We start from the raw sequence: 56,116 nt of genomic DNA on the forward strand, positions 1-56,116 counted from the left end.
GCTCGGCCACGGCGTCGCCGAGCGGCGGCGGGGACAGCTCGATGAAGCCGCCGGCGACGGGCAGTTCGGGATGGCGGCGTCCCAACTCCTCGACGAAGCGCCGGAACGCGTCGGCGCCGGCCTCGTCCCGGGTGCCGTGGCCGGCGATGAGCAGGGCGGGCGAAGCGGTCACGGATTCTCCTCGGACGACGTGACGGACAGGGGGTGGTAGAGCAGGGCGTTGAGAGCGGCGGCGGCCACCGCCGACCCGCCCTTCTCGGACACGTTGCTGACGGCGGGCAGCCCGCTCTCGCGGAGCGCCGCCTTCGATTCGGCCGCTCCGACGAAGCCGACGGGCAGTCCGACGACCAGGGCGGGCGCGGCGTCCAGCCGCAGTAGCTCCTCGAGGGCCGTCGGGGCGCAGCCGATCACCCACAGGGCGCCGGGGCCGACCTCCTCGTGGGCGAGTCGGACGGCGTGGGCCGAGCGGGTCAGGCCGGGTGCGGCACGGGCCCGACCGAGGCGGCACACCGTCTCCCGGCGGGTGATGCCGGCGGCGACCATCTCCACGTCCACCACGACCGGAGCGCCGGCGTGCAGCGCCGCGTGCGCCTTCACCAGCGTGCGCTCGTCCAGGACGAGGTCGTCGGCGTAGGCCGGATCGGCCGTCGCGTGGATGACGCGCTCGACCACGGCCCGGGTCAGCGGAGCCAGGCCGGAGGTGTCCAACCGGGCGCGCAGCCTGCGGAAGGACTCCACCTCGATCGGATGCACCACCCGGTTCATCGCGTCACCTCCGGCCGCTGCCAGCGGTAGCCGCGCGGCGTCACCATCCGGCCCGCGATCTCGCGGGTGGCGGAGTTGCCGACGGTCACCACCGTCAGCATGTCCACCACGGTCGGGTCGACCTCGGCCAGCGTCGTCAGCAGGCTGCTCTCGTCCGCGCGCGAGGCGTTGCGCACGACACCGACGGGCGTGGTCGGCGCCCGGTGCGCGGCGAGGACGGCCAGGGCCCTGGTCAGATGCCGGTCCCGGCCTCGGCTGCGCGGATTGTAGAAGGTCACCACGAGGTCGGACTCGGCCGCCGCCCGTACCCGGCGCTCGATGACCTCCCACGGCGTGTGCAGGTCGGACAGGCTCACGGAGACGTGATCGTGTCCGAGCGGGGCCCCCAGGACGGCGCTCGCCGCCAGTGCGGCCGTCACGCCGGGCACCCCCACCACGTCGATGTCGTCGCCGGCCTCGGCCAGCGCGGGCGACGCCATGGCGTACACCCCCGCGTCGCCGCTGCCGATCAGCGCGACGGCGTGACCGCGCCGGGCCTCGGAGACGGCGGCCCGCGCCCGCTCCTCCTCGGCTCCCAGGCCCGACGCGAGGACCCGGGTGCCGGGACGCAGCAGGTCCCGGATCTGGTCCACGTACTGGTCGAGACCGACCAGCACCGACGCCCCGCGCAGTTCCGCGACCGCCCGAGGGGTCAGCAGGTCCCGGGCGCCCGGGCCGAGTCCCACCACCGCCAGCCGACCGCGTACCGGCCGGCGTGCCACGGCACAGGTCGCCCGGGCGGGAGATCCGTCGGCCCGCACCGACCGGCGCTTGGGCACCAGCAACTCGCCGCCGTCGACCAGCGCGGCGGCCTCCGCGACGGAGGGGGTGCCCACGGCGGCCAGCGGAGCCCGGGACGGGTTGGGCACCGCTACGCGCGCGAGGGTCTCGGCGGGGTGGGCGACCAGGGGAACCCCCATTCGCTCGGCCGCGGCGACGATCCCCGCCTCGTCGGCCTTGGCATCCACCGTCGCCAGCGCCGCGACGGACGCCGCCGCGAGACCCGCCTCCCGCAGGGCGGCCTCGACGAGCGCGGTGACCTCGTCCTCCGAAACCCCACGGGAGGCGCCGACGCCGACGACGAGGGACGGCGGACGGAGGACGACCTCCCGCGCGGTCGGCCGCACCAGGCGATCCGTCGACCTGATGGTGTACTCGCCCGCCTCGGCCACCGGCAGGGGCGGCAAGGGCCACGGCGTGTCCACCGCCAGCGCGACGGGCTCGCCGTCCAACAAGGCCCGGGACACCGCGGCGAGGTCTCCCTCGACGGGCAGCCCGAGCGTGTCCAGTCCCGGCAGGCCCGCCGCGTCGGTGGCCGTGGTGATCACGGGTTCGGCACCGAGCACCGCCCCCACCTCGCCCGCCAACGCGTTGGCGCCGCCGCCGTGTCCGCCGAGCAGCGACACCGCGAACCTCCCCGCCTCGTCCACACAGACCACGCCGGGATCGGAGCGCTTGTCCGAGAGCAGCGGCGCCACCATCCGCACCACGGCACCGGTGGCCAGGAAGCACACCAGCCCCTCGCACTCCGCGAACGCGGTCCGCACCGCGCCGGCGACGTCGCCCTTGTACACGCGGGTCCGGTCCGGCCAGGCGGCGGCCAACCGGTCCCGCGCCGCGGTGCCCGCGGCGGTGGCGGAAATCAGGCCGATCACGCGGCGACTCCTTCTCTGGGGGAGCGGGGCCGGGAGCCCCACAACACGAACACGGGGTTGGCGGCCGCGAGTCGGGTCACCTCGCCGGGGAGCGGCGCCAACCGGGAGGACTGCAACAGCACCCCGTCGCACTCCCAACCGGCGTCGGACAGCGCCGCCCGCGCGGCGGGCACCCGGTCGAGAGCGGCCAGCCCCACGACGACCGCCCGGCGGGCCCGCCGGGCGCACTCGGCGACGACGGCCGGCAGATCCCGCCCGCCGCCCCCGACGAACACCGCGTCCGGGTCGTCCAGATCGGCCAGCGCCCGAGGAGCCGATCCGCGGACCACCCGCACGTCGACGCCGTGCGCGGCGGCGTTGGCACGCACGCGTTCGACGCCGTCCTCGGCGCGCTCCACGGCGACGGCGGCGGCACCGAGCCGCGCGCACTCCACGGCGACCGAACCCGAGCCCGCGCCGACGTCCCACACCAGGTCGCCCGGCCGGGGGCCGAGTCGGGCCAGCGCCAACGCCCGCACCTCGAACTTGGTGATCATCGAGTCGCGGTGGGCGAACGCGGACTCCTCCAGCGCCCATCCCGCCGGTCCAGGGCCGACCCCCGCGACACTCCTCGCCCGGCCGGACGACCGCGCCTCGTCCAGGCACAACACCACGCTCACCTCGGGCCCCCAGTCGCGGGCGGCGGCGCGCTCGGGCGTGGTCCGCTCCACCCGCTCACCGGCCGTGCCGAGCGCGGTCGCCACGATCAGCGTCCGGGCATGCCCGCGCAGCGCGGCGCCCAACTCCGCGGGGCCGGCGCCCGGTCCGGTGAGCACCGCCACCTTGGGGTGGGCCCGGCACAGGTTCACCGCCGTTCGGGGGTCGCGGCCGTGGGCGCTGGCGACGATCGCGTCGTCCCACGACAGCCCGAGCCGGGCGAAGGCGGCGGCGACGGACGACACTCCGGGGCTCACGTCGAGCGCCGTCGGGCCGAAACGTTCCGCCAGCGCTCGCGCGATGCCGAAGAACCCGGGGTCCCCGGAAGCCAGGACCACCACAGGGCGCCCCCGGGTCACGTACCGTCCGATGGTCTCCAGTGCCGGGGCCAACGGTCCGAGGACCAGGGTGCGCGCCCCCGCGGGCGGCCGTGCGGCGGCCAGGTGCCGCCGGGCGCCCACGACCAGGGCGGCGTCGCCGAGCGACTCCGACGCGGGGGGCGCGCCGTCGGCCCCCACGCCGACGACGCGGATCATCCGCTCGCCCCCCGTTCCCTCAGCTCCCGGCGGGCCCGCGGGTCGGCCCTGCGGTGTCCGTGGAAGTGACCCGGGTGGTACAGGTGGGACCGGGTGCCGTGGGCGGCCAGCGCCGGTCCGACCAGGAAGAGCGTGTGCTTCCACAGACGATGCTCCTTGACCGTCTCCTCCAGTGTGGCGACCGTGCACGTGACGACCAGTTCGTCGGGCCAGGTCGCCCGGTGCGCGACGACCACCGGCGTGTCGGTCGGGTAGCCGCCCTCCAGGAGTTCCCGCACCAGTTGACCGCTGCGAGCGGCGGAGAGGAAGACCGCCATCGTCGTCCCGTGCCGAGCGAACGCGCGGACCTCCTCGCCGGCGGGCATCGGCGTCTTGCCCCCGCCGAGCCGCGTCAGCACGACCGACTGGGCCACCTCGGGAATCGTCAACTCCCTTCCGGCCAGGGCGGCGACCGCGGAGAAGGCGGAGACACCGGGGACGATCTCGATGGGGACGCCGATCTCCGCGCACCGGTCCGCCTGCTCCTGGGTGCCGCCCCACAGCGCCGGATCGCCGGAGTGCACACGCGCGACCCGCAGCCCGCGCTCGCGCGCCCGGCGGTAGACGGCCACGACGTCCTCCAGGGACATCACGGCGGAGTCCAGGATCTCGGCGTCCTCGCGGGCGTGCTCCAGGACGTCCTCGTGGACCAGGCTCGCCGCCCAGATGACGATGTCGGCCTCGGCGATGGCCCGGGCCGCGCGGAAGGTCAGCAGGTCGGCGGCACCGGGGCCGGCGCCGACGAAGGTCACCTTGCCACCGGGGGTGTGGGCCATGCGTCGGGGTCCTCTCTCGGGGGTGGGATGTCGCGGGGAGGTCGGGGAGGGGTCCGCCGACGGCATCGACGCGTCCGGGGCGGGGGAGGGGCGTGCCCCCTCCCGGGAAGGGTCGACCGCCCCCGGACGCTCGCGGGGCTCCGAAGGGGTCACAGCTTGCCGCCCCTTCCGCCGCCCCGGGGGGCGGGGGCGATGAGCGTCGACAGGTACGGCAGCTCCGTGTCGCCGATCTCGGCCGCCGGGTGGATCGACTCCTCGGGGAGACCGAGAGCGGAACCCCAGACGGCTCCCTCCACACGTCCGGTCGCCCGCAGCGCCTCGGCCACCTCGGCCGCCTGCCTGCCGAACTTGTAGGCGACGACCGTGCCCGGCCCTTCCAGCGCCCGCCTGAGCACCTCGGTACCGGCGGTCACGGGCACCAGGGTCAACGGTTCGGTGCCCTCGGTCAGCACCGCGCCGGAGCGCGCCGCCAGATCCTGCATGGCGGTCACCCCGGGGACCGTCTCGACGCGGGTGCCGGGCAACGAGCGGACGACGGTCTGCGCCAGGTAGGTGAACGTCGAGTACACGTTGGGGTCGCCGATGGTGGCGAAGGCGACGGTGCCCCGCGACCGCAGCAGGTCCGCCACCCGCGTGCCCGCCGCGTCCCAGGCGGCCTCCCGGCGGGCCCGGTCGGTGCGCTCGTTCAGCGCGAACACCACCCGTAGGACCTTCTCCTCGGGGACGTAGTGCCGCACGGTCGCCTCGGCACGTCCTCGTTCGCCGGAGTCCATCACGGGCACCACGACGACTCGGGCCGCGCGCAGCGCCTCGACCCCCTTCACCGTCACCAGCTCCGGGTCCCCGGGTCCCACACCGACCCCGACCAGCACGTTGCTCACGACGCTCGGCACCTCTCCACGAACCGACGGGCGACACCGGGATCGGCGGCCCAATGGGTGTGCAGATAGCTCGCGTGCACACCGCGCTGTACGAAGCCCTCCACGCGCCGATCCGGCCCCCCGATCCCCCACGCGGGAGCGGGCCCCGCGCCGGGTTCCACGACGGTCCTGTGGAACTCGTGCGCGCGCGCTCGGGTCCCGGCGCGCGCCAGGCAGCTGTCGCCGACGGCGACGGCGTCCCGGTAGCCGAGGGCGAGCCGTTCCGACATCCGGGCCCGGGCGTCGAGAACCCCGCACATCGGCCGGCCGTCCAACTCGCGACAGAGGTACAGCAGCCCCGCGCACTCGGCGGCGACGGCCCCGCCGTTCCGGGCGAACTCCCGGACCGCCCCCCGCAGCGGCTCGTTCGCCGACAGGTCGCCGGCGTACACCTCGGGAAACCCCCCGCCGATCACCAGGCCGGACGTGCCCGCCGGCAACGCCTCGTCGCGCAGCGGGTCGAAGGCGACGACCTCGGCCCCGGCGGCGGCGAGGAGTTCGGTGTGCTCGGCGTAGGAGAAGGTGAAGGCGGGACCCCGCGCGACGGCGACCCGAACCCGCGACCCGGATCCCCCCGGCGTCGCGGTGCCGGCGCCTGCCTCCGAGGCCGCGTCCCACGCCGTCCCGGGCAGGGGGCCCGCGCCCCGCGCCAACGCCAGCAGCGCCTCCAGGTCGCATCCGGACGACACGGCGTGCGCCATCGCCGCCACGGCGTCGACGGCCTCGGGGCGTCGCTCCGCGACGGGAACCAGCCCGAGGTGCCGCGAGGGTGTCGCCACCCGGGCGGTCCGCCGCAGGACGCCCAGGACGGGTACGCCCACGGACTCCACGGCCTCCCGCGTCAGCGCCTCGTGCCGGTCCGACCCCACCTTGTTCAGGATCACCCCGCCGATCCGCGCCTTCGGGTCCCAGGACACGAAGCCGTGCACCAGCGCCGCCGCCGACCGGGCCTGCGCCGAGGCGTCCACCACCAACACCACCGGTGCCCGCAGCAGCGCGGCGACCTGGGCGGTGGAGCCCAGCTCCCCGTGCCCCGCCGCACCGTCGAACAGGCCCATGACCCCCTCGACCACGGCCACGTCGCAGCCACCGGCGCCGTGCAGGAACAACGGGGCGACCAGGTCCGGCCCGCACAGGAACGGGTCGAGGTTGCGCCCCGTCCGCCCGGTGGCCAGCGCGTGGTAGCCCGGGTCGATGTAGTCCGGGCCGACCTTGTGCGGGGACACCGACAGGCCCCGCCCGGCGAGGGCGGCCATCAGGCCGGTGGCGACGGTGGTCTTGCCGCAGCCCGACGAGGGCGCGGCGACGACCAGCCGCGGAGGCGAGGACGTCACCACTCGATACCCCGCTGGCCCTTCTGCCCCGCGTCCATCGGGTGCCGGACCTTGGACATGTCGGTGACCAGGTCCGCGAAGTCGACGAGTCGGTCGGGCGCGTTCCGTCCGGTGATCACCACATGCTGGGTGCCGGGCCGGTTCCGCAGGACGGAGATCACCTCGTCGGTGTCGACCCACCCCCAGTGCATGGGGTACGCGAACTCGTCGAGCACGTACAGCCGGTACGTCTCGGCGGCGAGATCCCGCTTGACCTGCTCCCAGCCCTCCCGGGCCTTCTCCTCGTTGTCGGTCTGCGCGTCCCGCTGGACCCAGGACCAGCCTTCGCCCATCTTGTGCCAGGCGACGCCGCCCCCCTCGCCGCTGTCGCCGAGGACCCGAAGGGCCCGCTCCTCGCCCACCCGCCACTTGGCGGACTTGACGAACTGGAAGACCCCGATCGGCCAACCCTGATTCCAGGCGCGCAGCGCCAGCCCGAAGGCGGCGGTCGACTTCCCCTTGCCCATCCCGGTGTGCACCACCACCAGCGGACGGTTGCGCCGTTGGCGCGTGGTCAGACCGTCGTCCGGGACCGAGCCCGGCTGTCCCTGGGGCACTAGGCCACCCTCCTCGACTCGTCGCCGCGTACGTCGCGGACCAGACCGGCGATCGACTCCGCCCTCAGTTCCTCCAGCGTCACGGCCGGGCCGCCCAGGTGGTCGGCGAGCGTTCCCGCCAGCCCCAGGCGCACCGGGCCCGCCTCGCAGTCGACGACGACCGAGGCGACACCCTCCGCCGCGAACCGGCGCGCGGCGAGCGCCGCCGCGCCCGTCGGCCCGGCACCGGCCCGGCCCGAAGCCCCGTCGGCGGCCCCCCGCGTAGCCGGCCCCCCGTGGGTGGCCCGCCCGTCCGTCACGACCACCAACAACGCCCGCCGCGACGGGTCGCGCAACCGCTCCACGCGCAGCACGTCGTGGGCCCTGAGCAGGCCCGCCGCCAAGGGCGTCCGCCCTCCCGTGGGCAGGGTTGCCAGCCGCGCCGCGGCGGCGTCCACCGAGGACGTCGGCGGCAACGCGACCTCCGCCGTCGAGCCGCGGAACGTCACCAGCCCCACCTTGTCGCGTCGCTGGTACGCGTCGAGCAGGAGGGACAGCACGGCCCCCTTGACCGCGCCCATGCGCTGCCGGGCGGCCATCGACCCGGAGGCGTCCACCACGAACAGCACGAGGTTGGACTCGTGCCCTTCGAGGACCGCCTGGCGGAGATCGTCGCGGCGCACCAGCAGCCCCGGGCCCTTCCGGCCCCGCGCCCGCTGGTGGGGCGCCGCCGCCCGCACCGTCGCCGCCAGGTGCAGCCGGGTCAGGGCTCCCCGGGGACGGCGCGCCCCGGTCGTCCGGCCGCGTTCGGTGCGGGCCCTCGACCGTCGACCCGAGGACCCCGCGCCGACACCGGGCACCCTCAGCACCCGTGCCCGGAACGGTTCCGAGGCCTGCGCGGCGGGCCGTTCACCCGCCCCCGCGGGCCTGGCCTCGCCGGTGCCGCCCGGCTCGGCCGAGGGCGCCGCCTCCCCGGTGTCCGAATCCGCGGCGTCGGCACCCGAGCCGTCGCCCCCGCCCGGAGCGGGTGGACGGCCGCCGCCCCCGCCGGGCCCGTCCGGATCGGGCTCGTCGTCGCCGTCTCCCTCGTCGCCCTCCGTCTCGCGGCGCTCGCCCCCGTCCCCGTCCCCGAACTCGCGCAGTGTCTCGTCGAGGCGGTCCTCGTCCAACCCCGGGGCGTCGAAGGGGTTGCGCCGCCGACGGTGGGGCAGCGCCAACAGCGCCGCCCGCCGCACGTCCTCGGCGAGCACCCGGTCGCGTCCCGCCCACGCCGCCAGGGCGGTGGCGGTGCGCGCCATCACGATGTCCGCGCGCATGCCGTCCACTTCGAACGCCGCGCAGGTCGCGGCGATCTGCCGCAGCGCGCCGTCGCCGAGGCCCACCCGGGGCAGGAGCTCCCTGGCCGCGCCGATCCGGCCCCGCACCGCCTCCTCCTCCGAGGCCCACCGGGCGGCGAACCCGTCCGGGTCGGCGTCGTAGGCGAGTCGCCGCCGCACCACCTCCACTCGCTCGTCCGGCTCACGGGAGGCCGTCACCTCGACGGTCAGCCCGAAGCGGTCCAGGAGCTGGGGCCGAAGCTCCCCCTCCTCCGGGTTCATGGTCCCCACGAGCAGGAACCGGGCGGCGTGTCGGACCGACACACCTTCGCGCTCCACGTACGAGGCGCCCATCGCGGCGGCGTCCAGGAGCAGGTCGACCAGGTGGTCGTGGAGCAGGTTGACCTCGTCGACGTACAGGATGCCGCGGTGCGCGTCGGCCAACAGCCCCGGCTCGAAGGCCTTGACGCCCTCGGCCAGCGCCCGCTCGATGTCCAGGGCGCCGACCAGGCGGTCCTCGGAGGCGCCCACCGGGAGCTCGACCATGCGGGCGGCCCGATCGGCGACCGGGCCCGCCTCGTGCGGACCGTCCGGGCACCGCGGCTCCGGCGCCTCGGGGTCGCAGGAGAAGCGACAGCCGGGCACCACCGACACCCCCGGCAGCAGCGCCGACAGCGCGCGCACCGCCGTCGACTTGGCGGTGCCCTTCTCTCCGCGCACCAACACCCCGCCGACCGCCGGGGACACGGCGTTCAACACCAGCGCCAGACGCAGGTCGTCCTGCCCCACGAGGGCCGTGAACGGATAGGGAACGGTCACTGGTCGTCGCCCTCCAGATCGCCTTCGAGCTCCAGATAGGTGGCGCGGAGCCGATCCAGCGTCTCCGCGTCCGGCTCGGCCCACAGACCCCGGTCCGCGGCCTCCAACAGCCGCTCCGTGATCCCGCGTAGAGCCCAGGGGTTGGACGCCTTCATGAAGTCCCGGTTCTCCGGGGCGAAGACGTACTCGGCGCTGAGCCTCTCGTACATCCAGTCGTCGACGACGCCGGCCGTCGCGTCGTAGCCGAAGAGGTAGTCCACCGTCGCCGCCATCTCGAAGGCACCCTTGTAGCCGTGCCGGCGCATGGCGCCCATCCACCGGGGGTTGACCACCCGCGCGCGGAAGACCCGGTGGGTCTCCTCCCCGAGCGTGCGGGTCCGCACCTGGTCAGGGGTGGCCGAGTCGCCGACGTAGGCCTCCGGCGAGGCGCCCGTGAGGTGCCGGACCATGGCGACCATGCCGCCGTGGTACTGGAAGTAGTCGTCGGCGTCGGCGATGTCGTGCTCGCGGGTGTCGACGTTCTTCGCGGCCACCGCGATCCGCCGGAAGGCCGTCTCCATGTCCCCCCGCGCCGCGCGCCCGTCGAGCCCCCGACCGTAGGCGTAGCCCCCCCACACCGCGTACACCTCGGCCAGGTCGGCGTCGCTGCGCCAGTTCCGGGCGTCGATCAACGGCAGCAGCCCCGCCCCGTAGGCGCCCGGCTTGGAGCCGAAGACCCGGGCCGTGGCGCGCCGGCGGTCGCCGTGGGCGGCGGTGTCCTCCTCCACGTGCGCCCGGACGAAGTTCGTCTCTACGGGCTCATCCAACTCGGCCACGGCCCGGACCGCGTCGTCGATCAACGCCACCACGTGAGGGAAGGCGTCCCGGAAGAAGCCGGAGATCCGGACCGTCACGTCGACCCGCGGCCGGCCCAGCTCCTCCGGGGCGACGATCTCGAAACCCGTCACCCGTCGGGAGGCGTCGTCCCACACGGGACGGCATCCCAGCAGCGCCAGGATCTCGGCGATGTCGTCGCCCTGGGTGCGCATCGCGGAGGTGCCCCAGACCGTCAGGCCCACGGAGCGCGGGTAGGAGCCGTTGTCCCGGAGATACCGTTCCACCAGCGAGTCCGCCAACGCCTGGCCCACCTCCCAGCTCAGCCGGGAGGGGATCGCCTTGGGATCCACCGAGTAGAAGTTGCGTCCGGTCGGCAGCACGTTGACCAGACCGCGCGTCGGCGACCCCGAGGGCCCGGCGGGGACGTAGCCGCCCTCCAGGGCCCGCAGGATATTCCCGATCTCGTCCGTGGTGCGCTCCAGCCTCGGCACCACCTCCCGGCACGCGAACTCCAACACCGCGACGGCGGCGGGAAGCTCGACGCCCAGCACCTCACGGACGAGGGCGGGCACCGTCGCGGCGTCCCACCCGCGTTCCTCCATCCCCTCCGCCATCCGCCGGCACAGCGTCTCCAGCAGATCGACGACGTCCGAGGCGGTCCGCGACGGCCCGGCCACCAGATCGCCGAGGCCGGCCGCCGGACGCGCGGGCGCGCCCGGCTCGGCCAGCAGCTCCTTCTCCACCAGACCGAAGTGCGCCGCCAGCGCCGCCCGCAGACCGGGCAGGGCGTCTGCGCGCCCGCCCCACACCTGCGATGCGCGCAGGACCGCCAGCACCAGGTTGACCCGGGGCGCGCCGACCGGGCCGCCGCCCAGCACATGGAGGCCGTCGCGGATCTGCACGTCCTTGATCTCGCAGAGGTAGCCGTCGATGTGCATCACGAACTCGTCGAAGGCATCGTCGTCGGGCTGCTCGTCGACGTGGAGATCGTGGTGGAGTTCGGCGGCCTTGACCAGGGTCCAGATCTGCGCGCGGACCGCCGGTGCCTTGGCCGGGTCCAGGTCTCCGACGAGGGCGTACTCGTCGAGGAGCTGCTCCAGCTTGGCCAGGTCCCCGTAGGTGTCGGCGCGGGCCATCGGCGGTACCAGGTGGTCGACGACCGTGGCGTGACCGCGGCGCTTGGCCTGGGTGCCCTCCCCGGGATCGTTGACGATGAACGGGTAGACCAGAGGCAGGTCTCCCAGGACGGCGTCCGGGGCGCACCCGGCGCTCAGCCCCAACCCCTTGCCCGGCAGCCACTCCATCGTGCCGTGCTTGCCCATGTGCACGACGGCGTCGACGCCGAAGCCGTCTTCCAGCCAACGGTATGCGGCCATGTAGTGATGGGAGGGCGGCATGTCGGGGTCGTGGTAGATGGCGATGGGGTTCTCGCCGAAGCCACGCGGCGGCTGGATCATCACCACGACGTTCCCGAACCGCAGGGCGGCGAGCACGATGTCGTCGCCGTCCACGTAGAGGGAGCCGGGAGGTTCGCCCCAGGCCCGCACCATGGACTCCCGCAGGTCGGGGTCGAGCCGGTCGAACCAGGCCGTGTAGTCGGCGAGCGGCACCCGGGCGGGCGCGGCGGCCAACTGCGCCTCCGTCAGCCACTCCAGGTCGTGGCCACCGGCCTCGATCAGTCGGTGGATCAGCTCGTCACCGCCGGCCGGGTAGTCGGAGAGCGTGTAGCCGGCCTCGCGCAGCGCGTCCAGGACCCGGACCGCGGATGCCGGCGTGTCCAGCCCCACGGCGTTGCCGACCCGGGAGTGCTTGGTCGGATACGCCGTGAAGACCAGCGCGAGCCTCTTGTCGACGTTCGGCTTGTGCCGCAGGGCGGCGTGCCGCACGGCGATCCCGGCGACACGGGAGGCGCGTTCGGGGTCGGCGACGTAGACCGGGACGTCGTCCGGTCCCGGCTCCTTGAAGGAGAAGGGAACCGTGACCAGCCGTCCGTCGAACTCCGGGATCGCGACCTGCATCGCCGCGTCCATCGGGGACAGCGCGGCGTCGGACTCCCGCCAGGCGGCGCGGGACGAGGTCAGGCACAGTCCCTGGAGCACCGGGACGTCCAGGTCGGCCAACGCCCCGACGTCCCACGCCTCCTCGTCGTCCGGCGTGTCCCGCGCGGCGGCGCCGCTCACCACCGGGTCCCGGCCGCCCGCCGAGGCCGACGCGGCGTGGGCACCGCCCGCCGCGAGCACCGTCGCGACCAACGCGTCGGCCCGCCCCAGGATCTCGTACAGCCCCGGCTCCGCCCCCCGCAGCGAACCGCAGAAGACGGGAAGGGCGTTGGCCCCGCGTGCCTCGATCGCGTCGCACAAGGTGTCGACGAACGCGGTGTTGCCGCTCAGTTCGTGCGCGCGGTAGAAGAGCACCCCGACCGTCGGGCGCCCCGGGCGCGAGGCGCGGGAGCCGTGCACGCCGTACTCCGGCATCGAGCGGGGCGCCGCGAAGCCCTCGCCGGTCAGCAGTACGGTGTCGGACAGGAACCGGGCGAGCTGGGCCAGGTTGCCCGGGCCGCCCTCGACCAGGTACCGCAGGGCCTCCGCGACGACACCGGCCGGCACCGACGACTCGGCCATCAGCTCGGCGTCCGGCACCGACTCGCCGCCGAGCAGCACCGTGGGGACGCCCGCCGCCCGCAGGGCGGCCAGACCGTCCTCCCAGGCGCGTCGCCCGCCCAGCAGCCGGACCACGGCGACGTCGGCCCCGGCCACCAGCCGCGGCAGCTCCTCGCGGACGTCCACGCGGGTCGGGTTGGCGATCCGGTACCCGGCGCCGGAGGCGCGAGCGGCCAACAGGTCGGTGTCGGCGGTGGACAACAACAACACAGTGCTCATGCGGGTGCTCCCGGTGGAATGAAGGGCAGTCCTTCGGGCGCGCCGGACTCGACGAGTCGCCACAGCGCGTCCGTGTCCGCGTGCTGTTCGATCAGATCGCCGAGTCGGTCGAGCTGCCGCTCGCGCAGTACGGCGAAGGAGGTGTCCGGCGACGGCACGAAGCGGCGGCCCGTCGCGGCGGCCACCTCTCGCAGGAAGGCCCGGCGGAAGCCGTCGGACTCCAGGGCGCCGTGCCAGTGGGTTCCCCAGGTCCACCCGACCCGGCAGCCGTCCAGCGGCCGTCCCCGCTCGTCGGCGAGGAAGCCCTCGCCGCCGGTGACCTCGGCGACGCCATGGTGGATCTCGTAGCCCTCGACGGCCTCCCCGAGGGCCCTGCCGGCCGGGCGCGCCAGGGTCTTCTCGGCCGCGAACCGCACGCGCACGGGCAGCACGCCGAGTCCGTCGACGACACCCCTGCGGCTCTCGACCTCGTCCTCGACGCGTTCGGCGAGGATTTGGTACCCGCCACAGATCCCCAGCACCGGTCGGCCGTCGGCCACCCTGCGGAGCAGGGCCTCGGCCAGACCGCGCTCCCGGAGCCAGTCGAGCGCCCCGACGGTTCCCCGCGTTCCCGGCAGAACCACCAGGTCGGCGTCGGCCAGCTCCTCGGGCCGGTCCACGAACCGGACCAGGACACCGGGTTCGGCGGCGAGGGCGTCGACGTCCGTGAAATTGGACATCAACGGGACGGCGCAGACGGCGACCCGCAGCACGTCCTCCCCGAGCGGGGCGGCGACCGCCGACTCGCGGACCGCGCCGCGCGGCGAGACTCGCAGTCCGTCCTCCTCGTCGATGCCCAGCCCGCGGCGGTGGGGCAGCACCCCGTAGGTCGGTCGCCCGGTCAGACCGAGGAGCATGTCCGTGCCCGGACGCAGCAGGGAGGCGTCACCTCGGAACTTGTTGATCACGAAACCGGCCACGAGCGCCTGGTCCTGCGGCGACAGCAGGGCGAGCGTGCCGTGGAAGGCCGCGAACACCCCGCCCCGGTCGATGTCGCCCACGACCACCACCGGGAGCCCGGCCCCCCGGGCGACCGCCATGTTCACGATGTCGGTACGGCGCAGGTTGATCTCCGCCGGGCTCCCGGCGCCTTCGCAGATCACCGCGTCGTGGGTGCTTCGCAACTCGGTCAGGCAGCCCAGGACCGTGTCGAGCAGTCTCCGCCGGCTCCCGCCGTGATAGTCGCGCGCGCTCATCTCGCCGATCGGTCTGCCCAGCAGCACGACCTGGCTTCGACTCTCCCCGCCGGGCTTGAGGAGCACCGGGTTCATCAGCGCCGTGGGTTCCACCCGGCAGGCCTGCGCCTGCATCGCCTGGGCGCGCCCGATCTCGGCGCCCTCGCGGGTCACGAAGGAGTTGAGCGACATGTTCTGCGCCTTGAACGGCGCGACCTTGACGCCCTGACGCGCCAGCCAGCGGCAGATGCCCGCCGTGACGACGCTCTTGCCGGCGTCGGACGTGGTGCCGGCGACCAGCAGTCCGCCGCCGCTCCCGCGTGCCCTCACGACCTCGCCCCTCTCGCGCCCGCGCGGACGGCCATCCGTCGGGCGACCACGCACACGGCCAAGGCCGTCAATCCCACGCGCCGGGACAGGCGCACCGCCCGGTCGATGTCCGCGATCCGGACCGCGCGCCCCGCCGACCCGTTGAGCACGGGCCGGTGCTCCACTCGTCCGGCGTAGGACAGCGTGCCTCCCAGCCGCAGCCCGAGGGCTCCGGCGAAGGCCGCCTCCACGGGGCCCGCGTTGGGGCTGGGGTGGAGCGCCGCGTCCGCGTGCCAGGCCCGGGCCGCGCCTTCGGGGTCGTCGCCGGCCACGACGGCCAGGGCGGCCGTGAGTCGCGCCCCCGGGTAGCCCGCCAGGTCGTCCAGACGGGCGGCGGCCCAACCGAAGCGCCGGTATCGAGGCGACCGGTGGCCGACCATGGCGTCGAGGGTGTTGACGGCCCGGAAACCGAGCAGCCCGGGTACGCCGAGCGTCGCCCCCCACACCAGGGCGCCGACCACCGCGTCGGAGGTGTTCTCGGCGACGGACTCGACGACCGCACGGGCGATTCCCTCGGCGTCCAGGGCCCGGGGGTCCCGTCCGCACAGGCGCGGAAGGAGTTCCCGGGCCTGTGCGAGGTCTCCCTCGTCCAGAGCCCGGCCAACCGCCCGTGCTTCCCGCCCCAGCGAGGTCCCGCCGACGACGGACCAGGTGGCGGCGGCGGTCAGGGCGACGGACAGGGGGGTGGAAGTACGTCCGGCTCGCGCGAGTGCCGTGCCGAGCGCCGCGACCCCACCGACGCACACGGCGACGTGCGCGACCCCGGCCCCGCGGTGGTCGCGCCAGAGCGCGCGCTCCACACGCCCGGCGGCCCGGCCGAACAGGGCGACCGGGTGGCCGCGGCGTGGGTCGCCGAAGAGGCGGTCGCAGAGCAGGCCGGTGGCGGCGCCGTACGCGAAGACGCGTTCGGCTCCCACGGGTTCAGCCGATGGGAGGGAGGTGGGGGGTGGTGCTGGGGGGGCCGGATGGGCAGCCGCGCATGGCGTTGTGTCCTCACTCAGGGTGTCCACGCCCTGGATCGACGAGACCGGCGGCGAGAGTTCCTGGCTCCCGGGGACACACCCCGGTCACAGTGGCGGGACCGCGCCGGATTCGCACCGGCTTCCTCTCCTGCCGCCGTACTGGCCCGGGAAGTCCACCACGGGCCGCGAACGGTCGTCAACCCGCCGTTGACCTGCGGCGGGGGAGTGTGCGAAGCCCCACATCCGGGGCGCGCGAACGCCGAAGGGGTGCGGGACGTGGTGGTGTGTCCCGCACCCGGTCGCTCCGTGTCCGGTCGAACGACCGGCCGGTGGTCAGGCGACGATCAGGTAGATCCCGTAGGCCACCGCGCCCGCGCACGCGGCGAAGCAGGCGTAGGCGCCGGCGAGGGACAGGGCCGTGCCTGCCCCCTGGGTGGTGGCGCGTTCGCGCCGCGCCAGGCCGGCGATGCCGAGGGTGAAGAGGCCCACCAGGGCCACCGTGGCCACCAGGCTGACTCCGAAGACGGAGCCGAGGGCCGCCCAGTCGATCTTCATGCTGCTCTCCTGCGCTAGCGGACGGCGGTGGCCGAGGCGCTCTCGACCTCGGGTGAGGCGGTCGGGCTCGGGATGGTGACCCCGTGGTCGCCGGCGACGGTGGGCGGCGGGACGACGGCGGCCATGGCGTTGGTCACCACGTCCGGCTCGACGGCGGTGTGCTCGTTGACATTCGTGTGGTCGACCACCTCGCGGCGGGAGATCCGCCAGATCGCGGCGCTGGAGACGACCAGGAAGCCCGCGACGAGGGCGGTGCCCCAGGATCCGAACCCGGTGATCCACTCGGCGAGCGCGGCGACCAGCGCCGCCGCCGGCAGCGTCAGCCCCCACGCCACGAACATGCGGGTCGCGGTGGACCATCGCACGACGCCGCCCTTGCGGCCCAGGCCCGCGCCCATCACGGCGCCGGAGACCGAGTGGGTGGTGGAGAGGGAGAAACCGAGGTGGGAGGAGGCCAGGATGACCGTCGCCGCGCTGGTCTGCGCGGTGAATCCCTGCTGCGGTTGGAGGTCGGTGAGGCCCCTGCCCATCGTCCGGATGATGCGCCAGCCGCCCAGGTAGGTACCGAGGGCGATGGCGATGCCGGCGGAGAGGATGACCCACAGGGGCGGGTCGGAGTCGGGGGCCAGGGTGCCGCCAGCGACCAGGGCCAGCGTGATGATGCCCATCGTCTTCTGCGCGTCGTTCGTCCCGTGCGCCAGGGAGACCAGCCCGGCGGAGGCGATCTGGCCGGCGCGGTAGCCCTTCTCGGAGGCGCGGGTCTCGGCGGATCGGCGGCCCAGGCGGTAGATGAGCCGCGTGCCGATCAGAGCGGCGACACCGGCGACGAGCGGCGCGGCCAGGGCCGGGATGAGGACCTTGGTGACGAGCACGTCGCCGTGGACGGCTCCGACACCGGCCGAGGCGACCGTGGCACCGATCAGGCCGCCCATCAGGGCGTGGGAGGAACTGGAGGGGAGCCCGACCAACCAGGTGAGCAGGTTCCACAGGATCGCGCCGACCAGGGCGGCGAAGATGACCTCGGGTCGGATGCCGGCCTCGTCGACGAGGCCCTTGGAGATGGTGTTGGCGACCTCGACCGAGAGGAAGGCGCCGACGAGGTTCAACACGGCGGACATGGCGACGGCGACCTTGGGCCTGAGGGCGCCCGTGGAAATGGTCGTGGCCATCGCGTTGGCGGTGTCGTGGAAACCGTTCGTGAAATCGAACGCGAGTGCGGTTATCACCACTATCGCGAGGATCAGCGAGAAGCTTTCCATTTACCCAGGCAATCGTTCGAGGTCGTTGGCCGGATGAACGTAGGTAACCTGGGTGAACGGAAGGTGAACTGATGGGGGTTTCGCGGTGTCCTGCGGCGGGGTTCCGGCCACCGCTCGCGTCGCGCCCGGGGCGGCACCCCCTCCCGGCCCCTCCGACCCCCCGGAATTCCGGGGTCGCCGCCGTCGGCCACCCCCGATCCCCGGCCATTCGGGGAACCCCGGGAGACGCTCGTCACCCCTCGCGCGCCGCCCCGCTTCGGCGTACGGTCGCGTCGGCGGGGCGCGCGGGTCGCCCCCGAGGAGGCGCGGTGGGCGGGCGAACGAGCATACGGCGCGCGCGGGTGGATGAGGCCCGCGCCCGGGAGGCGGTCGTGGCGACCGCCCGGCGCACCGTCGCCGACGGTCTCGTCGTCGGCACCTCGGGCAACGTCTCGGCGAGAGTGGGGGACACGATCCTCGTCACCCCGTCCGGGGTGCCCTACGACACCCTCGACGCCGAGGACGTCACCGGCGTGGACCTCGACGGCCGCCAGGTGCTCGGCACCCTCGCCCCGACCAGCGAGCTGCCGACGCACCTCGCCGTGTACCGGGGGACCGACGCGCGGGCCGTGGTGCACACCCACGCCGTGCACGCCACGGCGGTCTCCACCCTCGTCGCCGAGTTGCCGCCCGTCCACTACATGGCGGCGACGCTCGGCGGGCCCGTCCGGGTCGCCCCGTACGCCACCTACGGTACGGAGGAACTGGCCGACCACGTGCTCCGCGCGCTGGCCGACCGCTCCGCGTGCCTCATGCGCAACCACGGGACGCTGACCCACGGCGCCGACCTGGAACAGGCGTTTCACCGCACCGCGCAACTGGAGTGGATGTGCCGGGTGTGGTTGGCGGCTTCCTCGGTGCCCGGGTCGGCCCCGTCCCTGCTGACCCCGGGCCAGTTGTCGCAGGCCGCCGAACGACTGCGCGGCTACGGCCCGGACGCCTGAGCCCGCCTTGTAACCCGGCGGACCGAGGAGCCGCTCACCGGGAAAGTCCGGCCGGCCGGCGTGGTCCCGCTCCGGGGACCCGCGGCGGGACGTCACCCGCCCGCGTCGTGCGCTGGCGGTTCGCCGCCGCCGTCGGGAGACTGGGCCGCGTGCGCACTGCCCCCGTGACGGCCGCGGCCGTCGGCGCGGTCCTGGCGGCCGGCGCGGCGGGTCTCGCCGCGGGCCGGCTCGCCGGCGACGCCGCGCTCAAGGTCTCGCCCGACCGCCCGATGCCCACCGAGCCCCGGCTCACCGTGCACGGCACCGCCGCCGGCCGGATCACCCTGACCAGGGATCCCGCCGCCCTGCGCCCCGGGCGGTACGGCCTGGTGGGCGACGCGGGCCGCGCGGTCGTCGGCGACGTCCTGCCGGGCGCCGCCCGCCCGGACACCGTGGTCCGGCGTCTCGAACACCTCGTCCACGGGACTCTCGCGGCGGGCGACCGCGTCTGGCTCACCCCCGCGCTCCACGTCGGCACCCCCCGCACGGCCCTCGACCTGGACCATCGGGACATCGAGATCGCGGGCGACCTCGGTCCGCTGCCCGCCTGGTTCGTCCCCGGCACCCGAGGGACCTGGGTGATCGCCGCGCACGGGCTGCCGGCCGGCCGCGAGCACGCCATGAACCTCATGCACCCCCTGCACCGGATGCGCCTGCCGGTCCTGGCCCTCGCCCACCGAGGGGACCCGGGCGCCCCCCGCCCGCCCCAGGGACTCCACCGCTTCGGCGAGTCGGAGTGGCGCGATCTGGACGCGGCCGTCCGTCACGCTCTGGCCCACGGGGCGCGCCGGGTCGTCCTCCTCGGGTGGTCCACCGGGGCCACCATGGCGCTGCGGGTCTCGGCCCGCTCGGAGGCCCGCGACGCCGTCGCCGGTCTCGTCCTGGACTCCCCGGTGCTGGACTGGGGGGCCACCGTGCGGGCGCTGGCGACGGCCCGGGGGGCGCCGCGGGCCCTGATGCCCCTGGCCGTCCGCTCGGTGCAGGGTCGCGCGGGCCTGCCGGCGGCCGGTTCCCCGGAGCGCTCCCGAAGCGACCACCCGGCCGTGCCGGTCCTCGTCTTCCACGGACCCGGGGACCGGGTCGCGCCTTGGGAGTCCTCGCGACGGCTGGCCGACGCCAACCCCACGCGGGTCTCGCTCCACACCGTCCGGGACGCCCCGCACGCGGCCATGTGGAACGCCGACCCGCGGGGCTACGAGGAGACCCTGCGTCGCTTCCTGACGCCGCTGATGTGAGCGGGGCGGGCGTCGCGTCGCGCCCCCTCGCTCCCGGGCGGGCCCGCCCCGCCCCGGGGTCGCCCGGCTCCCGCGCTCCGCCCGCGCGGTCACCCCGGGCCGGTATCCCGTTTGGGATTTCGGTCCGTCAACCGCGAGACTGCCCCCGTGACGTCCCGTATCCCGCGCGACTCCAGGCTCCGAATCGTCCGTCCCCGACCCCTGGCCGCCGCTCCGCGAGCGGTGAACCAGCGCCGTTCCCGCCGCCCGGCGCCTCGACCACCCGAGGGCACTCCGGCCCGCTCCGAGCTGGCCGGCACGGCTCGCGCGGGCCTTGCCGACGCGGTCCGTGTCGCCCGCTGGGCCGAGGCCACGCTCGGCCCCGGCCAGGGTGTCGGGGACCCCGAGGGCCCCGCCCGCCTCTCCGCTCCCACCGCCGAGCGGGCCGCGCGCGAGCTGGGCCTGACCCCGGGCAGGGTCCGTGCCTGCTGGGACACCGCCCGCCTGGCCGGGCTGGTCGAGGTGCACGGCGACCGAGCCCGTCCCGGTTGGCGGTTGCGCGCCTGGGACCGGGACGACAGCGCGGTCCTCCGCGGCTGGGTCGCGCTCTTCGACGCCTGGTCGCTGGCCCACCCCGAGCCGGCCGGCCACGAACCCGCCGCCGTCGCCGAGGTGGTGACGGCCATGCCGCAGGTCCTGTCCTTCCTTCAGCTCTCCGCCGGGCCGGTGCCCGTGGCGCAGTTGCTGGACCTGCTGCGCCAGCGGGTCGGCGAACTGCGGACCGAGCGCTGTGAGGTACCGCCCGGGCCCCGTCCCGAGCCCGTCCTGCGGTCCGCTCTCGCGTCCCTCCTGGACTGGGCCTTGAACGCCCTCGGCGCGGTCGGTGCGCTCACCTGCGAGGAGGGGCAGGCGACCCTGACGCCTCTGGGGAGTTGGGCGGTCTGGGTCAAGCTGGAGCAGATCTGCGTCGCCGCCCAGAGCCCGGCGGGCAACATCGAGCGGTCCGCGCCGGAGATGCTCCGCGGCTGCGCCCAACTCCGCCCCCACGCGGCCCGCGCGGAGTACCGGGCCTGGCTCGCGGTCCGCGCCGTCGGCAACGCGGTCGCCGAACTCCTCGCCGCCGCCCGCGGCGAGGACGCCCTCCTGCGTGGCCTGGCCTTCGAGGCGTTGCGCGTGGTCGGTGCCCCGGCCGAGCCGGACGTGCGGGCCGTGCTGGACGAGCCCACCCTGCGCCCCTACGCCCTGCTGTGGCTCGCCGAACACGATGGGGTCGACCCCGAGGACGCCCACGAGGCCCTCACGCGGGCCGAGGCGACCTGGCTCTGGGTGGACACCGCCGCGGCCGTCGCCGATCACGGGGAGGCCCCGCTGCTCGTCACGCACCTGGAGTCGGCGGTACAACCCACCGTGCCGGCACTGCTGGAAGAGGTCCGGGCCGTGGGACACCCGCGCACCGTGCAGGTCCTGGTGGCCCTGGCCGCCGCCCATCCCGATCCGGCGCTCGCCAAGGCGGCCCGCCGCGCTGCCTTCCAGGTCCACGTCGGAGGCGGTTGAGGGGTCCGGGGAGCGGCGGGGCGGCAGGCACGCATCCCGTCGCGCCCCGCGTGCCGCCCGCCCGGGACTCGCCGACCCCGCGCCGGCCGCCCTCGGCCCCCGCCCCGGCGGCTCGGGCCGCCCGGTCGCCACGATCACGGCCGGAAATGGGTTTGCGGTACCCCGCTAGACTGGCCCCCATGGCCAAGCTCCTCGTGCATTAGCCCCGGGCTCGACCCCGTCGCCCGTCCCGCCCTTCCCAACCGCCCTGGAGTCTGTCCGTGATCTCCGCTTCCGGCATCGAGCTGCGCGCCGGTGCCCGTGTGCTCATCGAAAGCGCCACCTTCCGCGTCGCCAAGGGCGACCGGATCGGGCTGGTCGGCCGCAACGGCGCCGGCAAGACCACGCTCACCAAGTGCCTCGCCGGCGAGGGTGTCCCCGCCGGCGGCACGATCACCCGCTCCGGCGAGGTCGGCTACCTTCCGCAGGATCCCCGCACCGGCGACCTCGACGTCCTGGCCCGCGACCGTGTCCTGTCGGCCAGGGGCCTGGACACCTTGATCCGGAAGATGCGGGAGAACGAGCAGCGCATCGCGAACGGCACCGGAGCGACCCGGGAGAAGGCACTCCGGCAGTACGAGCGCCAGGAGACGGAGTTCCTGACCAAGGGCGGTTACGCGGCCGAGGCGGAGGCGGCCACCATCGCCGCCGCGCTCAACCTGCCGGACCGGGCCCTCGACCAGCCCCTCCACACGCTGTCCGGAGGGCAGCGGCGCCGCATCGAGCTGGCCCGCATCCTCTTCTCCGACGCGGACACGCTGCTGCTGGACGAACCGACCAACCACCTCGACGCCGACTCGATCGTCTGGCTGCGGGACTATCTCAAGTCCTACCGAGGCGGCTTCGTCGTGATCTCCCACGATGTCGACCTCGTCGAGACCGTCGTCAACAAGGTGTTCTACCTGGACGCCAACCGGGCGCGGATCGACATCTACAACATGGGGTGGCGGCTCTACCAGCAGCAGCGCGAGGCGGACGAGAAGCGCCGCCGACGCGAGCGGGCGAACGCGGAGAAGAAGGCCGCGGCCCTCAACGCCCAAGCCGACAAGATGCGCGCCAAGGCCACCAAGACGGTCGCCGCGCAGAACATGGCGCGGCGCGCCGAGAAGCTGCTCTCCGGGCTGGAGGAGGTCCGGCAGCAGGACAAGGTCGCCAAGCTACGCTTCCCCGAGCCGGCGCCCTGCGGCAAGACCCCGCTGACGGCCGAGGGGCTGTCCAAGTGGTACGGCTCGCTGGAGATCTTCACCGACGTCGACCTGGCGATCGACAAGGGTTCGCGCGTGGTCATCCTCGGCCTCAACGGCGCGGGCAAGACCACGTTGCTCCGCCTGCTCGCCGGCGTGGAGCAGCCCGACACCGGGGCCGTCGTCCCGGGGCACGGCCTCAAGCTCGGGTACTACGCCCAGGAGCACGAGACGCTGGACCCGGAGCGCACCGTCCTGGAGAACATGCGCTCCTCCGCTCCCGACATGGACCTGGTCGAGGTGCGCAAGGTGCTGGGGTCCTTCCTGTTCTCCGGCGACGACGTGGACAAGCCCGCGGGAGTCCTCTCCGGCGGGGAGAAGACCCGGCTGGCCCTGGCCACCCTGGTGGTCTCGTCGGCGAACGTCCTGCTGCTCGACGAGCCGACCAACAACCTCGACCCGGCGAGTCGGGAGGAGATTCTCGGTGCGCTGCGGACCTATCGCGGCGCGGTCGTCCTCGTCACCCACGACGAGGGCGCGGTCGACGCCCTCCAGCCGGAGCGGATCATCCTGCTCCCGGACGGGGTGGAGGACCTGTGGGGCGCCGACTACGCGGACCTCGTCGCCCTCGCCTGATCGAAAGGGTGATCCATCGGGGATGGATCATTCGGCCGATCGGTGATCCACCATCTGAGTGAGATCGCCTGGTACTCAGGTGTGTCATGCATCGAGATGCCGGCGGTGCCGCCGATCGCCGGAAAATCGATCATGACACCTCTCTGAACTGGGAATTCGTCCGCATTCAGAGATGGTGGAGCCCTCGCGAAGCGACGAGATCGGCGCCCGGGCGGGCGCCGACGCCCGGGCGGCGTCCCGTTCTCGTCTCACTGGCCTTGCCGAATGGGTGGCCATCGGACGCCCGAGGGGTGATCATGAGGAGAACCAGAGCGCACTTCCCATGAGGAGGCACGGGTGGCCGAGACTCTGAAGAAGGGCAGCCGGGTGACCGGCGCCGCGCGCGAGAGGCTCGCGGCAGACCTGAAGAAGAAGTACGACGCGGGTGCGAGCATTCGGGCGCTGGCCGAGGAGACCGGCCGCTCGTACGGCTTCGTGCACCGCATGCTCAGTGAGTCGGGCGTCACGCTGCGTGGGCGTGGCGGGGCGACCCGGGGCAAGAAGGCCTCCACGGCCTGACCCCGGGGCGTCCCCTCGACTCTCCGGTGACCACCCGGTCGGCGTGACGGCCGACCGGGTGGTTACTGTGCAGTCACTTGAGTTCGTCGCGGTCATGTACGCGACGAGCAGGAGACCGCACGCATCGGAGGCGTCCCATGGCATCGCCCGCACGGCAAACCGGTCAGGAAAGCCCGGCCCTCGACAGGGACGGTGTGCGACTCGCCGTCGACGGCGCGCTCGCCACGGTGACCCTGACCAACCCGGCCAAGCGCAACGCGCAGAGCCCCGCTCTGTGGCGGGCGCTCGCCGAAGCCGGCCGCGTCCTGCCCGGCTCCGTCCGGGTCGTCGTCCTGCGCGCGGAGGGACAGTCCTTCTCCGCCGGGCTCGACCGACAGGCCTTCACTCCGCAGGGATTCGACGGGGAGCCCTCCTTCCTCGAACTGGCGCGCGCCAGCGAGGCCGAGGTCGACGAGGTCATCGCCGGATACCAGGAGGCCTTCACCTGGTGGCGGCGCGGGGACCTGGTCACCGTCGCGGCGGTCCAGGGACACGCGATCGGGGCCGGGTTCCAACTCGCCCTCGCCTGCGATCTGCGCGTCGTCGCCGAAGACGCCCAGTTCGCCATGCGGGAGACGGGCCTCGGCCTGGTCCCGGACCTGACGGGCACCCATCCGCTGGTCCGGCTCGTCGGCTACGCGCGGGCGTTGGAGATCTGCCTGACCGGACGGTACGTCCGTGCCGAGGAGGCCGTGAGCACCGGCCTCGCCAACATGGCCGTTCCCGCCGGGGAACTGGACGGCGCGGTCCGCGACCTCACGTCCGCCCTCCTGGCCGCCCCCCGCGACGCCGTGATCGAGACCAAGGCGCTCCTGCAGGGAGCTTCGGAACGCGATCACGAGGCACAACGCGCCGCCGAGCGTGCCGCCCAGGCGCGACGTCTGCGCGATCTGGCCGGGGTCGGCGATTGACATCCTCGCCGCCCTGAAGGACGGCGATTCCCGCCTACCGCGCTGTTGAAGGCCGCGGTGTCGGGTGGGTTCCCGCTTCGCCGCGCGGTGCGGGAACCCCGTGCCCGTCCCACCCGCGCCCGACCGGCCGGCACCGGCGGTCCGGCGGCCTTGGCGACGTTCGACCGCCGCGTCGACGTGACCTGCCGCCTTCGGCGACGCGAGAGTGCCCATCGGTGCGTACCGTGGAGGGGACGACGATCGAAGGGGACCCACGGCGATGAGCGAGGCCACGGAACGCGCCCGGTCGGGCCAGGAGACGACCGGCGGAGCCGGACAGAGCACGGCGAGGACGACCGGCCAACCCGCCGGCACCAGAGGACGGACCACCATCGCCGACGGCGTGGTGGAGAAGATCACCGGCATGGCGGCCCGTGACGTGGTCGGTGTGCACGCCATGGGCAGTGGGCTCTCCCGCACGTTCGGAGCGATGCGCGACCGGGTCCCCGGTGGTGCCAGGTCGGTCACGCGTGGGGTGAAGGCCGAGGTCGGGGAGAAGCAGACCGCCCTCGACCTGGAGATCGTCGTCGAGTACGGCGTGTCGATCGCCGATGTCGCGCGCGATGTGCGGGAGAACGTGGTCGTGGCGGTCGAGCGGATGACCGGCCTGGAGGTCGTCGAGGTCAACATCGCGGTCAGTGACGTGAAGTTGCCCGACGAGGAGTACGAGGAGCCGTCGGAGCCCCGGATCAGGTGATCGACGGGTGCGGGGTCGTCCGGTCGGCTGGAGCGAGGAGGGTGCGTCATGAGTATGGCCGTGGTCGGCATGTTCGCCGGGATGGCCCTGGCCTTCGCGGGCTACTTCGGTGGGTTCGGCGCCTTCCTGCTGGTGGCGGCCCTGGGCGCGGTCGGATTCGTCGTGGGCCGGTTCCTGGAGGGGGACCTGGACCTCGGCGAGTTCCTCCGCAGCCGCGGCAGCCGCCGCCGGTGACCCGGGTGGGCGGTGCGATCGAGGGGCCCCGCGCTTCCCCGGCAAGGGTGCCCGCCCGCGATCGCGGCGCGACCCACGTCGCCGACCGGGTGGTCGCCAAGGTGGCGGCGCGGGCCGCCGGCGAGGCGGTGGGGCCACTGCCCCCCGGCGCCGTTCGACCTCGCGCCACCGTCACCGTGCGCGACGACGTCGCCCGCGTCCGGGTCCATCTGGATCTCGACTATCCCGGAGACCTGGGGGCGCGCTGCGGGCGGGTGCGCGACCGGGTCGCCCGCCGGGTGACCGCCCTGACCGGATTGGCCGTCAGGTCGGTCGACGTCGAGGTGGAACGGCTGGTCCCGAGGGCGCGACCCGAAGCCGCGGCCGGCGGTGCCCGATGACCGAACCCTCCGACGGGCACCAGGGCACCCGACCGCTCCCCCCGACGGAGGACCCCCCGGCCGCGGAACGCCCGCCCCGCGACGCGGGCGTTCCGCCGGATACGGGCCGCACCGGCCGGTTCTGGTCGGCTCGCCGGGTTCCCGCAGGGTGCGTCGCCCTGGCCCTGCTGATCGTCTCCGGCGCCCTCCTGTACGACATCGCGGCGGTGCGCGCCGGTCGGCAGGCCCTCGCCTGGCGCGAGGAGTCGGCCCGGCGACTTGCCGAGCACCCTCTCGACGACGGTCGGGTGCTTCTCGGCGCCGCCGCGGTGACGCTGATCGGCGGTTGGCTGATCCTGCTGGCCCTCACTCCCGGGCTGAGATCCCTGCTCACCCTGCGATCGCCCGATCCCGGCATCCGGGCCGCGCTGCGCCGCGACGCCGCGGCCACCGTGCTGCGCGCCCGTGCCCTGGACGTCCCCGGGGTCCGATCGGCGCGGGTCAGGATGCGGCGCCGGCGGGCCGTCGTCCGGGTCGTGGCACACTTCCGCGAGCCCGCGGAGGTGCGGGCGGACCTCGACCGGGTGTTGGGAGAGTCGGTCGCCGGACTGGGGTTGGTCCGGCGGCCCGCCGTGGCGGTCCGGGTGGACCGGGCGGCAAGGAAGGGGTGACGGATGCTCGCGATCGTCGACCGGGTGCTGCTGGCACTGGTGGGGCTGGCACTGTTCCTGGGCGCCGGCGCCGTCCTGGCCGTCGGCCTCGGCGTGCCGGCTCCGTCCTGGTGGATCCACGACGGCCCCCACGACGTGCTGCTGGACGACGCCGAACGGACCCGGTGGCGGGAGGCCGACTGGTGGTGGCCGACGGTGATCGCCGGCCTCCTGGTGGTGTTGTCGCTGGCTCTGTGGTGGGCGGTGGCGGTGGTGCGCCGTCACCGACTGGCGGCCGTTCCGCTGGACACCGGCGACGGCGGTGAGGCCTCGGTACGCGGGCGGGCCCTGGAGTCGGTGCTCGCCGAGGAGACGTCCCGACTGGACGGCGTGGACCGTGCCGATGTGCTGCTGACCGGCAGCGCCGAGGAGCCCGGAGCCACGATCCGGCTTCGGGTCGACCCGCGGGTCGACCCGGCCGACGCGCTGGACGCACTGGCCCGCCGGGTCCTGGAGCCGGCCCGGCAGTCGACCGGTCTCGCGACCCTGCGTGCTCGGGTGCGTGTCGGGAGCTCCGGGATCGCGGCCGACCGGGTGGAGTGACGTCCGGTGGGAGGAAGCCCGTCGAGCCTGCCGTCGTTCGCGGCCGACCGGGGGAAGGCCGGGCCCTTCACCCCGCCGGCGCGGTAGCCGGCTCCGACCCGGTGCCCCGGGCCGCGGCGGCGCCCCGTTCGCGTGCCTCGCGGCGGACCAGGACGAACCACCCCACGGGGACCGCCGCGGCGAACAGCCACCATTGGACGGCGTAGGCGTAGTTGAGGGCCGCGTCCTCGTCACCCGGGGGGCCGATCGGCTCCGGCGTGTCCCCGGACGGCTCGGGGGTGGTCATGGCCAGGTAGCCACCGAGCACCGGGACTCCGAGGCGGTCCGCCTCGCGCGCGCTGTCGATCAGCATGATCTGTCGCTCGGGCAGCCCCACACGGTCCTTGATGCCGCTGGAGGCGGTCGTCTCGTCGGGCATCATCCGGCCGGTGACGGTGATCGTGCCGTCGGGCGGCGCCGGGATGTCGGGGAAGGCGGTCGGATCGCCCTCGTCGGCCGGGATCCACCCGCGGTTGACCAGCAGCACGCGCGCGTCGTCCAGGAGGAACGGGGTGAGCACGTGGTACCCGATCCGGTCGTCGGAGTCGGTCCGGAGCCTGACCACCACCTCGTTCGCCGTGTCGAAACGACCGGTGGCGGTCACCGCGCGGTAGCGCTCGTCGCCGGTGACGGTGTGACCGGGCGAGGTCAACCGCTCCACGGGCACCGGCTCGGTCGCCAGGGCGGCGGCGACCAGGTCGTTCCGGGCGGTGCGGTGCTGGTAGCGGTCCCACTGCCAAAACCCCAGCCTGATCATCGTGGGGATGAGCAGAAGGGCGACCGACGTGAGGATCACCCACTGCCGGGACAACAGGAAGCGGTACACCCCACGACGGTACAACTCGCCCGGGACCCGTCCGCACCGGGGTGTGGGTCAGACGTGGTCGACGATCCCCGCCTTCCCCTCGGCGCGGGCGCAGTGTGCCCCGCAGTACCACCGTCCGTCGGCCTCCACGCCCTGGCCGATGATCTGGACCCGGCAGTGCTCGCAGAGCGGGGCCATCCGATGGATCGCGCAGGAGAAGCAGTCGAAGACGTGCACCTCGCCCTGGGCGTGGATCTCGAAGGTCATTCCGTAGTCGTTGCCACAGACTTCACAGGTCGCCATGGGGCACAGGGTGAGCCGCCGCGGGCGCCGCCGGCGAGCCGGTGCCGGGCGCGTCGGGCCGCGATCACCCGTCCGTACGGTCGGCGGGGCCGTCCGCCGGTTCCACGTCGGCGAGCAACTGTCCGAAGGCGGCCTCGTCGACGACGGGGGTCCCGTACTGGCGTGCCTTGACCACCTTGGAGGTGCCGGAGTCCGGATCGTTGGCGACCAACAGGCTGGTGAGCCGGGACAGACTGGTGGACACGTGCAGGCCCGCCTCGACCGCTCGGTCCTCCAACAACTCGCGGTCGACGGAGGTGTCCCCCGAGAAGGCGACCCGCATGCCCTGCCGGAGACGTCCGCCCGTGTAGCGGCCGGGGTTCGGCCAGGGACACGCGGGCCTCCGGCGGGAGGGGCGGCGGACGCCCGACCAGCGGTCGCCCGCGCTCGCCTGCCTCCCGACCCGCGCGGGGCGGTCCGACCACTCGGTCAACGGCAGACAGTCGTGCAGCGGCAACCGCACCCCGCCCGCCGCCGCCGCCCGCAGACTGGGGCGGAACGCCTCCGCCAGCACCCTCGCGTCGTCGAGCGCGTGGTGGGCCCGACGCTGGACGACGCCGAAGTGCGCGGCCAGCGACTCCAGCTTGTGGTTGGGCAGGGGCAGCGCCAGGGCCTTCGCCAGCGCGATCGTGCACAGGCGTCGCCGCACCGGCGCTCGCGCCCCCGCCCGGGCGTACTCACGGGCGATCATCTGCCAGTCGAAGACGGCGTTGTGGGCGACGAGCACCCGGTCGTCCAACCGGGCCGAGAACTCCTCGACGATCTCCCGGAAGCGCGGAGCCCCGGCGAGCGTCTCGCTGGTCAGGCCGTGTATCCACACCGGACCGGGGTCGCGTTCCGGGTCGATCAGCGTGTACCAGTGGTCCTCCACCTCGCCACGCGCGTCGAGTCGGTAGACGGCCGCGGACACGATCCGGTCGTCGCGGGCCAGGCCGGTGGTCTCCACGTCGACGACCGCGTACCTCCGTGGGTACGCGGTCGGCCACACCGTCGGGGAGGACACTGCGGTCCCTCGGTCTTCGAGCATGGTCACCGAGGATACGGGGCACGGCCGACGGCAGCCGCCCGCGGACCGTCGGACCGTCACCTCCCCTCCCCGGCGGCGGGGTTCGGTCAGACGACGGTCGGGTCACCAGTGGATGGGCACCGGCAGCGCCGTCAGCAGTCCGGATATCGCCACCGCCGCGCCCAGCGCGACCACTTCGGCGCGCGCGGGCGCGCAGGCGGCCAGCGGGTCGGCGGCCCGGGTCAACCGGAGTCGCGCCCGCAGTGCCAGGAGCGCGACCGCCGCGACCAGCAGCATCTTGGCCAGGAGTACGCGGCCGTACGCGGTGGTCGCCAACTGCTCCAGCACCGTCTCCGGCGGCATCCGTCGCAGGGTGCTGCACACCCCCGTGGCGGTGACCGCCGCGAGCAGGGCGGCGGCGGCCCCCGCGAACCGGCCCAACAGGGCCGCCCCCGAAGCACTCTCCCGCGTTCCCCGCACGGTCCGCAGCGTGTGCCAGAGACCCCCCACCCAGAGGGACGAGCAGAGAAGGTGCACGAAGGTGAGGGCCGAGCCGAGCAGGGGAGTCTGCTCCGTGGTGGGGTGGGCGCGCAGCGCCTCGGCGACCACCACGATCAGCAGCGGCCACACCTGGGCGGCGGGTCTGGCGGACACCGCGCACAGGCCGGCGACGAGGAAGGCGTTGACCTCCAACAGCGCCAGGACGCCGTCGCGGGTGCCGTAAAGGCCACCGACGTCGACGTCGGTCCACGTGTGGGGCACCAGGTTGCCGGTGGCCACGACCGACGCGAGCGCGAGGGCCGCCAGGAACCCCGCCACCGCCGCGTGCGGAGACCGGCTGGGGGGAGGCTCCGGGGGTGGGCCGGGCAGGGTCCGGGCCAGGCGGTCGACGAACACCTCGCCCAACGGAACGCACAGCGCGGCGAAGAGCACCGCGCGGAGCAGGGCGATGCCGGCGGTGCCGGGGGCCGCGGCCTCCCCGGTGCCGCTCAGCGCGGGGGAGGGGCCGAGCAGCGGTATCAGCGCTCCCAGCGCCACCAGGACCAGCGTCGCCGCGGCGCGGCCGGTGCCGGAGCGCCGCGCGTGACGGCCGGCGGTGGTCGCACGGGGCGCGGGTGGTATCGGGGTCACCCCGAGATCTTCACCAATCCTCCCGGAACGCGGCAACTCCGTTCACGTTTCGGTCGCGTCGGTGCTATCGCGGCGCGGATCGGCGGGGGCGCCGCGTGGCGGGCACGGGCCCGACGGGGAGTGCGCTCCGTCGGGCCCGTGCGCGAGGGTGTCGTGTCGTCCTAGCGGGCCGTCGCCGGCACGGCGGTCCGGATCCGGCGGACGGGCGTCACCGCACCGCCTTCAGGGCGTTGACGATGCCCGCCCCGTAGAACCCGTTCCCGCGCTTGCCGGTCTCGCAGACCGCCTCGGGCGTGCCGTCGCCGTTCTGGTCGTACACGGTGGGGCAGTCCCGCGCGTCCGCCTGCTTCTTCAGCAGCTTCTGCACGGTGGCGGGCGACGCCGAGGGGTGGGTCGACTTGATGAGCGCGGCGACACCCGAGGCGTGCGGCGCCGCCATCGAGGTGCCCTGCAGGAAGCCGTACTCGCCGTTGGGCATGGTGGACAGGATCCGACCGTTGCGCGAGGGGGTGTCCGGGATCTGGTAGAGACGGTCACCGCCCGGGGCGGCGACGTCCACCACGTCCTTGCCGTAGGTGGAGTAGTACGACTTGACGGAGTCCACCCCGGTGGCGCTGACCGTCACGACGCCGGGCAGCTGGGTGGGCAGGTCGAAGCACTCGCCGGGATCGATGGTCCGGGTCACCGGGGTCGAGTCGTCCGGGCTGGAATCGTCGACGATGGCGTCGGAGGCCAGGTCGTGGTTGGAGTTGCCGGCCGACGCGATGTGCAGGGTGCCCTCGCGCTGGGCGTACCGCTGCGCCCGGTCCACGGCGTCGACGATGGCCTTCTGGTCGGGGTCGTCCACGCAGTTGTAGAGCCAGGGGTCGATGTAGTAGCTGTTGTTCGTGATCTCCACGCCGTTCTCCGCCGCGAACACGAAGGCGCAGACCACGTTCTCCGGGTAGAACAGTCCGTTGTCCGGATCGCTCACCTTGATGCTGGACACCTTGACGCCCGGGGCCACACCGGCGACGCCCACGCCGTTCCGGGCGGCGGCTATCTCCCCGGCCACGTGCGTGCCGTGGTAGTCGTCGGCGGTGTAAGGACGCCATGCGCCCTCGCTGGTGTCGGCGACGCCGCCGACACAGTTCGCGGACTGCGAGGCGGAGAAGTTCGGGGCGAGGTCGGGGTGAGTGTCGTCGACACCGGTGTCGATGACGGCGACCGTCACCCGGTCGCTGCCCGGGTTGATCTTCGCGGCCTCGTCCGCGCCGATGGCGCGCAGGTCCCACTGGTCGGCCTCCAGCGGCTCGCTGCCCTCGGTCGCCGCGGAGGCCGCGGCCGTCCGCTGCGCCTGCTCCTCGGTGAGCATCTCGACCGCGCCCTGGTCGGTGCTCCCGGCGGGGGCCAGCGGGGCGGTGCGGGTCGCGCCCGCCGATTCCACGCCGCGCACCGCGCGCATCCGCTCCCCGAAGTCCGGTTGCGCCGAGTGGGCGACTATCACGCCTATTCGGTCGTGAGCCACCACGATCGTGCCGCCGGCCGCCGCTATCGCCTTCTTCACGGAGGCGAGGGTGCGACGGTCCTTCTTGGTGTTGACCACATACGCCAACTCCGGCGCCTCGGCGGACTCGACCGCGGGCTGCTCGCGCGGCGCGGCCGAGGCGGCCGGCATGAGGCCGACCGCCCCGGCCGACAGGGTGAGCGACAGCGCGAGCGGAACGGCGAGAGCGAGGCGGCGCCTGGACGGCAGATGAGCCATGGGGTCTCCACATCATCCGGAGGAGGGACTGCCCGCGCGCGAGTGGCGTACGGGCAGGTACATGACGGGTGGTGCACAGTGAAGCTATCCCGCCGGGCCGCGGACCAGCAATGCGTCCGCCGGGGGGACTTGGCAGGGAGCCCGAGGTGGGGCACCGTCCAGGGGTTCGCCGACCCGCCCGTTCGGAACACGCCCGCGGTGTCCCGCCACGGAAGCGGATGCGGCGACCGCCCATGTGAGAGAAACCGAGGCAGTAGCCGTCCGTCGTACGAGGAGACCCCGTGGCCACCGACGCACCACCGCCCTCACGACCCCCCGCCCCCGCGGGCGAACGCACCGTCCCCGACGCCGCCGAGTACAGCGAGACGCGACAGAGCGCCGAATTCGGTGAACTGCGCCGTTCCTTCCGCCGGTTCGCCTTCCCCGTGACGGTCGCCTTCGTCGCCTGGTACCTGCTGTACGTGCTGTTGTCCAACTACGCCGCCGACTTCATGGGCACCCCGCTGTTCGGGAACGTCAACATCGCCCTGGTGCTCGGCCTCGCCCAGTTCGCCACCACCTTCCTGATCGCCTGGTGGTACGCGCGGTACGCGGCCGCCGAGCTCGATCCCCGTGCCGAGGCCATCAAGTCCCGTATGGAGGAACGCCGGTGACCGGGGAGCGCGCCCTGTTCCTGACCGCCGGCGTCGCCGGCGAGCACCGACCGCTGATCGTCGCCCTGTTCGCGGTGTTCGTCGTGGCCACCCTCGGCATCACCGTCTGGGCCGGACGGCAGACCAAGGACGCCGCCGACTTCTACGCCGGTGGGCGACAGTTCAGCGCCTTCCAGAACGGCCTGGCCGTCTCCGGCGACTACATGTCCGCCGCGTCCTTCCTCGGCATCGCCGGAGCCATCGCCCTGTTCGGGTACGACGGGTTCCTGTACTCGATCGGCTTCCTGGTCGCCTGGCTGGTCGCGCTTCTGCTGGTGGCGGAACCGCTGCGCAACTCCGGCCGGTACACCATGGGCGACGTGCTCGCCTACCGGATGCGCCGTCGCCCGGTGCGCACCGCGGCCGGCATCTCCACCATCGTCGTCTCGGTCTTCTACCTGTTGGCCCAGATGGCGGGTGCCGGCGTCCTGGTCTCGCTGCTGCTCGGCATCACCTCCGACGCCGGACGCGTGCTGATCGTCGCCCTGGTCGGCGTTCTGATGATCGTCTACGTGTCGGTCGGCGGGATGAAGGGCACCACCTGGGTGCAGATGGTCAAGGCCGTCCTGCTGATCGGCGGCACGCTCCTGATCACCTTCCTTGTGCTCCTCCGGTTCGGCTTCGACGTCTCCCACCTGCTCGGCGCCGCCGCGCGGAACAGCGGCCAGGGAGCCGCCTTCCTCGAACCGGGGCTTCAGTACGGTCACAGCGACGTCTCCCGACTGGACTTCGTCTCCCTGGGCATCGCCCTGGTCCTCGGCACCGCCGGACTGCCGCACATTCTGATCCGCTTCTACACCGTCCCCGACGCCAAGGCCGCCCGTACCTCCGTCAACTGGGCCATCGGTATCATCGGCGCCTTCTACCTGATGACGATCGCCCTCGGGTTCGGCGCCGCGGCGCTGATCCCAAGGGACGAGATCATCGCCTCCAACCCCTCGGGCAACACGGCGGCTCCCCTGTTGGCCCTGCACCTGGGCGGCGCCGACTCCGCCGCCGGCGCGATCCTCCTCGCCACGATCTCGGCGGTGGCCTTCGCCACCATCCTCGCCGTCGTGGCGGGCCTCACCCTGGCCTCGTCGTCGTCCTTCGCGCACGACATCTACGCCAACGTCATCCGCGGGGGCCGGGCGACCGGTGCGGAGGAGGTGCGGGTGGCCCGCCGGGCGACCGCGCTCATCGGTGTCGTCTCCATCGCCCTGGGCGCGCTCGCCCGCGACCTGAACGTGGCCGGGCTGGTCGCCCTCGCCTTCGCGGTCGCCGCCTCCGCCAACCTGCCGACCATCCTCTACAGCCTTTTCTGGAAGCGGTTCACCACGCGGGGCGCCCTGTGGTCGATCTACGGCGGCCTGGCCGTGTCGGTGGGCCTGGTGTTGTTCTCGCCCGTGGTCTCCGGAGACCCGAAGGCGATGTTCCCCGGTGTGGACTTCGCCTGGTTCCCGCTGCGCAACCCCGGCCTGATCTCCATCCCGTTCGGCTTCCTGGCGGGATGGCTCGGCACGGTCCTGTCCCGTGAGCGCCCCGACGAGGGCAAGTACGCGGAGTTGGAGGTCCGCTCGCTCACGGGCACCGGCGCGCACTGAGGTGCGGGGCGGTCCGTTCCCGGTCGTGGGGCGGACCGTCCCGAGCGCGCAGCGCCCCCCGCGCGACGGCGACGTCGCGTAGGCTCGGAAGAAGGGGCGTCACGCCCCCGCCCGATCCGCGTCGAGGGAGGGGCTCGGTGCTCGTAGACACACACGGCCGGGTGGCCACGGACCTGAGGGTCTCGCTGACCGACCGCTGCAATCTGCGATGCTCCTACTGCATGCCGGAGGAGGGTCTGCGGTGGCTCGCCCGGCCGGATCTCCTCACCGACGACGAGGTCGTCCGGCTGATCGGCGTCGCCGTCGCACGGCTGGGCGTCCGGGAGGTGCGCTTCACCGGCGGGGAACCCCTGCTGCGGCCCGGCCTGGTCGACATCGTCGGCCGGGTCACCGCTTCGCGGCCGCGCCCTCGCACCTCCCTGACCACCAATGGCATCGGACTGCGGCGCACGGCCGAAGCGCTGCGCGGGGCGGGGCTCGACCGGGTCAACGTCTCGCTGGACACTCTGCGCCCCGGCGTCTTCCGAGCGCTCACCCGCCGTGACCGGCACGCCGACGTCCTCGCGGGGCTCTCCGCCGCCGCCGAGGCCGGGCTCACCCCGGTCAAGGTCAACGCCGTCCTCATGCCGGGTCTCAACGACGACGAGGCGCCCGATCTGCTCGCCTGGGCGATCGATCGGGGCTACGAACTCCGCTTCATCGAGCAGATGCCCTTGGACGCCCAGCACGGCTGGAAGCGGGAGACGATGGTCACCGCCGACACCATCCTGGCCTCGCTGCGTGGCAGGTTCCGGCTGACACCGGAGAGCGAGGAGGCCAGGGGTTCCGCGCCGGCCGAGCGGTGGATCGTCGACGACGGTCCCCATCGCGTCGGTGTCATCGCCACCGTGACCCGCCCGTTCTGCGCGGCCTGCGACCGCACCCGACTCACCGCCGACGGTCAGATCCGCAACTGCCTCTTCGCCCGCGAGGAGACCGACTTGCGCGCCGCCCTCCGCTCGGACGCCCCGGACGAGGAGATCGCCCGGCTCTGGCGGGTCGCCATGTGGGGAAAGAAGGCCGGAGCGGGCGTGGACGACGTGGACTTCGTCCCGCCGGAGCGGCCGATGTCCGAGATCGGGGGATGAGAGCCGCCGGTCGTCAGGCGTCCGGCGTCTCGGAGTCCCGCAGGCCCTCCCAGGGCACGACCTCCTTCAGGAATCCGCGTACGCCGAGGAAGGCCGACAGGTGCTCGCGGTGCTCGTCGCAGGCCAACCAGGTCTTGCGGCGCTCTGGGGTGTGGAGCTTCGGGTTGTTCCAGACCAGCGCCCAAGTCGCGGGGGCACGACAGCCCTTGGCGGAGCAGATGGGGATGTCCGGGTCGAGGGGGGTCACCCGTCGAGCCTAGCGCCCCGCCGGCAGCCGCACTCGCCTCGCCGTCGGGCGGGCCCGACGGCTCTCCGGCACACGGAACCCCGGTCTCGCGCGAAACCCTCGGGCGTCGGCATGCCTCTCGGGCCTCGCCAAGGGCGGCGAACAGGGCGACGCCGAGCAGCCACGGGGGGAGCTGCCCGGCGTCGGTCTGTCGCTCCGACGGGGGATGCGGAGCGCCTACGCAGTATGCCACGCCCGTCCGGGGCCTCGGCACCGGAACGGCGTGATTGATCTGAGGTTCTCCTGAGCTTCCCGGCCGGGCGCTCGTCCGATCAGACCCGACCGGGCCCTTCCCTCCGCCCGTCCCGGCCCTCGCCCGCCGTGCCGGCGCGCGCTCCCGGATCGGCTCCTCCCCCCGACGTCTTCGGCCGGTTCCCGTCGTCGTGCTCAGGGGACGCGGTGCCGCCCGGCGGGGACACGGTGTCGCCCCGGTCCGCTCCGACCGGGGGCAGCGTGGCCCGCCCCGGGCCCGAGACGAAGGTGTCGGGCAGCGACGGGGCGTTCTCCCGACCGGCATTGGCGATCACCACCGCCACGTACGGCAGCACCACGCCGAGGATCAGTGCCGCGATGGCTATGTGCCGCTGCACGCCCCAGAGGGACACCGCCAGGATCACCGACACCGTGCGGACCGACATCGAGACGACGTAACGTCGCTGCCGGCCGCGGACGTCGTCCCGGAGGCCCGCCCGGGCTCCGGTGATCCGGAAGACCTGCGCGTCGCCGCCGTGTCTCCGCATCGCGCCACCATCCGTACTCGTCTCCCCGTGGAACCGGCCCGCGACCGCTCGGGGGCACGGTCGGGGACGCCGTCCACGGTACGCCGGACCTCCGGGGTCCACGAGAGCGGCCCCGGAGCGGCGCCCGTCGTGCCGACTCGGCGGCCGGCACGCGCGCACGGCGTGAACCGATCACCCGGGCGGCCTCGCGCGGCGTGCGTCCTCGGCCCGGCGCGTCGAGACTGGCGGGGCCGTGTGGCCCCGCGCCGAGGAGGAAACAGCCATGGGCTGGTTGTGGGCGATCGTCGTCGGATTCGTGCTCGGTCTGATCGCCAAGGCCGTCATCCCGGGGAAGCAGCACAGCCCGCTCTGGCTGACCACGGTCTTCGGCATGCTCGGTGCCATCGTCGGGAACGCGATCGCGCGGGCCGCCGGGGTCGGGGAGACCTCGGGCGTCGACTGGTGGCGGCACCTCTTCCAGCTGGTGGCGGCCGTCGTGATCGTCGCCGTCGGCGACCGCGCCTACGTGAGGGTCCGCGGCCGACCTCGGCACTGAGCCCACCGCCACCGCGCGTCGCCGGCACGCACTACCCCGCTCGACCTCCGGTGACCTCCACGGCGGCCAGGTTCTTCTTACCCCGGCGCAGCACCAGCCAACGTCCGTGCAGGAGGTCGGTCCCGGCCGGAACCGCGTCCTCGGAGGCGACCTTCACGTTGTTGACGTAGGCGCCGCCCTCGCGCACCGCGCGTCGGGCCGCCGACTTGCTCGGGACCAGACCGACCTCGGCGAACAGGTCGACCACCGGTGCCGCCTCGGCCACCCGGGCGACGGGCAGCTCGGAGAGCGCCGCGGCCAGTGTCCTCTCGTCGAGTCCGGCCAGCTCGCCCTGTCCGAACAGCGCCTTGGAGGCGGCGATCACCGCCGCGGTCTGCTCGGGGCCGTGCACCAGGGTGGTCAGTTCCTCGGCCAGGGCCCGCTGTGCCTCGCGAGCCTGGGGGCGCTCCGCGGTCCGCCGTTCCAGCTCCCACAGCTCCTCACGGGGTCGGAAGGAGAGGATGCGCAGGTAGCGGTCGACGTCCCGGTCGTCCACGTTCAGCCAGAACTGGTAGAAGGCGTAGGGCGTCGTCATCTCCGGGTCCAGCCAGACGGCGCCGCCCTCGGTCTTGCCGAACTTGGTGCCGTCGGCCTTGGTCATCAGGGGCGTGGCGTAGGCGTGGACGTCCGCACCCGGCTCCAGCCGGTGGATGAGGTCCAGCCCCGCCGTGAGGTTCCCCCACTGGTCGCTGCCGCCCTGCTGCATCGTGCAGCCGTACCTCCGGTAGAGCTGGAGGAAGTCCATGGCCTGGAGGAGCTGGTAGCTGAACTCGGTGTAGCTGATGCCCTCGGAGGACTCCAGCCGTCGCGCCACGGAGTCCTTGGTCAGCATCTTGTTGACGCGGAAGTGCTTGCCGATGTCCCGCAGGAACTCGATCGCTCCGAGCTCCCGCGTCCAGTCGAGGTTGTCGACCATCACGGCCGCGTTCTCTCCCTCGAAGGAGAGGAAGGGCTCGATCTGGCCGCGCAACCGGGCCACCCAGCCCGTGACCGTCTCCGGGTCGTTCAGCGTGCGTTCGGCGGTGGGGCGGGGGTCGCCGATCAGGCCCGTCGCGCCGCCCACCAGGGCCAGTGGTCGGTGTCCGGCCCGCTGAAGCCGCCGCACGGTCAGCACCTGGACGAGGTGACCCACGTGCAGCGAGGGGGCCGTCGGGTCGAAGCCGCAATAGAACGTGACGGGACCGTCCGCCAGCGCCTTGCGCAAGGCGTCCTCGTCGGTGGACTGGGCGAACAACCCGCGCCACTTCAGTTCGTCGACGATGTCCGTCACGGTTCTCGTGTCTCCTCGTGGGTCTTCGGTGGTCCTGCGCGGCCTCGGCTCGGGCCTCGGCGCTCGCGCGGCCCGGACCGGGCGAGCGAATCTCCCACCCGCCTGCTCGGGCGGTCGGGTGACGGGCCGCCTACGAGGTTATACGCAGGCGCCGACGCGCCCCGCGCTCCCGAGTGGGGCTTCCCGGCGTCCCGGCCCGCGGGCAACCCGCCCGTCGCCGGTTGGTCCCGGCCGGGCCCCGTCGGCTTCTGTAGGGTCCCGACAGTCAGGGCCGCGAGCCACTGTCGGTGCCCGATTCCCGGAGCCGTGAGCGGGCCCGATAGGTTTTCGGGCATGCCGCCGCTCGTCAAGGCCCGGGCGGCCGTGCCAGACCCCCAAGCGAAAGGGTGATCCGTTGAGCCGCTCGGTTCTCGTCACCGGAGGTAATCGGGGCATCGGCCTCGCCATCGCCCGCGCGTTCGCCGAGGCCGGCGACAAGGTGGCGGTCACCTACCGCTCGGGCGAACCGCCCGCCGGGTTCCTGGGCGTCAGATGCGACATCACCGACGCCGAGCAGGTGGAGCAGGCCTACAAGGAGATCGAGGACGCGCACGGGCCGGTCGAGGTCCTCGTCGCGAACGCGGGGGTCACCAGGGACCAGCTGCTGATGCGCATGTCCGAGGAGGACTTCACCTCCGTCCTCGACACCAACCTCACGGGTACGTTCCGTGTGGTCAAGCGCGCCAATCGCGGCATGCTGCGGGCCAGGAGGGGGCGGGTGGTGCTCATCTCGTCCGTCGTCGGGCTGCTGGGCAGCGCGGGACAGGCCAACTACGCGGCGTCCAAGGCCGGACTGGTCGGGTTCGCCCGCTCGCTCGCCCGCGAACTGGGGTCGCGGAACATCACGTTCAACGTCGTCGCGCCGGGCTTCGTCCACACCGACATGACCGACGCGCTCAGCGACGATCAGCGCGCCGGGATCCTGGCGCAGGTCCCCCTCGGTCGGTACGCGGAGCCCGAGGAGGTGGCCAAGGTGGTGCGCTTCCTCACCTCGGACGACGCCTCGTACATCACTGGAGCCGTCATCCCCGTTGACGGCGGACTGGGAATGGGTCACTGATCGCCATGAGCGGAATTCTCGAGGGCAAGCGCGTCCTGATCACCGGTGTGCTGATGGAGTCCTCCATCGCCTTCCACACCGCCCGGCTGGCACAGGAGCAGGGCGCCGAGATCATCCTCACCGCCTTCCCGCGCCCCACGCTCACCGAGCGGATCGCCAGGAAGCTGCCCAAGCCCACCAAGGTCGTCGAGCTGGACGTCACCGACGAGGAGCACCTCGGCCGGCTGGCCGACATCGTCGGCGAGGAGCTGGGCGGGCTCGACGGCGTCGTGCACTCCATCGGCTTCGCGCCGCAGGACGCGCTCGGCGGGAACTTCCTGAACACCCCGTTCGAGTCCGTGTCGACCGCCATGCACGTCTCCGCCTTCTCCCTGAAGTCGCTGACGATGGCCTGCCTCCCCTTGATGCAGAGCGGTGGCTCGGTCGTCGGGCTGACCTTCGACGCCCAGTTCGCCTGGCCCCAGTACGACTGGATGGGGCCGGCGAAGGCCGCGCTGGAGGCGACCAGCCGCTACATGGCGCGCGACCTGGGGAAGCAGAACATCCGCTGCAACCTCGTGTCCGCCGGACCGCTCGGATCCATGGCGGCGAAGTCCATCCCGGGCTTCGACGACCTGGCGGCCGTGTGGGACACCCGCTCCCCCCTGGAGTGGGACCTGAAGGACCCGGAACCGACCGGTCGCGGGGTCGTGGCGCTGCTCAGCGACTGGTTCCCGAAGACGACCGGCGAGATCGTCCATGTCGACGGGGGACTGCACGCCATCGGCGCCTGAGCACCGACCGCACGGGCCGTCCGCGAGGACCGGCCGCTCCGACGGGCCGGGGCGCGACACCCTCCGGGGTGCGCGCCCCGGCCCGTCACGCGTCGATCGGCCCCTCGCTCCCCGGCGGCCCGACACGGCAGCCGTACGGATGGCCCGCCGCCTCCGCCCGCGCCGTCCGGGCGTCCCCGGACCTGATGGCCCGGACCAGGCTCGCGTGGTCGCCGAGCGGGCCCCGGGACGGCCGGTCGGCCAGGTCGTCGAGTAGCCAGGTCCGCAGGACCTCGCCGAGGTCGGCGTAGAGGGCGGACATCACCTCGTTGTGGGCGGCGGCCACGACCGCCTGGTGGAAGGCGGTGTCGGCCGCCGCGAACACCTCGGGGCCCGCCGTGTCCCATGCCCGCTCCCGGTCCACCAGCAGGGCGTCGAGCCGGCGCAGGTCGTCGTCGGTGCGGCGCTCCGCCGCCAGCCCGGCCGCCGCCGATTCGAGGGTGGAGCGCAGCTCGGCGACGTGCCCGGGATCGGTGTCGGCGAAGCGTCGACCCATCACCCCGGCCAGTTCACTGGTGGCCGCCACGAAGGTGCCGGACCCCTGGCGGATATCCAGCAGGCCGGTGTGGGCCAAGGCGCGCACCGCCTCTCGAACCGTGTTGCGTGCCACCCCGAGTCGTTCCACCAGCTCGGGTTCGGTGGGGATGCGCGAGCCCACCGGCCACTCGCCGGAGACGATCTGGCGGCGCAGGGACTCGATCACCTGATCGGACAGAGCCGATCGACGTGGATGGCTCAGCGGCACGACGCACCCCCGTATCCCGATCCCGGCCCGGCGGCCCGGGAATCGACTGGACAACCAATCATCCCATGATTCTAGGATGCCGGTCATGGCATGCGAGGAGATCGGGACCGAGCCCCGGACATCCGACCGTTCGGGATGGCGACCTGGGGTCCTCGGGCCGAGAGCGCGGGCGTGGCGGACCCCTCTGACTCTCGCGGCGGTCGTCCTGGCCGCGTTCAACCTCCGCCCCGCCGTCACCAGCCTCGGCGCCGCGCTGGACGAGGTCCGGTCGGGGCTCGGGATGAGCGGCCTCGTGGCCGGCGGTCTCACCGCCGCCCCCGCGCTGTGCTTCGCCGTGATGGGCCCTGTCGCGCCCCGACTCGCGCGCCGATTCGGCCCCGGCGCCGTGATGAGCGCCGCCATGGCGGCCGTCACGGCGGGATTGCTGATCCGCCCTCACACCGGCGCCACCGTCGGCTTCCTCCTGGCGGGCGTGCCGGTCCTCGCGGGCATCGCGGTCGGCAACGTCCTGCTGCCCGCCGTCGTCAAGCGTTGGTTCCCCACCCGGGTCGGCCCCGTGACCGGGCTGTACTCGATGGCCCTGGCGTTGGGCAGCGCGGTGGCCGCCGGGGGGACGGTGCCGCTGATCGCGGTGCTCGGAGGCGACTGGCGGCTCGGTCTCGCGGCCTGGGCCGTACCCGCCGCCGTGGCGCTCCCGGTCTGGCTGGCCCTGGCCGGCGGTCGCGGAGCCGCCCCCTGGGAGCCCCCCTTCCCGACCGTGGGGCCGGCCCCGGCGCCGCGTCTCGCCCGGAGTCCGACAGCCTGGGCCCTGGCGGTCTTCTTCGGCCTTCAGGCCACGGCGGCCTACGTGGCCATGGGGTGGACCGCGCAGATCTTCCGGGACGCGGGTGTGTCGCCGGGCCGCGCGGGCCTGCTGCTGGCCCTCACCATGGCCACGGGTGTGCCCCTGGCGTTCGTCGTCCCCCGGTTGGCCGCCCGGTCCCGGCGGCAGGGTCACCTGGTGCTCCTGCTCGGATGCTGCGGGGCGGCGGCCTACGCCGGACTCGTCGTCGCGCCGACGGCGGGAGCCTGGCTGTGGGCCACGCTGCTCGGCGTCTCCACCTGCGCTTTCCCGCTCGCCCTCACCATGATCGGCATGCGTGCCCGGACGGGCGAGGGGGTCGTGCGACTATCCGCCTTCGTACAGAGCGTCGGCTACCTCCTCTCTCTGCCCGGCCCCCTGATCGTGGGCGCGCTCCACGAGCACGACGGCGGGTGGACCCGGTCGATCTGCCTGATGGGCGCCCTGCTGGTGCCGCAGGCGGTGGCAGGCGTCCTGGCGGGTCGCCCCAGGGCGATCGAGGACGAGGCGGGCCGCTGACCGGCGTCCGCGCCGGGGGTGCGAGACTGGCGGCATGCCGGTACTCGACCCCGATCCCCAGCACGGCCAGAAGAAGATGCTGCTCGTCTTCGGCTCCTTCCTCGCCATCTTCGTGATCATCGGCGTCGTGGCCACCGTCTTCTCGCCGTGATCGGTGTCGGGGCGGCTCACCGGGTCCCGTCCCCTAGGGCCAGTCTCGGGGACGGGTGGGGGGAGCTCCGGATGAGACGCGGAGGCCGGCTCCCCTAGCGTGGATCGGGCCCGCCGGGATTCCGGCGGAGCGGCCACTCCGGAGAGCGAGGAACAGCGTGTCCGCTCCCCCCAGAACCTGCCCGCCGCGCCGTGTGTCCAGGCCGCCCTGGTGGGCCGTGATCCCGCCCGCGCTGGTCTTCGCCACCCTTCTCGCCCTCGTGCCGAACCAGCCGCCGTCGCACGCCGGCATCGGGCGGCTCCCGCTGGTCCCGCCGGTCCTGGAGCGACTCTGGTGGCTGGTCGCCGGTTGAGCCGGGTGCCGGCCCCCGCCCACCCCCGAGACCCGACCGGTCGAGCCGAAACGCGCCCGGGGGCGTTCGTCGGCCAACTCCCTGCGCCCCGTGGCCTGTTTCATGCGAAGCTTGAAGACATGAGCGCCGCAGAACTCCGTACCCTCGTCCTCCTCCGGCACGCCAAGGCCGACTGGCCGGAGGTGGCCGACCACGAACGCCCGCTGGCCGAGCGGGGGCGTCTGGACGCCGCCGAGGCCGGACGTCGGTTGGCCGACACCGGCATCACCTTCGACCAGGCCCTGTGCTCCACGGCGACCCGCACCCGGGAGACCTGGAAGCTCGCGGTCCAGGAGTTCCCGCACCGGCCGAGGACCGTGTACGAGGACCGGGTCTACGGGGCCTCTCCCGGCGAGCTGATCGCCCTTCTCAACGAGACCCCCGACGAGGTCCGGCACGCCCTGCTGATCGGCCACAATCCGGCGACGCACGCGGTCGCCGACATCCTCTCCCGCTCGTCCGAGCAGGAGGCCCGGGAGCGGATGGAACGCCGAGGCTTCCCGACCGCCGCCTTCGCGGTGTTGTCCTTCGCCGGGCCGTGGGCGTCCTTGGAGCCCGGCGTGGCGACGCTGCGTGACTACTGGGCGCCCGCCGAGTGAGAGGTCCGCCTGGCGCGGCCGAGGGGGTGCGGGCGCCGGTGGACCCCTTGCGGCTCGCGAGAAGTCATCGGCCGTACGGGCGAGTCTCGCAGACGGTGGCACCCGGCCCCGGCTCCCCGCCGCGAGGCGCCGGGTCCCAGGTGCGCTCCTCCGGCTCAGACCCCGGGAGGCCGTCCTCGACGGTGTCGGCGGCCTCGACCTCTTCCCGGGTGACTCCCAGCAGATAGAGCACCGTGTCGAGGAAGGGCACGTTCACCGCGGTGTGCGCCGCCTGGCGCACCACCGGCTTGGCGTTGAAGGCGACCCCGAGTCCGGCCGCGTTCAACATGTCCAGGTCGTTGGCCCCATCCCCGATCGCGACGGTCTGCGCCAGGGGAACGCCGGCCTGGGCGGCGAACCTGCGCAGCAGCCTGGCCTTGCCCGCCCTGTCGACGATCTCTCCGGTCACCCGACCTGTCAGTCGTCCGTCCGCGATCTCCAACGTGTTGGCCTGGGCGAAGTCCAACCCCAGCCGCTCTCGGAGATCGTCCGTGACCTGGGTGAACCCACCGGAGACGACCCCCACCTGGTAGCCGAGTCGCTTCAGCGTGCGGATCAGGGTCCGCGCCCCCGGCGTCAGCCGCACCTCGCCGCGGACCTTCTCCACCACCGAGGCGTCCAGCCCCTCCAACAGCGCCACCCGCGCGTGCAGCGACTGCTCGAAGTCCAGTTCGCCGCGCATCGCCGCCTCCGTGACCGCGGCCACCTCGGCCTCGCAGCCCGCGTGCCGGGCGAAGAGCTCGATCACCTCGTCCTGGATCAACGTGGAGTCCACATCCATCACCACCAGACGCTGTGCCCTGCGATGCAGCCCGGCGGCCACGACGGCGATGTCCACGCCCAGCGCACCCGCGTCCGTCACGAGCGTGGTGCGCAACGGCTCGGTCTCCACCCCCGACACGGCGAACTCGACCGCCGTGACCGGGTACTTGGCCAGGCGGAAGATGCGGTCGATGTTGCCGCCGGCCCGGGTGATCCGGGCGGCGATCGCCGCCGCGGCCTCGGAGGTGAGGGGGTGTCCGAGCACCGTGACCAGGGAGCGGCCGAGGCCGCGGGGGCGGTTGTCCCCGAGTCCGGAGATGATCTCGGCCTGCATTCTCATCGACTCGGCCCAGCCGTGCACCGTGGCCCGCAGATCGCCCTCCGCCCCCGGCGCGGGTTCGGTCACCAGGGCGCACAGGACTATCCGACCCCGCGTGACGACCTGCTCGATGTCGACGACGTCGACGGCGTAGGACGCGAGGGTGTCGAACAACCCCGCCGTGATGCCCGGCCGGTCCTTGCCGAAGATCTTGACGAGAAGGGTGGGAACGTCGGGGTTCTGCGAAGCGCTCATGGTGCTTCCACGGTATCGGGCCGGCGGTCGACCGCGCTCGCGAGGGGCGCCTCGCGCCGGCGAACACCCGGTGACGACCGGGTGGCCGGGTGGAGTGGCCCGGTGTTCGCGAGCGTGGCCCCGCGCCCCGGTTTTCGCTCCGGGCTCTGATCCTGAAATAGTTCCACCCGATGTTCGACATCCCTAGACTCCCTGCGAGCGGGGGCGACTCGGGGGACAACTCAGTGGGGCATGGAGTGCCGGAACTCGTACTGGAATCGAATGGACGCACGTGGACGCTGGACCCGTCCAGGTCCTACACCCTGGGGCGTGACCCCAGGGGGGACATCGTGGTCGAGGACGCCCGGGTCTCCTGGCGTCACGCCACGATCAGCCACGACGGCCACTGCTGGGCGATCGACGACCACGGCAGCACCAACGGCACGTACGTACGAGGGCACCGGGTCCGGCATCTGGAACTGGGCCCCGGGTCGGTCGTCAACCTGGGGAACGCCAACGACGGCCCTCGGCTGAGCCTGACCGAGTCCGGGGCGCCCGCGACCGCCCTGGAGATGCCGACGTTCCACGTCGACCAGACGCCAGGACCGGACTCCGCGTGGGCGGCACCCGCCCGAGACGCCTCCGCCGGTGCCCCGGCGTGGGCGGAGCCGGTCCACGACGTGCCGGCGGGGTGGCCCGCCGGGTCCGATCCGGCCGTCCGTCCACCGGCGCCCGGGCGCCACGCCGGCGCCCCGGGCGATCCCGGGGCCGACGTTCCGCGGCAGGGGGGAGCCGGCGCCTCTCCGGCGTCCGGGGACCGCAACGCCACCACCTTCCACCGCCTCTCGCTCGACCGTGTCATGCGCATCGGTCGGGCCCTGGACAACGACCTGGTCGTCTCCGACCTGCAGGTCTCCCGCAGCCACGCCGAGTTCCGGGCCAGGCCCGACGGCCGCCTGGAGATCCGCGACCTGGGTTCGCACAACGGCACCTACGTCAACGGCCAGCCCATCCCGAAGGAGGGCGGCAGACTCCTCGACCCGTCCGACGTCGTGGGTGTCGGGCACTCCACCTTCCGGATCGTCGGGGACCGGCTGGAGGAGTTCGTCGACACCGGCGAGGTGACCTTCTCGGCCCGTCACCTCACCGTCACCGTGGACGGAGGCAGGAGAATCCTCCAGGACGTCTCCTTCGGCGTCCCCGAGAAGTCGCTGGTCGCGGTCATCGGTCCGTCCGGCTCCGGCAAGTCCACGCTGCTGCGGGCGCTGACCGGATACCGGCCCGCCGACCGCGGCGAGGTCCTCTACGACGAGCGCGACCTCTATCGGCAGTTCGCCGAGTTGCGCCGACGTATCGGCCTGGTACCGCAGGACGACATCCTGCACACCGAGCTGACCGTCACGAGGGCGCTCGGGTACGCCGCCAAGCTGCGGTTCCCCGCGGACACCACGGCGGCCGAACGCGAGGCCAGGATCGACGAGGTGCTGCGCGAACTGCGGCTCGACGAGCATCGGGGCAAGAAGGTCAGCTCGCTCTCCGGTGGCCAGCGCAAACGCGTCTCGGTCGCCCTCGAACTGCTGACCAAACCGTCCCTGATCTTCCTCGACGAACCCACCTCGGGCCTCGACCCCGGCATGGACCGCGACGTCATGCAACTGCTGCGCGGTCTCGCGGACGACGGGCGCACGGTGCTCGTCGTCACGCACTCGGTGGCCGAGCTGGCCCTCTGCGACAAGCTCCTGGTGATGGCGCCCGGCGGTTCCGTGGCCTATTTCGGTCCGCCCGGGGAGGCTCTCGACTTCTTCGGATACGAGACCTGGGCCGACGTCTTCTCGGCCTTCGAGAGCTACCGCGACTACGACTGGGCCGGCCGCTGGAAGGGCTCGCAGCACTACCGGGTGCACGCGGCCGACCTCGACGCCGGTGCGGCGCGGCCCGCGAGCCCGCCGAGGCAGCGGGCGCCACGGCCACCCGAACCACAGGGCTGGACCTCCCAGTGGGTCACGCTGATGCGCCGCTACGTGTCGGTGATCGCCTCCGACAGGGGGTTCCTCGCGCTGACGGTGTTGTCGCCGGTGGTGCTCGGCGCGGTGAGCCTGCTCATCGACCAGGGGCAGGGGCTGCTGCCCAACCCGGTCGACCCGGGTTCCGGCGAGATCCTGCCGAACAGCACGGCGACCACCGTGCTCCTGATCCTCGCGGTCGGGGCGTGCCTCGCCGGCGCGGCCAACTCCATCCGCGAGCTGATCAAGGAACGGGTGATCTACGAGCGGGAACGCGCGACCGGGCTGTCGCGTTCGGCCTACCTGATGTCCAAGGTCGCCGTGCTCGGTGCGATCACCCTGCTGCAGGGGTCGCTGGTCGCGGTGATCGGCCTCTCCTCCCGGGAGCTCCCCCCCGAAGGGCTGATCCTCGGCGGCTTCACGCTGCTCGAACTGGCCCTGCCGGTCATGGCACTGGGATTCACCTCGATGATGTTCGGACTGGTCGTCTCCTCGCTGGTGAGAACCGCGGAGAAGACCATGCCCCTGTTGGTGATGTTCGCGATCGTCCAGGTGGTCTTCACGGGCTGCCTCTTCGCCCTGCACGGCGCCGTCGGGGTGAACCAGCTCTCCTACCTCATGCCCTCGCGTTGGGCCGTGGCCGCCGCCGGGGCCACCCTGGACCTCAACCGGGTCAGCCCCCCGTCCCCGGGCGCCGACCCCGATCCGCTGTGGCAACACACGCTCGCGACGTGGGGCCTGGACATGGCCGCCGTCCTCGCGCTCGGCCTGCTCTGCGGATTCCTGGTCGCCCGGTTCCTGCGCCGCCACGAACCCGAGGTCATGCGCGGCTAGAGGCGACGGGTGACGCCACCGAGGGGCGGCCCTCCGTGACACGGAGGGCCGCCCCTCGGTGGCGTCGTCACGCGGACCGCCGCGGGGTGGCGGCCCGACCGGCCTCAGTAGGCGCTGTTGACGTTGTCGATCGACCCGTACCGGTCGGCGGCGTAGTTGGCGGCGGCGGTGAGGTTGGCGACCGGGTCGTAGATGTCCCAGGAGGTCCCCTCCACGTGGTAGGCCTTGAAGGTGGGCGGGATCACCTGGAGCAGACCCTGGGACGGTATGCCGTTCTGCGCGTTGATGTCCCAGTTGTTGATCGCCCTGGGGTTTCCGGAGGACTCCCGGATGATGTTCTTGTGCAGGCCCTCGTAGGTGCCGGGGATGCCCTTGGCCTTCATGACGGAGAGGGCTTCCTTGATCCAGCCGTCCAGGTTGTCCGGGTAGCTCGTTCCCGAGTGCCCCTCCGCCGAGCGCTCCGCGGACCGGCTCGCGCTCTCCTTCTCCGCACGCTCCTGCGCGGCCTTCTCCTGGGCCGCCTTCTCCTGCGCGGCCTTCTCGGCCGCGGCCTTCTCCCTGGCCTCGTCCGCCGTCTTGCGCTCCGCCTCCGCGGCGGCCTTCTTCTCGGCGGCGGCGTCCTGCCGCGCCCGGATGTCCGCGATCTTCACCGCGTCGGCGGCGTCCGCGCTCGTGACGTCGGTCCGGACGTCCTTCACGGCGCCGGCGTCGTAGGAGATCTTCGCCGGGTGCGCGGGCGCTGCGGCGGTGGTCTCGGCACCCGCGGGGATCGCCGAGAGCGCCACGGCGGCGGCACCGAGTGTGCCGACACCGGCGATCGCGATCCTCCGGTGGCGCCCGGACCGGCGGTCGCGGCGGCGGGTGTCGCGTGGAAACGTGAGCAGCGTGATCAGCTTGGGCATGCGAGAGGGACCTCTTCGGGTTGCGTGGAGGTCGCTCATGTCCGGCGCCCGGCCGGGGGTGCCTCGGCACGGCTCCCGCGAGCAGGTGGCCCGCGGTGCTGAGCGACGCCGCAATTCTTAGCGCTCGCAAAACCCATGGGCAACGATGTGACCTACGATCCGCGGTCGTGGACGCCGCATCCGGCATTCGGGGTGAAACACCACATCCGGCCGGGTCGAGGCGGGAGAGTCCTTCTCCTACCTTCGGTCGTACGTGACCTGGGCCCTATGCGTGACGTCACACGTCGCCCTGGGCGCTCTCACCCAAGGTCGCCAGAGCAACGCTTTGCGTGAAGCCCTCCCGATCCGCCCCGCCCCCCGCGCCGGTACTGTGAGGCGATGTCCCATGGTCCCCGGTCCGGCCTCGCCGCGGTCAGCTCCGCCCTCCTGGCCATGAGCAGGCGCATGGAGGTGCGGGAGGTGCTCAGGACCATCGTCGCGTCCGCCCGGGAGCTGCTCGACGCCCGCTACGCCGCCCTCGGCGTGCCGGACGACCACGGGGGCTTCGCCCAGTTCGTCGTCGACGGCATGGACGAGGAGGAGTGGAGGGCCATCGGCCCCCTCCCCCGCCGGCACGGCGTTCTCGCCGCGATGCTGGAGGGAGCGGAGGCGGAGCGGCTGTCCGATGTCCGTGCCGATCCGCGCTTCCGCGGCTGGCCGGAGGCCCACCCCGACCTCTCCGACTTCCTGGGCCTGCCCATCCGCGACGGCGACGAGGTGCTCGGCGCCATCTTCCTGGCCAACAAGAACGGTCCGCGACGGCCCGAAGGCGGCGGTTTCACCGAGGAGGACGAGGAACTGCTCGGCATCCTCGCCCAGCACGCCGCGATCGCCCTGACCAACGCGCGGTTGTACGAGCGGAGCCGCGAGCTGACCATCGCGGAGGAGCGCGCCCGGTTGGCCCACGAGTTGCACGACGCCGTCAGCCAGAAGCTCTTCTCCCTACGGCTCACCGCCCAGGCCGCGGCACGGCTGATCGACCGCGACCCCGCACGGGCGAAGGGGGAACTCCGCCAGGTCGCCCACCTCGCTGCCGACGCCGCCGACGAACTGCGCGCCGCGGTGGTCGAACTGCGCCCGGCGGCGCTGGACGAGGACGGTCTCGTCGCCACCTTGCGGACGCACGTCCAGGTCCTCGACCGAGCGCACCCGGCGGCGGTCGCCTTCCGTGACAGAGGAGTGCGGGCGCTGCCCGCCGCCCAGGAGGAAGCCGTGCTGCGGGTCGCCCAAGAGGCACTGCACAACGCCCTGCGCCACTCCGGCGCCGAGCGCGTCGACGTCTGTCTGGACCGCCGGGGGAGCGGGGCCGTCCTGCGGGTGACCGACGACGGCCGGGGCTTCGACCCGAGAGGCGTCCACCGGGCCGGGCGGCATCTGGGCCTGGTGTCGATGCGCGACCGGGCGAGCGGTGTGGGTGGCCGCCTGTCCGTGGAATCGGTGCCGGGCGGAGGCACCACGATCGAGATGGAGGTACCGGGTGGCTGAACCGATCAAGGTCCTCCTCGTCGACGACCACCAAGTCGTGCGCCGGGGACTGCGGACCTTCCTGGAGATCCAGGACGACATCGAGGTGGTGGGGGAGGCGGCGGACGGCGCGCAGGGAGTGGCGCGCGCCGAGGAGTTGCGCCCCGACGTGGTCCTGCTGGACGTGCGGATGCCCGGCATGGACGGCGTCGAGGCGCTCCGTCGCCTCGGTGATCTGGACAACCCTCCGCGAGTCCTGGTCGTGACCAGCTTCACCGAGCGGCGCACCGTGGTGCCGACGCTCCGCGCCGGCGCCGCCGGGTACGTCTACAAGGACGTGGACCCCGACGCGTTGGCCTGCGCCATCCGGTCGGTGCACGCGGGCCACGTCCTGTTGCAGGCCGAGGTCGCGGGGGCGCTGCTGGTCGGCGACCAGGCCGGTCCCGGTGCCGGCCGGGCCGGCGCGCTCACCGAGCGCGAGAGCCAGGTGCTCGGCCTGATCGCCGACGGCCGCTCCAACCGTGAGATCGCGCGGACCCTCGTTCTCTCCGAGAAGACGGTGAAGACCCACGTCTCCAACATCCTGATGAAACTCGACCTGTCGGACCGCACCCAGGCCGCTCTGTGGGCGGTCAGGAACGGCGCCGCGGGCTGAGCCGGTCGCGGCGGGCGTGCGCCGGGGCGTGGGAGCGGAGTCGGTCCCGGCCCGGGGATTCATACCGTCGTGGGAATGTCACCCACACGGCGTAACTCCCGGGTTCCGAGACCGTTCTCCCGGTGTCCCGCGACGATCGTCGTGGGGATCGCGAGGAGGAACGCGCCCATGAGGAACCTGAAGCACGCCGTGGCCACCACGATGACGGCCGGCGGACTGGTCGTCGCCGCCGCCGGGCTGGCCTCGGCCACCGACGGCTCCCACGCCGACGGCGAGGCCTTCGGCTCCCCCGGCGTCGGCTCCGGCAACACCGTCCAGGTGCCGGTCCACGTCCCCGTCGACGTGGTGGGCGACACGGTCGACGTCGTCGGCCTCCTGAACCCGGCCTTCGGCAACCTCGGACACAACGGCTGACCGAGGCCTGCGGACCGGTCCGCCGCCCCGCCGCCCGCCGCGTGGGGCGCCGGGGCGGCCTCGCCGAGGTCGCCCGAGGGGTCGGTCCGCTCAGCGAGCCCCGCGCTCCCACTCCTCCCACGCGGAGTTGTAGGCGGCCACGCGCGCCCGCCGCGCCGTCCGCTCCACCGGGCGCAGCGCGGCCACACGTGCCGCCATCGACGAGGCGCTCACCGCCCCGCCGTGCCCGCCCTCGTGTGCCAGCGCGATCAGCGTGCCCACCCTGCGGGCCAGCACCAGCACCCGCGCGGCCCGAGCCGGATATCCGGGCGCGAGCACCTCCTCCCCGTCCTCGGCACGCGCCCGGTAGGCTTCCAGAGCCGCCCGTGACGCCGGACCCGACGCCGCCACGTCGAGGCGGGTGAGCACCTCGGTGGCCTCGCGGAGCGCCTCGGCCAGCTCCCGCTCCGCTTCCCCGAGCGAGGGCACGTCCGCCGGGACCGCCTCCCACACCGGCAGGCAGTGCCACAGAACCTCCACGTGGCGGTCGGTCGAGGGTCCTACCGCGTGGACCTCCGGGACCAAGCCGAGAGCGGTTCCCGCGCAGACCACCGCCTCCTCCGCCTCCATCGCCCGCGCGTTGAACTCCGGCGGCCCGCTGAGGCCGAGCGGGTGCCCCGGCGCCGGCAACGCCAGCCGCAGCCCCTTCGCCCCCAGTGCCCGCAGCCTGCCGAGCGCGAGAGTGAGGCCGACCGGCACGGACTCGCCGGGTACGCCCACCACCCGGTGGGACGCGTCGCCGCCGACGATGGCCCCCACGGCGTCGTCGGGTGCGACATATCCGGCGATCAGTGCGTTTCCCCACGAGGTGAGGCGTCCTGCGCGTGGTTCCGAGAGCATCCCCTCACCATAGGGACCGGACCGAGGGGACGGTGCCGCCGGCGGGTGGCGTAGATTTCTTGAGGGGGCTGCGCCCACCGGCGCGGCGGCCCGCGACCACAGGCGAACGCGACAGCCGCAACCGGCCACACTGCAAGGGGAGACAACGCGCTCATGAGCGATGTTCTGGAGCTTCAGGACGTATCCGTGGTCCGCGAGGGCCGGGCTCTGGTGGACCGGATCTCCTGGTCGGTGAAGGAGGGCGAACGCTGGGTCGTCCTCGGCCCCAACGGCGCCGGCAAGACCACTCTCCTCAACGTCGCCTCCAGCTACGTCTTCCCGACCACCGGCACCGTCACCGTCCTGGGGGAGACCCTCGGCCGGCGTGGCAGCGACGTCTTCGACCTGCGACCGCGGATCGGAATGGCCGGGATCGCCATGGCCGAGAAGCTCCCCGCACACCAGACCGTGCTCCAGACCGTGTTGACGGCCGCCTACGGCATGACCGCCGGGTGGCAGGAGGAGTACGAGGAAGTCGACAGGGCACGGGCCGCCGCCTTCCTCGACCGACTCGGGATGTCCGACTACCACGACCGGGAGTTCGGCACCCTGTCCGAGGGCGAGCGCAAGCGCACCCTCATCGCCCGGGCCCTGATGAGCGATCCGGAACTGCTCCTGCTCGACGAGCCGGCGGCCGGCCTGGACCTCGGAGGGCGGGAGGACCTGGTCCGTCGTCTCGGCCGGCTCGCCCGCGATCCGATCGCGCCCTCCATGGTCATGGTGACCCACCACGTCGAGGAGATCGCCCCGGGGTTCACCCACGTCCTGCTGATCCGTCAGGGCAAGGTACTCGCCGCGGGCCCCCTGGAACTGGAGCTGACCTCGCGCAACCTGTCGCTCTGTTTCGGCTTCCCCCTCGTCGTCGAGCGGATGGACGACCGGTGGACGGCACGCGGGCTCCCCTTGGCCTGACACCGCGGCCACGCACCCTGTCCCCGAGTGGCCCGCGCCCCTACCATGGCCGTGTGAACGACATCGACGCATGGGTGTGGTGGTTGGTCGCCGCGGCGGCACTCGGTATCCCGCTCGTGATGACCGCGATGCCGGAGTTCGGGATGTTCGCCGTGGGAGCGGTGGCCGCTGCGGGCGCGTCCGGTCTGGGCGCCGGACTCGTCGTGCAGGTCGTCGTCTTCGCGGCCGTGTCGGTCGCGCTGATCGCCGTCGTCCGGCCGATCGCCGCCCGCCATCGTGAGCGGCGACCCGGTTCGGCCTCGGGGATCGACGCTCTCAAGGGCAGACGGGCGGTCGTCCTGGAGCGGGTCGACGCCGCCGACGGTCGCGTCAAGCTGGCGGGGGAGGTCTGGTCGGCCCGGGCCCTGGACGCCGACCGTAGCTACGAGGCGGGCCAGGAGGTCGACGTCGTCGACATCGACGGGGCCACCGCGATCGTGATGTGACGGTTCCTCGGCATCCGAGAGATCGCCTACGGTTAGGATCAGCCGCGAGCGCCGCGGGCGCGCGTCAGCCGAGAAGGGGTACGGGGATTCGTCGATGGAACCGGTCATCATCGTCCTGATCATTCTGGTGGTGTTGGTCTTCATCGCCCTGATCAAGACCATCCAGGTCATCCCGCAGGCCAGCGCGGCCATCGTCGAGCGGTTCGGCCGCTACACGCGGACGCTGAACGCCGGACTGAACATCGTCGTCCCGTTCATCGACACCATCCGCAACCGCATCGACCTGAGAGAGCAGGTCGTTCCCTTCCCTCCGCAGCCGGTGATCACCCAGGACAACCTGGTCGTCAACATCGACACGGTGATCTACTACCAGGTCACCGACGCCCGAGCGGCCACGTACGAGGTCGCGAGCTACATCCAGGCGATCGAGCAGCTGACGGTCACCACGCTGCGCAACATCATCGGCGGGATGGACCTAGAACGGACGCTGACCTCGCGCGAGGAGATCAACGCCGCGCTGCGCGGGGTGCTGGACGAGGCGACCGGCAAGTGGGGCATCCGCGTCAACCGCGTGGAGCTCAAGGCCATCGAACCCCCCACCTCCATCCAGGACTCGATGGAGAAGCAGATGCGGGCCGATCGCGACAAGCGTGCCGCCATCCTCCAGGCCGAGGGGGTCCGGCAGTCCGAGATCCTGCGCGCGGAGGGCGAGAAGCAGTCGCAGATCCTGCGTGCCGAGGGCGAGGCCAAGGCCGCCGCGCTGCGGGCGGAGGGCGAGGCCCAGGCGATCCGTACGGTCTTCGAGTCGATCCACGCCGGGGACCCGGACCAGAAGCTGCTCTCCTACCAGTACCTGCAGATGCTGCCGAAGATCGCCGAGGGAGACGCCAACAAGCTCTGGATCGTCCCCAGCGAGATCGGCGACGCGCTCAAGGGGCTGTCCGGAGCGATCGGCAACTTCGGCCCCATGGGAGGCGGCGGCAACGGCTCCGTGCCGACGCAGGAACGGCGCGAGAAGCCCGCGATCGACTGATCCCACCGGGGCCCCGACCCACCCGCCCGAGAGGTGCCCCCTCCGCGCCGACCGCGCCGTCTCCATGAGAGCGCGCTACCGACACGGGCGCGCGCCCGCCCCGATCGCTTCCGCGAGCGGTGGCGGGCGCTTGGCGGGCGCCCGGTGCTCAGCCCGCGGCGGGCACCTCGTACTCGGCCACGAGCTGCGCACGGGCCACGGTGTGGAACCGCAGACGGAAGCCCACCATCGCGGGCGTCGCCTCGGCGTCCGGTCCCAGCTTCTCCCGGTCCACGGCGTACACGGTGAACACGTAGCGGTGCGGGCCGTCCCCCGGCGGCGGGGCGGCCCCGCCGAAGTTCTTCTCGCCGTAGTCGTTGCGTGCCCGCACGGCCTCCTCGGGCAGCCCCGTGAAGGGCTCGCCGCCCGCTCCCGCCGGCAGCTCCGTCACGGACGCGGGGATGTCGAACACCACCCAGTGCCAGAAGCCGCTGCCCGTCGGGGCGTCGGGATCGAAGCAGGTCACCGCGAAGCTCTCGGTGCCGGTGGGGAAGTCCCGCCACCGCAACCGCGGCGAACGGTTCCCGCCCGAGTACACCTGGGCCTCCCCGAGCCGTTCCCCGTCACGCACGTCCTCGCTGGTCACCGTGAACGACGGCACCGGCGGATGGAAGTCGTGCGGGAGCGGACGCCGCGTGAGGTCGGACACCTCGGTACCTCCTGGTCGATCGGGATCTCTCCTCGGGCGAGCCTAGTCCTCGACGCGTCCTGCGGAGTGGACCCCCGCGCCCTCTCGTAGGAGGCCGCGGCGGGCGGGCGCGCCGCGGCCGACGGGTCGGCGGCGACGTCGCCGCCCACGCTAGAACCAGTTGCGCTTGCTGCCGACTTCGGACATCCAGTGGTGGAGGTAGGCGGCCCAGTCGGTCGACTCGTAGGTGTCCAGACCGACGGTGAACGAGCGGAAAGTGTCGCTCCCCTCGGTGAACAGTCCCGACTTCTTGTCCATCTCCAGGACGACGTCCATCTCCCCGCCGTCGGCGACGAAGCTCAGCTCGACCTGGTTCAGGCCGCGGTACTGCTGAGGCGGGTGGAACTCGATCTCCTGGTAGAAGGGCAGACGCTGACGCGTGCCGCGGATGTGGCCGCGTTCCATGTCGGCGCTCTTGAACCGGAAGCCCAACCGGACGAAGGCGTCGAGAATCGCCTTCTGCGCCGGCAGCGGATGCACCTGGATCGGGTCGAGGTCGCCGGAGTCGATCGCCCGGGCGATGGCGAGTTCGGTGACGACTCCGATGTGCATGCCCCGCAACGGCTGCCCGTCGATCATCGTGATCGGGGTCTCCCAGGGGATCTCCAGACCGAAGG

56 protein-coding genes and 1 riboswitch (2 of these 57 running past the window's edge) are annotated in these 56,116 nt (G+C 73.3%); of the genes, 28 read left to right on the plus strand and 28 right to left on the minus strand.

Annotated features, from left to right (window positions below; genetic code table 11):
- The 14 genes from JEK78_RS18690 to JEK78_RS18755 all read right to left on the minus strand — a co-directional run.
- On the minus strand, nt 1-172 hold the 5' end (the start) of the coding sequence (locus tag JEK78_RS18690) for a sirohydrochlorin chelatase (RefSeq protein WP_200261194.1). Its footprint begins 734 nt before the window's first position; only the first 172 of its 906 coding nucleotides appear in the window; it begins with the start codon at nt 170-172; the stop codon falls past the left edge of the window.
- Complete coding sequence (locus JEK78_RS18695) at nt 169-765, minus strand: precorrin-8X methylmutase (RefSeq protein ID WP_200261195.1); 597 nt, start codon at nt 763-765, stop codon at nt 169-171. Before JEK78_RS18695 ends, JEK78_RS18690 begins: the two co-directional genes overlap by 4 nt.
- Entirely contained in the window at nt 762-2,459 is a 1,698-nt protein-coding gene (gene cobJ, locus JEK78_RS18700) for a precorrin-3B C(17)-methyltransferase (protein ID WP_200261197.1), read from the minus strand. Before cobJ ends, JEK78_RS18695 begins: the two co-directional genes overlap by 4 nt.
- On the minus strand, nt 2,456-3,691 hold the full coding sequence (gene cbiE, locus JEK78_RS18705) for a precorrin-6y C5,15-methyltransferase (decarboxylating) subunit CbiE (protein ID WP_200261199.1): 1,236 nt from the start codon (nt 3,689-3,691) through the stop codon (nt 2,456-2,458). The genes cobJ and cbiE overlap by 4 nt, the downstream gene beginning before the upstream one ends.
- The gene (gene cobM, locus JEK78_RS18710; RefSeq protein ID WP_200261201.1) at nt 3,688-4,506 is read right to left on the minus strand and encodes a precorrin-4 C(11)-methyltransferase; all 819 of its coding nucleotides are present in this window, start codon (nt 4,504-4,506) and stop codon (nt 3,688-3,690) included. Before cobM ends, cbiE begins: the two co-directional genes overlap by 4 nt.
- Before the next feature lie 149 nt (nt 4,507-4,655).
- A complete protein-coding gene (gene cobI / locus JEK78_RS18715) occupies nt 4,656-5,387 on the minus strand; it encodes a precorrin-2 C(20)-methyltransferase (protein WP_200261203.1) in 732 nt (243 codons plus the stop codon).
- The gene (locus JEK78_RS18720) at nt 5,384-6,763 is read right to left on the minus strand and encodes a cobyrinate a,c-diamide synthase (RefSeq protein ID WP_200261205.1); all 1,380 of its coding nucleotides are present in this window, start codon (nt 6,761-6,763) and stop codon (nt 5,384-5,386) included. Before JEK78_RS18720 ends, cobI begins: the two co-directional genes overlap by 4 nt.
- Nucleotides 6,757-7,356, minus strand: a complete 600-nt coding sequence (gene cobO / locus JEK78_RS18725) for a cob(I)yrinic acid a,c-diamide adenosyltransferase (RefSeq protein WP_200261207.1) — start codon at nt 7,354-7,356, stop codon at nt 6,757-6,759. The genes JEK78_RS18720 and cobO overlap by 7 nt, the downstream gene beginning before the upstream one ends.
- Nucleotides 7,356-9,470 carry a putative cobaltochelatase gene (locus JEK78_RS18730; protein ID WP_200261209.1) on the minus strand — a complete coding sequence of 705 codons (2,115 nt, stop codon included), beginning with the start codon at nt 9,468-9,470 and terminating at the stop codon, nt 7,356-7,358. Before JEK78_RS18730 ends, cobO begins: the two co-directional genes overlap by 1 nt.
- Nucleotides 9,467-13,165 carry a cobaltochelatase subunit CobN gene (gene cobN / locus JEK78_RS18735; RefSeq protein ID WP_200261211.1) on the minus strand — a complete coding sequence of 1,233 codons (3,699 nt, stop codon included), beginning with the start codon at nt 13,163-13,165 and terminating at the stop codon, nt 9,467-9,469. The genes JEK78_RS18730 and cobN overlap by 4 nt, the downstream gene beginning before the upstream one ends.
- Nucleotides 13,162-14,709 carry a cobyric acid synthase gene (locus JEK78_RS18740; RefSeq protein WP_200261213.1) on the minus strand — a complete coding sequence of 516 codons (1,548 nt, stop codon included), beginning with the start codon at nt 14,707-14,709 and terminating at the stop codon, nt 13,162-13,164. Before JEK78_RS18740 ends, cobN begins: the two co-directional genes overlap by 4 nt.
- The gene (locus JEK78_RS18745; RefSeq protein WP_200261215.1) at nt 14,706-15,665 is read right to left on the minus strand and encodes a cobalamin biosynthesis protein; all 960 of its coding nucleotides are present in this window, start codon (nt 15,663-15,665) and stop codon (nt 14,706-14,708) included. Before JEK78_RS18745 ends, JEK78_RS18740 begins: the two co-directional genes overlap by 4 nt.
- Before the next feature lie 120 nt (nt 15,666-15,785).
- Nucleotides 15,786-15,857: riboswitch (cobalamin riboswitch) on the minus strand.
- 186 nt (nt 15,858-16,043) lie between these two features.
- The gene (locus JEK78_RS18750; protein ID WP_200261217.1) at nt 16,044-16,265 is read right to left on the minus strand and encodes a hypothetical protein; all 222 of its coding nucleotides are present in this window, start codon (nt 16,263-16,265) and stop codon (nt 16,044-16,046) included.
- 14 nt (nt 16,266-16,279) lie between these two features.
- On the minus strand, nt 16,280-17,524 hold the full coding sequence (locus JEK78_RS18755) for an inorganic phosphate transporter (protein ID WP_200261219.1): 1,245 nt from the start codon (nt 17,522-17,524) through the stop codon (nt 16,280-16,282).
- Between the two features lie 341 nt (nt 17,525-17,865).
- On the opposite strand from JEK78_RS18755, the gene JEK78_RS18760 reads away from it, so the two are divergent.
- The 11 genes from JEK78_RS18760 (at nt 17,866) to amaP (ending at nt 27,263) form a co-directional block, all read left to right on the plus strand.
- Nucleotides 17,866-18,507: a class II aldolase/adducin family protein gene (locus JEK78_RS18760; RefSeq protein WP_346251297.1), complete on the plus strand. Its 642-nt coding sequence runs from the start codon at nt 17,866-17,868 to the stop codon at nt 18,505-18,507.
- Nucleotides 18,508-18,656: 149 nt separating this feature from the next.
- Nucleotides 18,657-19,781 (plus strand): alpha/beta fold hydrolase, encoded by a 1,125-nt coding sequence (locus JEK78_RS18765; protein WP_200261223.1) that lies wholly within the window; start codon nt 18,657-18,659, stop codon nt 19,779-19,781.
- A gap of 147 nt (nt 19,782-19,928) precedes the next feature.
- Nucleotides 19,929-21,314, plus strand: a complete 1,386-nt coding sequence (locus JEK78_RS18770) for a hypothetical protein (RefSeq protein WP_200261225.1) — start codon at nt 19,929-19,931, stop codon at nt 21,312-21,314.
- A gap of 260 nt (nt 21,315-21,574) precedes the next feature.
- Nucleotides 21,575-23,173, plus strand: a complete 1,599-nt coding sequence (locus tag JEK78_RS18775) for an ABC-F family ATP-binding cassette domain-containing protein (RefSeq protein WP_200261227.1) — start codon at nt 21,575-21,577, stop codon at nt 23,171-23,173.
- A gap of 336 nt (nt 23,174-23,509) precedes the next feature.
- Nucleotides 23,510-23,731: a helix-turn-helix domain-containing protein gene (locus JEK78_RS18780; protein ID WP_200261229.1), complete on the plus strand. Its 222-nt coding sequence runs from the start codon at nt 23,510-23,512 to the stop codon at nt 23,729-23,731.
- Nucleotides 23,732-23,868: 137 nt separating this feature from the next.
- Entirely contained in the window at nt 23,869-24,681 is an 813-nt protein-coding gene (locus tag JEK78_RS18785; protein ID WP_200261231.1) for an enoyl-CoA hydratase/isomerase family protein, read from the plus strand.
- 259 nt (nt 24,682-24,940) lie between these two features.
- On the plus strand, nt 24,941-25,417 hold the full coding sequence (locus JEK78_RS18790) for an Asp23/Gls24 family envelope stress response protein (RefSeq protein ID WP_200261233.1): 477 nt from the start codon (nt 24,941-24,943) through the stop codon (nt 25,415-25,417).
- Between the two features lie 48 nt (nt 25,418-25,465).
- Nucleotides 25,466-25,651, plus strand: coding sequence for a hypothetical protein (locus JEK78_RS18795; RefSeq protein ID WP_200261235.1), 186 nt, complete (start codon nt 25,466-25,468; stop codon nt 25,649-25,651).
- Nucleotides 25,652-25,698: 47 nt separating this feature from the next.
- The gene (locus tag JEK78_RS18800; RefSeq protein WP_242483136.1) at nt 25,699-26,031 is read left to right on the plus strand and encodes a hypothetical protein; all 333 of its coding nucleotides are present in this window, start codon (nt 25,699-25,701) and stop codon (nt 26,029-26,031) included.
- Nucleotides 26,028-26,681: a DUF6286 domain-containing protein gene (locus tag JEK78_RS18805; RefSeq protein WP_200261239.1), complete on the plus strand. Its 654-nt coding sequence runs from the start codon at nt 26,028-26,030 to the stop codon at nt 26,679-26,681. Before JEK78_RS18800 ends, JEK78_RS18805 begins: the two co-directional genes overlap by 4 nt.
- Before the next feature lie 3 nt (nt 26,682-26,684).
- Nucleotides 26,685-27,263 carry an alkaline shock response membrane anchor protein AmaP gene (gene amaP / locus JEK78_RS18810; RefSeq protein ID WP_200261241.1) on the plus strand — a complete coding sequence of 193 codons (579 nt, stop codon included), beginning with the start codon at nt 26,685-26,687 and terminating at the stop codon, nt 27,261-27,263.
- 67 nt (nt 27,264-27,330) lie between these two features.
- Here the strand turns inward: amaP and JEK78_RS18815 are convergent, their stop codons facing one another.
- The 5 genes from JEK78_RS18815 to JEK78_RS18835 form a co-directional block, all read right to left on the minus strand.
- Nucleotides 27,331-28,128 carry an SURF1 family protein gene (locus JEK78_RS18815; protein ID WP_200261243.1) on the minus strand — a complete coding sequence of 266 codons (798 nt, stop codon included), beginning with the start codon at nt 28,126-28,128 and terminating at the stop codon, nt 27,331-27,333.
- 48 nt (nt 28,129-28,176) lie between these two features.
- Nucleotides 28,177-28,410 (minus strand): hypothetical protein, encoded by a 234-nt coding sequence (locus tag JEK78_RS18820; protein ID WP_200261245.1) that lies wholly within the window; start codon nt 28,408-28,410, stop codon nt 28,177-28,179.
- Nucleotides 28,411-28,474: 64 nt separating this feature from the next.
- Entirely contained in the window at nt 28,475-29,476 is a 1,002-nt protein-coding gene (locus tag JEK78_RS18825; protein WP_200261247.1) for a DEDDh family exonuclease, read from the minus strand.
- Nucleotides 29,477-29,578: 102 nt separating this feature from the next.
- On the minus strand, nt 29,579-30,586 hold the full coding sequence (locus tag JEK78_RS18830) for a CopD family protein (protein ID WP_200261249.1): 1,008 nt from the start codon (nt 30,584-30,586) through the stop codon (nt 29,579-29,581).
- Between the two features lie 208 nt (nt 30,587-30,794).
- A complete protein-coding gene (locus tag JEK78_RS18835) occupies nt 30,795-32,330 on the minus strand; it encodes a S8 family serine peptidase (protein WP_200261251.1) in 1,536 nt (511 codons plus the stop codon).
- Between the two features lie 281 nt (nt 32,331-32,611).
- Here JEK78_RS18835 and JEK78_RS18840 point away from each other — a divergent pair, with 281 nt between their 5' ends.
- The 3 genes from JEK78_RS18840 to moaA all read left to right on the plus strand — a co-directional run bounded on the left by JEK78_RS18840 (nt 32,612) and on the right by moaA (nt 35,732).
- Nucleotides 32,612-32,983, plus strand: a complete 372-nt coding sequence (locus tag JEK78_RS18840; RefSeq protein WP_200261253.1) for a DUF485 domain-containing protein — start codon at nt 32,612-32,614, stop codon at nt 32,981-32,983.
- The gene (locus JEK78_RS18845; protein ID WP_200261255.1) at nt 32,980-34,605 is read left to right on the plus strand and encodes a cation acetate symporter; all 1,626 of its coding nucleotides are present in this window, start codon (nt 32,980-32,982) and stop codon (nt 34,603-34,605) included. The genes JEK78_RS18840 and JEK78_RS18845 overlap by 4 nt, the downstream gene beginning before the upstream one ends.
- A 137-nt stretch (nt 34,606-34,742) precedes the next feature.
- Nucleotides 34,743-35,732 carry a GTP 3',8-cyclase MoaA gene (moaA, locus tag JEK78_RS18850; protein WP_200261257.1) on the plus strand — a complete coding sequence of 330 codons (990 nt, stop codon included), beginning with the start codon at nt 34,743-34,745 and terminating at the stop codon, nt 35,730-35,732.
- A 13-nt stretch (nt 35,733-35,745) separates the two neighbouring features.
- On the opposite strand, the gene JEK78_RS18855 is transcribed toward moaA, so the two are convergent.
- Both JEK78_RS18855 and JEK78_RS18860 read right to left on the minus strand, forming a co-directional pair.
- Entirely contained in the window at nt 35,746-35,979 is a 234-nt protein-coding gene (locus tag JEK78_RS18855; RefSeq protein WP_200261259.1) for a hypothetical protein, read from the minus strand.
- A gap of 311 nt (nt 35,980-36,290) precedes the next feature.
- Entirely contained in the window at nt 36,291-36,758 is a 468-nt protein-coding gene (locus tag JEK78_RS18860; protein ID WP_200261260.1) for a DUF3099 domain-containing protein, read from the minus strand.
- A gap of 262 nt (nt 36,759-37,020) precedes the next feature.
- Between JEK78_RS18860 and JEK78_RS18865 the strand changes: the two genes are divergently transcribed.
- Entirely contained in the window at nt 37,021-37,293 is a 273-nt protein-coding gene (locus JEK78_RS18865; RefSeq protein WP_200261262.1) for a GlsB/YeaQ/YmgE family stress response membrane protein, read from the plus strand.
- Nucleotides 37,294-37,324: 31 nt separating this feature from the next.
- On the opposite strand, the gene tyrS is transcribed toward JEK78_RS18865, so the two are convergent.
- The gene (tyrS, locus tag JEK78_RS18870; protein WP_200261264.1) at nt 37,325-38,602 is read right to left on the minus strand and encodes a tyrosine--tRNA ligase; all 1,278 of its coding nucleotides are present in this window, start codon (nt 38,600-38,602) and stop codon (nt 37,325-37,327) included.
- A gap of 394 nt (nt 38,603-38,996) precedes the next feature.
- On the opposite strand from tyrS, the gene fabG reads away from it, so the two are divergent.
- Both fabG and fabI read left to right on the plus strand, forming a co-directional pair.
- The gene (fabG, locus tag JEK78_RS18875) at nt 38,997-39,701 is read left to right on the plus strand and encodes a 3-oxoacyl-[acyl-carrier-protein] reductase (protein ID WP_200261266.1); all 705 of its coding nucleotides are present in this window, start codon (nt 38,997-38,999) and stop codon (nt 39,699-39,701) included.
- Nucleotides 39,702-39,706: 5 nt separating this feature from the next.
- Nucleotides 39,707-40,474, plus strand: coding sequence for an enoyl-ACP reductase FabI (fabI, locus tag JEK78_RS18880; protein WP_200261268.1), 768 nt, complete (start codon nt 39,707-39,709; stop codon nt 40,472-40,474).
- 85 nt (nt 40,475-40,559) lie between these two features.
- On the opposite strand, the gene JEK78_RS18885 is transcribed toward fabI, so the two are convergent.
- A complete protein-coding gene (locus JEK78_RS18885) occupies nt 40,560-41,258 on the minus strand; it encodes a FadR/GntR family transcriptional regulator (RefSeq protein WP_200264246.1) in 699 nt (232 codons plus the stop codon).
- 76 nt (nt 41,259-41,334) lie between these two features.
- Between JEK78_RS18885 and JEK78_RS18890 the strand changes: the two genes are divergently transcribed.
- The 4 genes from JEK78_RS18890 (at nt 41,335) to JEK78_RS18900 (ending at nt 43,759) form a co-directional block, all read left to right on the plus strand.
- Nucleotides 41,335-42,618 carry an MFS transporter gene (locus JEK78_RS18890; RefSeq protein WP_200261270.1) on the plus strand — a complete coding sequence of 428 codons (1,284 nt, stop codon included), beginning with the start codon at nt 41,335-41,337 and terminating at the stop codon, nt 42,616-42,618.
- 34 nt (nt 42,619-42,652) lie between these two features.
- Entirely contained in the window at nt 42,653-42,769 is a 117-nt protein-coding gene (locus JEK78_RS23700; RefSeq protein WP_277953047.1) for an SGM_5486 family transporter-associated protein, read from the plus strand.
- Between the two features lie 193 nt (nt 42,770-42,962).
- Nucleotides 42,963-43,121: a hypothetical protein gene (locus tag JEK78_RS18895; protein WP_200261272.1), complete on the plus strand. Its 159-nt coding sequence runs from the start codon at nt 42,963-42,965 to the stop codon at nt 43,119-43,121.
- A 119-nt stretch (nt 43,122-43,240) separates the two neighbouring features.
- Nucleotides 43,241-43,759, plus strand: coding sequence for a histidine phosphatase family protein (locus JEK78_RS18900; RefSeq protein ID WP_200261274.1), 519 nt, complete (start codon nt 43,241-43,243; stop codon nt 43,757-43,759).
- 64 nt (nt 43,760-43,823) lie between these two features.
- Here JEK78_RS18900 and serB read toward each other — a convergent pair whose 3' ends face one another.
- Nucleotides 43,824-45,134: a phosphoserine phosphatase SerB gene (serB, locus tag JEK78_RS18905; RefSeq protein ID WP_242483137.1), complete on the minus strand. Its 1,311-nt coding sequence runs from the start codon at nt 45,132-45,134 to the stop codon at nt 43,824-43,826.
- Between the two features lie 236 nt (nt 45,135-45,370).
- On the opposite strand from serB, the gene JEK78_RS18910 reads away from it, so the two are divergent.
- Nucleotides 45,371-47,950, plus strand: a complete 2,580-nt coding sequence (locus JEK78_RS18910; protein ID WP_242483138.1) for an FHA domain-containing protein — start codon at nt 45,371-45,373, stop codon at nt 47,948-47,950.
- Between the two features lie 104 nt (nt 47,951-48,054).
- Here the strand turns inward: JEK78_RS18910 and JEK78_RS18915 are convergent, their stop codons facing one another.
- Complete coding sequence (locus JEK78_RS18915; protein ID WP_200261278.1) at nt 48,055-48,852, minus strand: transglycosylase SLT domain-containing protein; 798 nt, start codon at nt 48,850-48,852, stop codon at nt 48,055-48,057.
- 378 nt (nt 48,853-49,230) lie between these two features.
- On the opposite strand from JEK78_RS18915, the gene JEK78_RS18920 reads away from it, so the two are divergent.
- The 3 genes from JEK78_RS18920 (at nt 49,231) to JEK78_RS18930 (ending at nt 51,424) form a co-directional block, all read left to right on the plus strand.
- Entirely contained in the window at nt 49,231-50,376 is a 1,146-nt protein-coding gene (locus JEK78_RS18920; RefSeq protein WP_200261280.1) for a GAF domain-containing sensor histidine kinase, read from the plus strand.
- Complete coding sequence (locus JEK78_RS18925; protein ID WP_200261282.1) at nt 50,369-51,010, plus strand: response regulator transcription factor; 642 nt, start codon at nt 50,369-50,371, stop codon at nt 51,008-51,010. Before JEK78_RS18920 ends, JEK78_RS18925 begins: the two co-directional genes overlap by 8 nt.
- Before the next feature lie 168 nt (nt 51,011-51,178).
- Nucleotides 51,179-51,424, plus strand: coding sequence for a chaplin family protein (locus JEK78_RS18930; protein WP_200261284.1), 246 nt, complete (start codon nt 51,179-51,181; stop codon nt 51,422-51,424).
- Nucleotides 51,425-51,514: 90 nt separating this feature from the next.
- Here the strand turns inward: JEK78_RS18930 and JEK78_RS18935 are convergent, their stop codons facing one another.
- The gene (locus JEK78_RS18935; RefSeq protein WP_200261286.1) at nt 51,515-52,303 is read right to left on the minus strand and encodes a hypothetical protein; all 789 of its coding nucleotides are present in this window, start codon (nt 52,301-52,303) and stop codon (nt 51,515-51,517) included.
- A gap of 153 nt (nt 52,304-52,456) precedes the next feature.
- Between JEK78_RS18935 and JEK78_RS18940 the strand changes: the two genes are divergently transcribed.
- The 3 genes from JEK78_RS18940 (at nt 52,457) to JEK78_RS18950 (ending at nt 54,772) form a co-directional block, all read left to right on the plus strand.
- Nucleotides 52,457-53,254, plus strand: a complete 798-nt coding sequence (locus tag JEK78_RS18940) for an ABC transporter ATP-binding protein (RefSeq protein WP_200261287.1) — start codon at nt 52,457-52,459, stop codon at nt 53,252-53,254.
- A 53-nt stretch (nt 53,255-53,307) separates the two neighbouring features.
- A complete protein-coding gene (locus JEK78_RS18945; RefSeq protein ID WP_200261289.1) occupies nt 53,308-53,739 on the plus strand; it encodes an NfeD family protein in 432 nt (143 codons plus the stop codon).
- Between the two features lie 94 nt (nt 53,740-53,833).
- Nucleotides 53,834-54,772 (plus strand): SPFH domain-containing protein, encoded by a 939-nt coding sequence (locus JEK78_RS18950; RefSeq protein WP_200261291.1) that lies wholly within the window; start codon nt 53,834-53,836, stop codon nt 54,770-54,772.
- Nucleotides 54,773-54,920: 148 nt separating this feature from the next.
- On the opposite strand, the gene JEK78_RS18955 is transcribed toward JEK78_RS18950, so the two are convergent.
- Both JEK78_RS18955 and JEK78_RS18960 read right to left on the minus strand, forming a co-directional pair.
- Nucleotides 54,921-55,460 (minus strand): YbhB/YbcL family Raf kinase inhibitor-like protein, encoded by a 540-nt coding sequence (locus JEK78_RS18955; protein ID WP_200261293.1) that lies wholly within the window; start codon nt 55,458-55,460, stop codon nt 54,921-54,923.
- Between the two features lie 150 nt (nt 55,461-55,610).
- Nucleotides 55,611-56,116 carry the 3' portion of a sporulation protein gene (locus tag JEK78_RS18960; protein ID WP_200261295.1) on the minus strand. Its footprint extends 277 nt past the window's final position, so only the last 506 of its 783 coding nucleotides appear in the window; the start codon falls outside the window, past its right edge; its stop codon occupies nt 55,611-55,613.

The sequence above is a fragment of the Streptomyces sp. HSG2 genome (assembly GCF_016598575.1).
In the GTDB taxonomy this organism is placed as follows: domain Bacteria; phylum Actinomycetota; class Actinomycetes; order Streptomycetales; family Streptomycetaceae; genus Streptomyces.

Coding starts and splice junctions, on each gene's coding strand:
- JEK78_RS18805 (WP_200261239.1), top strand. CDS start 26,028: ATGACCGAACCCTCCGACGGGCACCAGGGCACCCGACCGCTCCCCCCG.
- JEK78_RS18695 (WP_200261195.1), bottom strand. CDS start 765: ATGAACCGGGTGGTGCATCCGATCGAGGTGGAGTCCTTCCGCAGGCTG.
- JEK78_RS18930 (WP_200261284.1), top strand. CDS start 51,179: ATGAGGAACCTGAAGCACGCCGTGGCCACCACGATGACGGCCGGCGGA.
- JEK78_RS18790 (WP_200261233.1), top strand. CDS start 24,941: ATGAGCGAGGCCACGGAACGCGCCCGGTCGGGCCAGGAGACGACCGGC.
- JEK78_RS18860 (WP_200261260.1), bottom strand. CDS start 36,758: ATGCGGAGACACGGCGGCGACGCGCAGGTCTTCCGGATCACCGGAGCC.
- amaP (WP_200261241.1), top strand. CDS start 26,685: ATGCTCGCGATCGTCGACCGGGTGCTGCTGGCACTGGTGGGGCTGGCA.
- JEK78_RS18920 (WP_200261280.1), top strand. CDS start 49,231: ATGTCCCATGGTCCCCGGTCCGGCCTCGCCGCGGTCAGCTCCGCCCTC.
- cobM (WP_200261201.1), bottom strand. CDS start 4,506: ATGGCCCACACCCCCGGTGGCAAGGTGACCTTCGTCGGCGCCGGCCCC.
- JEK78_RS18795 (WP_200261235.1), top strand. CDS start 25,466: ATGAGTATGGCCGTGGTCGGCATGTTCGCCGGGATGGCCCTGGCCTTC.
- JEK78_RS23700 (WP_277953047.1), top strand. CDS start 42,653: ATGCCGGTACTCGACCCCGATCCCCAGCACGGCCAGAAGAAGATGCTG.
- JEK78_RS18865 (WP_200261262.1), top strand. CDS start 37,021: ATGGGCTGGTTGTGGGCGATCGTCGTCGGATTCGTGCTCGGTCTGATC.
- JEK78_RS18755 (WP_200261219.1), bottom strand. CDS start 17,524: ATGGAAAGCTTCTCGCTGATCCTCGCGATAGTGGTGATAACCGCACTC.
- JEK78_RS18915 (WP_200261278.1), bottom strand. CDS start 48,852: ATGCCCAAGCTGATCACGCTGCTCACGTTTCCACGCGACACCCGCCGC.
- JEK78_RS18890 (WP_200261270.1), top strand. CDS start 41,335: ATGCCGGTCATGGCATGCGAGGAGATCGGGACCGAGCCCCGGACATCC.
- JEK78_RS18750 (WP_200261217.1), bottom strand. CDS start 16,265: ATGAAGATCGACTGGGCGGCCCTCGGCTCCGTCTTCGGAGTCAGCCTG.
- serB (WP_242483137.1), bottom strand. CDS start 45,134: ATGAGCGCTTCGCAGAACCCCGACGTTCCCACCCTTCTCGTCAAGATC.
- JEK78_RS18825 (WP_200261247.1), bottom strand. CDS start 29,476: ATGCTCGAAGACCGAGGGACCGCAGTGTCCTCCCCGACGGTGTGGCCG.
- JEK78_RS18940 (WP_200261287.1), top strand. CDS start 52,457: ATGAGCGATGTTCTGGAGCTTCAGGACGTATCCGTGGTCCGCGAGGGC.
- JEK78_RS18935 (WP_200261286.1), bottom strand. CDS start 52,303: ATGCTCTCGGAACCACGCGCAGGACGCCTCACCTCGTGGGGAAACGCA.
- JEK78_RS18820 (WP_200261245.1), bottom strand. CDS start 28,410: ATGGCGACCTGTGAAGTCTGTGGCAACGACTACGGAATGACCTTCGAG.
- cobN (WP_200261211.1), bottom strand. CDS start 13,165: ATGAGCACTGTGTTGTTGTTGTCCACCGCCGACACCGACCTGTTGGCC.
- cbiE (WP_200261199.1), bottom strand. CDS start 3,691: ATGATCCGCGTCGTCGGCGTGGGGGCCGACGGCGCGCCCCCCGCGTCG.
- JEK78_RS18900 (WP_200261274.1), top strand. CDS start 43,241: ATGAGCGCCGCAGAACTCCGTACCCTCGTCCTCCTCCGGCACGCCAAG.
- JEK78_RS18785 (WP_200261231.1), top strand. CDS start 23,869: ATGGCATCGCCCGCACGGCAAACCGGTCAGGAAAGCCCGGCCCTCGAC.
- JEK78_RS18835 (WP_200261251.1), bottom strand. CDS start 32,330: ATGGCTCATCTGCCGTCCAGGCGCCGCCTCGCTCTCGCCGTTCCGCTC.
- fabI (WP_200261268.1), top strand. CDS start 39,707: ATGAGCGGAATTCTCGAGGGCAAGCGCGTCCTGATCACCGGTGTGCTG.
- JEK78_RS18950 (WP_200261291.1), top strand. CDS start 53,834: ATGGAACCGGTCATCATCGTCCTGATCATTCTGGTGGTGTTGGTCTTC.